The following is a 57,671-nucleotide window of genomic DNA, read 5'->3' as shown; positions in this document are numbered from 1 at the left end:
AGACCCCACTCCTGCCCGTCCGGACGGGAGGCGACGGTGACGTAGAGATCGGTTTGGGCCGCCACACTCACGTCGTCGACGGCAGTGACCGTCAGACCACCCGCATCACCGAGCGCGTCAATGGCCGAGGCTGCCGGATCGAACGAGAAGATGACCTGGGTGAGAGGCGAGAAGGCCTCGGAACGCACCGGATTCAGCTCGTCGACCAAGGTCTCGAACGGGATGTCGGCGTGCGCGAAGGCGTCGAGGTCGGTGGTACGCACCGTCGCGAGCAGGTCATCGAAGCCCTGCGCGGGATCGATGCGGGTACGCAGCACCAGCGTGTTGACGAACATGCCGACCAGTGGGTCGAGCACCGCTTGACCACGCCCGGCGATCGGCGTGCCGACCGCGATGTCATCGGTTCCCGACAGTCGCGAGAGCAACACCGCCAGCGCGGCGTGCACCACCATGAACGGTGTGACCCCGTGCCGTTGTGCGGCGGCGGAGATCGCGGAGCCCAGTTCGGCGGGCATCGGGTGTGCCACGTGGCCGCCGCGCCCGGAGGCGACCGCCGGTCGTGTCCGGTCGGCGGGAAGCTCGAGAACGTCCGGGAGTCCGGCGAGTTGGTCGGCCCAATACGCCAACTGTCGTCCGACCACCGACTCCGGGTCGTCGGTGGAACCGAGCACGGTGTGCTGCCAGAGCGCGAAATCGGCGAACTGGACCTGCAGCGGCGCGAAGTCGGGTTCGGTGTGGACCGAGCGTGCGACGTACGCGGTCACCAGGTCGGAGACGAAGGGTGCCAACGACTCTCCGTCGGCACCGATGTGGTGGAAGACGATCGCAAGGATGTGTTCGGTTGCCGAGATGGGCCACAACCGCACCCGGATCGGCCAGTCGACGGTGACGTCGAAGCCCGCGGTGACCGCAGCCGCAACGCGCTCCTGCGAGTCCACCACCTGCCAGTCCAGACGGTCGGCCACCGAGTCGGCCGGATCGATCTGCTGCGCAGGCACTCCGTCGACATCTGGGAATCGCGTGTGCAGCACCTCATGTCGGGTGACCACATCCACCACTGCCGCGTGCAGCGCCGCCGCATCGAGATCGCCGGACAGCCGCAGGACCGCCGGGATGTTGTGCATCGCGGTACCCGGGTCGAACCGGTTGATGAACCAGATCCGTTGCTGGGCAAAGGACAGCGGGACCATTTCCGGCCGCGGAGTGACCGCGGTGACCGGCGGAAGACCTGCGGATCGACCCGAGATCAGTTGCACGAGTTCGCGAACCGACGGGGCATCGAAGATGTCGCGGACCGAGATCTCCACGTCCATGGCGAGCCCCACCCGCGCGGCCAGACGGGTGGCCGAGAGCGAGTTGCCGCCGAGATCGAAGAATCCGGTGGTCACCCCGATCTCGTCGACGCCCAGGATCTCCGCGAACACCGCGGCGACGCGAGCCTCGTCGGCCGTCGCAGGCGCCACCATCGTCTGCTCCGGCGCGAGTTCGTCGGGCCGGGGAAGTGCGCGGCGGTCGAGTTTACCGGCCGAGTTGAGTACGACGCGCTCGAGCGGAACCCAGAGAGACGGACGCATGTACGCGGGCAACGCATTCCGGACCGCCGCGGCGACCGCCTCGAGATCCACCGACTCGGGCGCGAGATAAGCGACCAACTGCTGCTCGCCGGCGTTCTCGACCACCGTGGCCGCTGTGTGTACCACGCCGGGAACCGCGGCGATGACCGCTTCGATCTCGCCGAGTTCGAGGCGCTGGCCACGGAGTTTGACCTGGAAGTCGGTGCGCCCCAGATAGTCGATCTCACCTCGGGTATTCCATCGGACGAGGTCGCCGGTCCGGTACAGCCTGCTTCCAGGCACACCAAGAGGATCGGCAACGAAACGTTCGGCGGTGAGGCCGGGACGCGCAGCGTATCCGCGGGCGACCTGGATCCCGCCGATATAGAGTTCACCGGGCAGCCCCGGGGGCAGTGGCCGCAGCCGTGCGTCGAGCACGTGAGCGGTGGTATTCCACACCGGGGAGCCGATGGGTACGGTCTGTTCTTTCGGCGTCACCTCGTGCGCGGTCACGTCCACCGCAGCCTCGGTTGGACCGTAGAGGTTGTGCACCGCGACGCCTGGGAGCAGCCGGAGCAGGGAGTGTGCGGTCGCGCCCGCAAGCGCCTCTCCGGACGTGAAAACGGCACGAAGCGAAGTCAACTCCGCAATGTCCTCTCCCAGGACATCGATGAACGCCGACAACATCGACGGCACGAAGTGCATGACCGTGGCTCGCTGGCGGCGCACCATGTCGGCCACATGCCGCGGATCCCCATGGCGTCCGGCCTCGGCCAGCACCATGGTCGCGCCGGTCAGTGCCGGCAGGAACAACTCCCACACCGACACGTCAAAGGTGTTGGGGGTCTTGTGAATCACCACATCACGGTGGTCGACATCGTAGGCGGCTGCCATCCAGTCCAGACGGTTGAGGATGGCCCGATGATCGACGGTGACCCCCTTGGGTCGACCGGTGGAGCCCGATGTGAACAGTGTGTATGCGGCATTGTCAGCTCGCAACGAACCGAGACGCTCCGAGTCGCTGACCGGGGGCGTCGCGGTGTCGATCGGATCGAGCGCGTCGACGGTGATGACCGAGGCCAGGCCGCCGACGCGCTGCGCTGCGTGCACTTCTGCTGCGCCCGATTTTTCCGACGCCACCAGCGCCACGTCCAACCCGGCGGTCTCGACCATGTAGCGCACGCGTTCGTCCGGGGCATCGGGATCGATCGGTACGTAGTGTCCGCCGGCGGCGACGACGGCGTGAATCGCAATCACCATCTCGGCACTCCGGGGCAGGCACACGGCAACAGGTGTGTCGGGTCCGACACCGTGGGCGATCAGGCGTCGGGCCAGAGCCCAGACCCGAGAGCCGAACTCGGCGTTGGAGATCTTCCGGTCACTCTCGACGATCGCGACCCTATCCGGATACGCCGACAGCATGTCGGCCACCCGTCCCGCGAGGTCGGTTCCGCTGCCGGAAACCCCGGTTGCCGTGACCATCGAACCGCAGGCCCAACCACGGACCTCGCGACGGCGATCCTCACTCATGATCGGGATGTCGGCGAGCAACGCATCCGGCTGATCGACCACGGTTCCGAGGATCTCGCGTACCGTTTCGGCGAACACCTCGACCTGCGCGGCGTCGAAAGCCGTCGGAAGGTAGGAGAGCCGTATCCGCATCCGTTCGCCGTCGGGCATGGTGGCGAGATTGAGCGGATAGTGCGTCGAGTCGCGGCTGTCGATGGCCCGCAGATCCAGCCCGCCGGTGGCCGAGCCACGCGATGTCGACTCCAGAGACGCGGTGTCGATCGGATAGGACTCGTGCACGGTGAGGGTGTCGAACAAGGCACCCGACACCCCGGTGAGGGCAACGAGATCGGGCAACCCCAGGTGCTGATGATCGAGCACGGAGACCTTCGCAGCCTGCAGCCGCGACAAGGCGTCACCGATGGTGGCATCGGGATCGACGTCGACAACGGCGGGCAGCGTGTTGATGAACAAGCCGACCATCGTCTCCACACCGTCGAGATCGGCCGGACGACCCGACACGGTCTCACCGAAGGTGACCACGCGTTGCCCGGTCAGGCGCGACAGCAGTACCGCCCAGGCGAATTGCATGACGGTGGAGATCGTCACGCCGCGCGAGCGGGCGAGATCCTCGAGTGCGGTGGTGGTGTGGTCGTCCAGCGTGACCGAATGTGTGTGCGGTGCAGCCGCAGCGGTCGCCTCGATACCCGGGGCCACCAGGGTGGCGCCCTCCACCGGTGCGAGTACCGAACGCCAGGCTTCGAGTCCCTCCCCGACGTCGGCGCGGGCCACACGCATCAGGTGTGTCGCGAAATCGGCTTCGCCGCTGCGTGTTCGACCGGTGTACGAGGTTCCGGTGGCGTACAGCGCGAGTAGGTCGGCCAGGACCAGTGGGCCCGACCAGCCATCGAGAAGCAGGTGATGGTTGGTGATGATCACCTCGGCGCCGTCGCGGTGACGGACGACCGTGAAGCGCACCAAAGGCGGCGACGAGAGGTCGAACCGGGCGATGCGTTCGGCGTCCGCGAGCGCGCGCACCTCGGCGGCCACGCCGTCGGCGGAACCGTCGAGATCGACGACGTGCCAAGGAACCTCGACCGTCGCCGGGACGACCGCCACGACCGCACCACTCGCAGTGCGGACATAACCGCTGCGCAACACGCGATGTTCGTCGAACAGGCGTTGCGCCGCCCGGCGGAGCCGCTCGAGGTCGACCGCGCCGAGCGACACCACGGCCTGGGTGACGTAGACATCGATGGTGTCGGCTCCGCTGCCGGCACGCTCGGACTCGAAGTACAGCCCTCGTTGGAGGGGCGTCAGCGGCCACACGTCCGCACCGGGGTACTGATGCGCCAGGGCGTCGAGATCGTGCTGGGTGACCCCGGATCCGGGGACATCCGACGGGCTGTGACCCAGATCGTCACCGCGGGTGACCGTCTCGACCAGCGCGGCGAGCTCGGAGCGCCACCGCCCGGCGAGGTCGTCGATGTCGGCGGCGTCGAACATGCCCGCCGGGAACGCGATGTCGGCGACCAGGTTCCGGCCCTGCGGCGTCGACTCCGTCACCACGTTGACGGTGAGTGCGTTGAGCACCACCATCGCCCCCGATGCCGACGATCCCAGCCCGCGCACGTCCGCGGTGGGCGCGAATGGTGCGGCCGTGCCGGCAGAGTCGTCGGCGCGGCCGCCGGCGCCGAAGTAGTTGAAGCCGATCGCCGGCAGCGGCCGACGAGCGAGCTCGGTGTCGGTTCGGGTGCCGTGGGGCCCATACCGCAACCAGCCGAATCCGGCTCCCGAATCCGGTTGTCCGAGACGCTCTTCCTTCGCCGCCTTCACTGCGTGCACGACGTCGTCGGCGGGATCGAGTGCCAGCGGGGAGATCGTGGTGAACCAGCCGACGGTCCGTGACAGGTCCGCGCGGCGTGGGTCGGCACCGGAGGCCACCAGTTCTTCCTGACGTCCGTGGCCCTCGACGAGAACGGTGACCGGCTGCTCGTCGAGGATCTCGCGTGCCACCTGCCATGAGCGCACCGCACGTGCGAGCGCACCGAGCAGGACGTCGTTGACGTTGCCCCGCAACGCCGCAGGGACGTCGGTCACGAGTGGCTCGGTGAGCGAGGCGTCGACGGCCATGGTGACCGACACGGTGGTTTGAGCCCGGTCACGCGAACGGTCGATGCTCGCGCCGAGCGGCGTGGTCGCCCGTCCGAGACGTTGCAGCCAGTGGTCGAGTTCGTCGGTGCGGTCGGCCGATGACTGCGCCAGACGGTGGTACCACCCGCGTTCGGAGGTGGCCTCGGCGCGCAGTTCGACGGGCCGCCGGCCGGCGCGCTGGGACCAGGCGGTGACCAGATCTTCGATCAGGATCGGCCACGAGACGGCGTCGACCGAAAGGTGGTGCAGCACCAGCACGATGCGGGCATTGCCGTCACGATCGTGGACCAGTCGGGCGGCCAGCGTGACACCGGCACCCGGGTCCAGGGACGCCGACGCACTCGCGTGTGCCTCGCGGAGCGCGGTCGCGTACTCGTCGCTGCCGACGGTCGAGGGCACCGAGGTCTCGGTGACCGTCGTGCGCAAGTCCACGTCGACGCCGACCGTCATCCGCGCACCGCCGTCGACGACGTCGAGGCGCGTCGCCAGCGCCGGGTGCACGGCCAGGAGTTCGGCGAGGAGTTCAGCCAGGTCGTCGACGGTCAGGCCGGCAGGCGCGGTGAGCACCATCGACTGAGAGAAATCGGCGAAATCGTCAGGGGTGTCGGACAGTTCGAGCATCCATGACACGACCGGCGGGATCGGCACCTCGCCGCGATTGCCACCGGCGGGGTCGGTGAGGTCGGGCAGGGCGGTCCGCTGCGCCGACAGGGCCCGGGCCATCGCGCGCACGGTTCGATGCTCGAAGATGTCGCGTGGGCTCAACGTCAGCCCACCGGCGCGTGCCGCCGAGGCCAGCTGGATCGACATGATCGAGTCGCCGCCGAGGGCGAAGAACGACTCGGTCGCGCTTATTCGTTCGACACCGAGCAGTGCCCCGATGACGGCGGCGAGTTGCTCCTCGACCGGCCCTTCGGGTGCGACGTACTCGTTCTCGGTGCCACCGAAGTCCGGGGTGGGCAGGGCCCGACGGTCGAGCTTGCCTGCGCTGTTGAGGGCGAGTTCGTCGACGGTCATCCAGACCGTGGGCCGCATGTATTCCGGCAGCGCCGCAGCGATGCGCGCACGCACGTCACCGACATCCACCGAGGCCGGCGACAGATAGGCCACCAGGTGTTGCGCACCGGTCGGCGCGACGGCCACCGCAGCCGCAGCATGCACGACACCGGGAGCCGACACGAGGACCGACTCGATCTCGCCGAGCTCGATGCGTTGCCCGCGCAACTTCACCTGAAAGTCGGTGCGGCCGAGGTACTCGATCGCACCGGAGGCGTTGCGGCGCACGAGATCACCCGTGCGATACAGCCGTGCACCCGCGGCACCGTAGGGGTCGGCGACGAAGCGTTCGGCGGTGAGCACCGCGGCACGTGCGTAGCCGTCGGCGATCTGCACGCCACCGAGATACAGCTCACCCGGGACGCCGGCCGGCACCGGACGCAGACGTGCGTCGAGCACCAGGGCGGTGGTGTTCGGCACGGGTGTGCCGATGGTGATGACATCGGGCGCCGCGGTGACGTCGGCCCCGGTCACCTCGACCGCGGCTTCGGTCGGGCCGAACAGATTGTGGATCTCCACCCACGGCATGGCCCGGTGCAACCGCGCCACGGTCGCGGCGGGCAGCGCCTCACCGGAGGCGAACACCCAACGCAGACTGGTCAATCGGGCCAGTTGGGATTGCTCGACGACGTCGAGGAACACCGACAGCATCGACGGCACGAAGTGCACGGAGGTCACCACGGCCGACTCGATCAGATCCGCGATGTAAACGGGGTCGGCGTGTCCGCCCGGCTCGGCCACGACCACCGTCGCCCCGGACATCAACGGCGCGAACAGCTCCGGCACCGAGACGTCGAAGGTGTAGGGCGTCTTCTGGAGGATTCGATCGCCTGCCGACCACGCGAAGGCGTCGAGCCCCCAGCGCAGTCGGTTGTACACCGCACGATGCGAGACGGTCACGCCCTTGGGACGCCCGGTCGATCCGGAGGTGAACAGGGTGTAGAGGGCGTCGTCGGTGCGCAGGGGGCGCAGTCGCTCGGCGTCGGTGATCGGTGTGAAGGTCGCGTCCGGATCCAGCATGGTGGCCGTGTCGACGACGATCGTCGACACCTCGTCGCCGAGCGCACCGACCGCGGGCGGAACCTGCGCTCCGACGAGAATCAATGCGACACGGGCCGTGTCGACCATACTGGCGACCCGCTCCGCAGGGGCTGCGGTGTCGATCGGCACGTACTGTGCACCTGCGGCGACGACCGCGTGGATGGCGACGAGCATCTCGACCGACCGGTCGATGGCAATGCCCACCGCCACACCCGGTCCGACGCCGGTGGCGATGAGCCGGCGAGCGAGCTCGCTGACCCGAATCCCGAACTCGCCGTATGTCGTCGACCGATCCGCCATCTGCACCGCGACCGCAGTGGGGGTGGCGAGGATCTGGGTGACGATCGCATCGGCGACGGTCTGGGCCTCGTACGCCACAACCGGGCCCGCCGAGAGTGCCAGCGCGTGGGCCACCTCGTCGCCGCCGATCCAGTCGGCATCGGCGATGGGCAGCGACGGATCGGCGGTCAGGGCATCGAGGAGGCGGACGAACCGCTCGGCGAAGACGACCATCGTGGCCTCGTCGAACAGATCGGTGGCATAGATCAGCGTGCCCGCCCAGGATCGCCCGGGCTCGTCGGTGGACAACCCGACGGTGAGGTCCAGCTTGGCCGGAACTTCCTCGGGAACAACAGATTCCACCCGGAGATCGGCGGTCCCGGCGACCGATGCCGCGGCGAGTTCGGGGACCGCTCCCCCGTCGAGGGTCACCATCACCTGGGCCAGCGGCGCGAACGCTTCCGACCGGGTCGGGGCGAGCGCTTCGACGACCGCCTCGAAGGGCACGTCGGCATGGGCGAAGGCGTCGAGGTCGGTACCGCGCACCTGCTCGAGGAGATCGGCCAAAGCGGTGTGCACGTCCACCCGGGTGCGCAGGACAAGGGTGTTGACGAACATCCCGACGAGATCGTCGAGCAGACGGTCACCGCGACCGGCGATGGGAGTGGCCACCGCGATGTCGTCGGTCGCGGTCAGTCGCGCCATGAGTGCGGCAAGAGCGGAGTGCACGACCATGAACGCGGTGGCGTTGTGACGCTGCGCGACTGCGGCGATCCGTTCGGCCACCGGCGCCGGGACCTCGAAGCCCAGGCGTACGCCACGCTGGCTCGCGATCGACGGACGCGCACGATCGGCGGGTAGGTCGAGTACCTCGGGTAGACCCGCGAGGTGCTCGGACCAGTAGGCCAGTTGGCGTCCGAGTACCGAATCGGGGTCGTCGACCGCACCCAACGCATCGCGTTGCCAGAGGGCGACGTCGGCGAACTGCACCGGCAGCGCGGGACGTGTCCCGACGGCGGAGCCGTCCCCGTTGACCCCGACGGCGGAGCCGTCCCCGTTGATCGAGTAGGCCGCGATCAGGTCACCGAGCAACGGCGACAACGATTCCCCGTCGGCGGCGATGTGGTGGAGGACCAGTGCCATGAGGTGTTCGCCGGGGCCGGTGGCGGCGATCCGCACCCGGATCGGCCACTGCCGGGTCACGTCGAACCCGGACCGCACCGCGTCCTCGAGGTCCGCTGCCGTGCCGACCACGGCGAAATCGAGGGTGTGTTCCACCGACTCCGGCGGGTGGATGATCTGTTCCGGCGCTCCCCCCGAGACGGACTCGAAGGTGGTGCGCAGGATCTCGTGGCGGATCACGACATCGACGACAGCTGCGCGCAGCGCCGTGACGTCGAGCGGACCGGAGAGACGTAGCACGACCGGGATGTTGTAGGCGGGTGAGGTGACGTCGAACTGGTTGATGAACCAGATACGCTGCTGTGCGAACGACAGCGGAATCACTTCCGGGCGGGGTGTCACCGGGCGGAGCTTCGACAGTCCAGCCGGCCGATCACTGAGCGCCGCAACGAGATCACCGAGGACGGGCGTGTCGAAGACGTCGCGGACCGACACCTCGACCCCGAGTGCCTCACCGAGGCGCGCGGCCACCCGCATCGCTGCCAGTGAGTTGCCGCCGACGTCGAAGAAGGAGTCGGCCAGGCCGACGCGCTCGACGCCGAGGACATCGGCGAATACCTGCGCCGCGACCATCTCGCGGTCGGAGGTGGGTGCGATGTATTCGGCGGTGTGCGCCTGCGGCTGCGGCAGCGCGCGACGATCGACCTTGCCCGCACTGCCGAGCGGCATCTGTTCGAGCACCATCCAGGTGGTGGGCCGCATGTACTCGGGCAGGGCGGCGCGTACCGCGGACTGCGCGGCGGCGAGGTCGGCGTTGCGGGGTGCGAGATAGGCGACGAGTTGTTCCCCCGCAGCGGTGTGCGCCACCGTGACGGCAGCGTGGACAACGCCCGGTACGCCAACGAGGACGGCCTCGATCTCGCCGAGTTCGAGGCGCTGACCGCGCAGCTTGACCTGGAAGTCGGTGCGGCCCAGGTATTCGAGCTCGCCATCGGCGTTCCACACCACCCGGTCACCGGTGCGGTACAGACGGGCACCGGCTGGTCCGAACGGGTCGGCGACAAAACGTTCCGCGCTCAACTCGGGGCGTCCGGCATATCCCCGGGCCACCTGCACCCCACCGAGATACAACTCCCCGACCACCTTCGGCGGTACCGGGTGGAGTCGATCGTCGAGCACGTGGGTGGTGGTTCCGGCGACGGGGCAGCCGATGGGGATCACGGTGTCGGTCAACCGAACCCGATGTTCGGTGACGTCGACGGCAGCCTCGGTCGGCCCGTAGAGGTTGTGGAGTTCGACTCGGTCGAGCAGGGTCAGCAGGGTGTGGGCGGACGCCGCGCCGAGGGCCTCACCCGAGGTGAAGACCAGCCGCAGCGACGTCAGGTATCCGACGCGGGTGCCGAGGGCATCGAGGAACGCCGACAACATCGACGGGACGAAGTGGGTGACGGTGACGGCGTGCTCGGTGATGAGCGCCGCGAGGTGGTCGGCGTCGCCGTGTCGGCCCGGCTCGGCGAGCACCAATGGCGCCCCGTGGAGCAACGGCCACACCAATTCCCATACCGACACGTCGAAGGTGTATGGCGTCTTCTGCAGCACCACGTCGGCGGCGGTCAACCGGTACAGGTCCTGCATCCACTCGAGTCGATTGGCGATCGCGTCGTGGGACACCGTCACACCCTTGGGGGTGCCGGTGGAGCCGGAGGTGAAGAGAGTGTAGGCGGCGTTGGTGCCGCGCAACGGGGCACGACGCTCGTGATCGGCGATGGCGGAATAGTCGTCACCACAGTCGGATTCGGCGTCGACGACGAGGATGGTCAGGCCGAGTTCCGGCGCGGTGGCGGCCAGGGTCGTGGTCGTGGCCGAGACCAGTGCGACGGCGATGGCAGCGGAGTGGACCATCGCCGTGATCCGCGCGGCCGGTGCCTCGACATCGATCGGTACATACTGTCCACCTGCCGCGAGGACGGCGTGCACGGCGATCATCATCTCTTCCGAGCGTGGAATACTCACCGCCACAGCGGTATCCGGTCCGACGCCCTCATCGATGAGGCGTAGGGCGAGATCTCGGACACGGGCACCGAACTCACCGTAGGTCAGGTGCCGCGCTCCACTGATGAGCGCCACGGCGTCGGGGGCTCGGCGTACGGTCTCGCCGATCTGTGTCGGGATCGTCTTGTACACCGGCGCCGTTGGTGCGCCGACGGACCAGCGGCCCACCTGTTCGGCGACGTCGGGGGCGATCAGCGAGGCATCGTTGACGGCAGTGTCGGGGTCGGCGGCCAACGCCGACAGCACACGCACGAACATGTCGGTGAAGGCGGCGATCGTCGTGGCGTCGAAGAGGTCGGTGGCGTAGAGCACCGACCCCGACCATGGTTGTCCCGCGACGCTGCTCGCCAGGGTCACCGTGAGGTCTACCTGGGCCGGCACCGACGGTGCGGCCAGTGGCGTCACGGTCAGGCCCGCGACCTCGCCGGCTGCCGGTGCACCTCCGGCAGTTGCGTCGCCGGCCATGCCGGCCACCGCTTGATCGAAGCTCAGCATGACCTGCGCGAGGGGCGCGAAAGCTTCGGAGCGCACCGGGTCCAGCGCTTCGACCAGCGTCTCGAACGGGAGCTCGGCGTTGGCGAAGGCGTCGAGGTCGGTGATGCGAACGTCGTCGAGAAGCGCACGGAAGTCCGCGGTCCCGTCGACTCGGGTGCGCAGCACGAGGGTGTTGACGAACATCCCGACGAGGAGGTCGAGATCGCGGCTGCCGCGACCGGCGACCGGTGTGGCGATCGCGACGTCGTCCGTGCCGGCCAGACGGGACAGCAGCACCGCGAGCGCGGCGTGAACCACCATGAACGGTGTCACGCCGGCTGCGGTAGCGAGGTGTGCGATGTCGCGGGTGAGCGTGGCGGGGATCTCGAAGTCTGCCCGCGCACCGCGATGTGAGGCGATCGCCGGACGTGGCCGATCGGTGGGCAGGTCCAGGACCGGGGCCAAGCCCCGCAATTGTGTTGTCCAGTAGTCGAGTTGAGTGCCGAGTACCGAGCCGGGATCGGTGGCGTCGCCGAGCACCCGGTGCTGCCACAGTGCGAAGTCGGCGAATTGCACCGGCAGAGCATCGAACTCAGGGCGTCGTCCGTCCGTGCGGGCGTGATAGGCCGCCAGCAGATCGGAGACCAGAGGGGCCATCGATTCCCCGTCGGCCGCGACGTGGTGCAGGATCAGGGCGACGATGTCGGAGGGAGCCTCGGAGGCCTCCCGGAGAACGCGGATTCGCAGCGGGAGCGCCTCGCCGAGGCGGAATCCCGCTGTTGCGGCCGATTCGAGCCCTTCGGAGGTCGTCACCTCGGCCCAGTCGAGCATGGCGTCGATGGACTCCACCGGGTGGATCACCTGGTGCGGTGTGCCGTCGGCGTCGGGGAAGGTGGTGCGCAGGATCTCGTGTCGGGCGACGACGTCACCGATGGCGGCGCGCAGTGCCGGGCGATCGAGTCCGCCCGTGACGCGCAACAGGATCGGGATGTTGTAGGTGGGCGCGTCGGGTTCGAATCGGTTGATGAACCAGATCCGTCGCTGGGCAAAGGACAGCGGGATACGTTCCGGCCGTGGCGTGACCGCGGTGACCGGCGGTAGTGCGCGCGCATGTCCACGCGTGCGCGCGAGAAGCTCGCGAACCGTGGGGGCATCGAAGATGTCACGCACCGACACCGACACACCCAACGCATCCGCCGTCCGCGCCGCCAACCGCGTCGCCGACAACGAATTACCACCCAAATCAAAGAAACTCGCCGTCACCCCCACCTCGTCGACACCGAGGACCTCAGCGAACACCGCAGCCACCCGAGCCTCATCCACCGACGCAGGCGCCACCACCTCACCAACCGACACCCCGGCATCCGGCAACGGCAACGCCCCACGATCCAACTTGCCGTTCGCCGTCAACGGCAACCCCGCCACCTCAACCACCAAATCCGGCACCATGTAACCCGGCACCACCCGAGCCACCGCCGCACGCACCTGCGCGGCCTCGACCACCGAACCCGGCTCACCGACCACATACCCGACGAGCTGCTCACCACGACCCGGCAACTCCACCACCCGCGCCGCCGCCGCACCCACACCCGGCACCGACAACAACGCGGCCTCGATCTCCCCGAACTCGATCCGATACCCACGCAACTGCACCTGCGCGTCACCACGACCCACATACTCGATATCCCCGGCCACCCGACGCGCCAGATCACCCGTCCGATACATCCGCGCACCCACCGGACCGAACGGCGACGCCACAAACCGCGTCGAGGTCAACCCCGACCGCCGCAGATACCCCTGCGCCAACTGCCCACCCACCACATACATCTCACCGACCACACCGTCAGGCACCGGACGCAACCGCTCATCGAGCACATGAATCCCCAACGACACCAACGGACGACCGATGTATGACGCATCCCCCGCCGACACCACCGCACGATCCAACGGCCGGAAACTCACATGCACCGTCGTCTCGGTGATCCCGTACATATTCACCAACCGCGCATCATCGCCAGGATTGTCATCAAACCACCGACGCACCTGCTCGAAACTCAACGCCTCCCCACCGAACACCACATACCGCAACCCCAACGACAACCCCGGCACCCGCCGACGCGCCTGCGCCACTTGATAAAACGCCGACGGCGTCAAACTCAACACCGTCACACCCTCGACCGCAACCAACCGCACGAACTCCTCAGGAACCCGCGCCACCTCACGATCCACCACCACCAGACGGCCACCAGAAAGCAACGGCCCCCACAACTCCCACACCGAGAAATCAAACGCATACGAATGGAACATCGTCCACACATCATCAGCCCGGAACTCGAAATCACCCGCAGCCGAATCCATCAACGTCACCACATCACGATGAGTGACCTCCACCCCCTTCGGCCGACCCGTCGACCCCGACGTATAAATCACATACGCACGCGAATCCGGATGCACCACAACATCATCAACACCACCACCCGCACCCGACGCGGCCAGCGACTCCACCGTCACCACATCCACACCAGCGCCGAGCTCACCCCACAACCCCAACCCCGACGACACCTCATCGGTCACCACCACCCGCGGCGACGCATCCTCCACGATGAACCGCAACCGATCCACCGGATTACTCACATCCAACGGCAAATACCCCGCACCCACCCGCAACACACCCACGATCGCCGCCACCAAATCCACCGACCGCGACGGCGCCACCGCCACCAAATCCCCCACACCCACACCACGAGCCCGCAACCCCGCCGCCACCGCAGCCGACCGCTCACCCAACTCCCCATACGACAGCGTCACCGACCCCGCCGACACCGCCCCACGACCACCGAACCGCCCCACGGAATCGGCGAACAACTCCACCAACGAACAACCCGCATGCACCGACTCCACCACCGGAGCCACCAACGACCCGCGGTAGGCGTCCTCATCCACCAACGACACCGACGACACCGACGCACCCGGATCCGCCACCAGACCACGCAACACCCGGACGAGAATGTCGGCGAAAACCTGCACCTGTTGCGCGTCGAATGCGGCAGGAAGGTACTTGAGCTTGAGTTCGATCCGATCGCCGATGACGCCGCTGACGAGGTTGAGTGGATACTGGGTGGCGTCGGAGGTGCTCAGGTCCTTGATTCCGATGCCTCCGACAGCGCCTGCGCCGGTGAGTGATTCGGCATTCACCGGGTAGGACTCGTGCACGGTGAGGGTGTCGAACAGCGGCCCCTTGCCGACCAGCGCGGCCAGGTCCGGCAGGCCGATGTGCTGGTGGTCGAGGACTGCGATCTTGCTCGACTGGATCGTGTCGAGAATGTGCGCCATCGACACGTCGGGATCGACGTCGACCACCGCGGGCAGCGTGTTGATGAACAACCCAACCATCATCTCCACACCGTCGAGATCGGCCGGACGACCCGAAACGGTCTCACCGAAGACCACGACCTGCTCGCCGGTGATCCGCGACAACAGTGCGGCCCAGGCGAATTGCATGACCGTGGAGACGGTCACCCCGCGCGAGCGGGTCAGTTCGTCGATGGCCGTGCTCAATTCGGCGTCGAGGAGCAGGCTGTGATCGCGGGGGCGCATCTCGGTGGTGGCCTCGAGGCGTGGTGCGAGCAGAGTCGGATCGACGACGCTGTCGAGAACCGATCGCCAGGCCGCCAGGCCGGCAGCGGTGTCGGCACGGCTGATGTGGCGCAGGTAGTCGGCGTAGTCGGCGGTGTGCTCGGTCGCCGTGGCGGTGTAGGCGCGGCCGGTGGTGTAGATCGCGAAGAGGTCGGCGAGGATCAGCGGCGACGACCAGCCGTCGATGAGGATGTGGTGGCTGGTGACGATGAGGGTGGACTCGGTTCCGTTGCGCACCAGCACATACCGCATCAGGGGCGCGGACTCGAGATCGAAGGGGCGGGTTCGTTCGGCTTGCGCGATACCGTCCACTCCCGCCGCAGCGGCCGCGTCCGGGTCCGTGATGTCGACAACCCGCCACGGCACCTCGACCGTCTCGGGGACGACCGTGACGACCTCGCCGCTTCCCACCCGGACGAAACACGAACGCAGCACGCGATGTTCGTCGAAGACCGCGCGTACCGCGGCGTGGAGACGTTCGGCATCGACGTCTCCGTCGAGGGTGAGCACCGCCTGTGCGATGTAGACGTCGACGGCCCCTTGTTCCCGCCCGGCGGCGGCGAGTTCGGCCTGGAACTGCAGCCCGCGCTGCAACGGAGACAGCGCCCAGATGTCGGCGCGCGGGTAACGTCGGGCCAGCTCGTCGAGGTCGTCCTGCGTCACCGCGGCACCGACGACATCCGACGGCGAAAGGCCCGGATCGCCCTCGGAGGCAACGTGTTCGACGATCGCGGCGAGTTCGTTCTCCCAGCGCCGTGCAAGGTCGTCGACGTCGTCATGGCTCAGTGCGCCTGCCGGGAAGCCGAACCCGGCCTGCAGTCGGCGGCCTTCCGGGCCGACGACGGTCCCTGCGGTGATGGTGATCAGGGCGGTGGCCACCATCGCACCGGTGACCGTGCCGGGAAGTCGTGGCGCATCCGGGTCCGGGAGCAGAGTCCCGACGAGGCCGTCGGCGGAATCCCCCGCCACGTTGCCGAGGTAATTGAATGCGATGGACGGCAGCGGCGCCTGCGCGAGTGCGCCACCACGATCCGCGCGGAGCAGACCGAAACCGATGCCGTTGTCGGGCCGGCCGACGCGTTCTTCCTTGGCGCTCTTCACGGTTCGAGCGGCGTCACCGTCGGGATCGATGGCGATGGGGGCGACGCTGGTGAACCATCCGACGGTGCGCGATAGGTCCGCGGTGCGCGGGGCCGCGCCGCGCAGCAGCACCTCCTCGTAGCGTCCGTGTCCCTCGATGAGCATGGTGACCGGCTGCTCGTCGGCGATACCGCGGTCTCGTTGCCAGGACCGCACCGCGCGAGCGAGCGCGGCGACGAGTGCGTCGTTGGCGTTGCCGCGGAAGGCTGCGGGTACCGAGGTGAGCAACGGTTCGGCGAGGGACGTGTCGATCGTGTGCACGATCTCGGCGGTGGTGGACATGCGATCGCGTCCGCGGTCCATCTCGACGCCGAGATCGGTGGCGCGCGCACGGGCGAGCCAGTAGGTGAGTTCGGACTGCCGAGCACGCTTTTGGCTCTGCACCGCTCCGACGAAGGCCCGTGCCGAGGTCGCCTCCGGCCTCAAGGCGAATGGCTCACCGGCGAGGTATTGGCCCCAGGCGGTCACCAGATCCTCGATGATCGCGCGCCACGAGACGGCGTCGACACCGAGGTGGTGGATGACGATGACCACGCGACGCAGTTCCCCGGTCCCGGCAAGAACCGCCGATACCAGTTGCCCGAGTGCGGGATCGAGTCGCATGGAGGCCTCGCGGAACGCCGCGGTGATCAGCGCAGCACCATCGGCCCCTCCGCCGTAACCGGTGGACTCGGTGACCGCGCTCTGTCCGTCGAATCGCCCGGCCCCTGCCTCGAGGTGCGGCCGACCGTCGATCTCGGTGAGTGCGGCGGTGAGCATCGGGTGGTTGGCGACCACGGCACCGATGACCTCGCGGAGCGCCGACACGGTGAGTTCGGCCGGGGCGTGGAGCACCATCGACTGCGAGAAGTCGGCGAAATCCTCGGGCGCGTCGGCGTGTTCGAGGACCCACGAGACGACGGGCGGGATCGGCATCGGCCCGACGCCACCGCCGTGGGGCTCCTCGAGCGCTGCGACGGCGTCGCCGCGGCGTGCGACGGCGCGAGCCATCCCACGAATCGTTTTGTGTTCGAAGATGTCCCGCGGCGACAGTTCGAGTCCTGCGGCCCGCGCTGCGGAGGCGAGCTGGATGGACATGATCGAGTCTCCGCCGAGGCCGAAGAACGAGTCCGTCACGCCGACCCGTTCGATGCCGAGCAGTCCGGCGACGATACCGGCCAGCTGCTGCTCGACGGGGTCCTGCGGAGCGACGTAGGCGGCGTCGAGCGTCGGGGTCGGGGCGGGCAGTGCCCTGCGGTCGAGCTTGCCGATCACGGTCAACGGCAGTGCGTCCAGCGTCGTGATGCTGCCGGGCACCATGTACAGCGGAAGTCGCTGCGCGACATGCTCGCCGAGGGTTGCCGTATCGACCGGCGACCGGAGCACGACATAGGCGGCGAGACCGGACACGACCGACTCACCGCTGCCGGCGATGGCTCCGTCCGCGGAGACGCCGACCACGATCGCCGAGTCGACCGCCGGATGTGTCGCGAGGGCGGACTCGATCTCGCCCAGTTCGATGCGCAGGCCACGCAGCTTGATCTGATCGTCGCTGCGACCGCCGTAACCGACGGACAACCCGCCGTCGCCCTCGACCCACCGGACGACGTCACCGGTACGGTACATCCGCTGCCCCGCAGCGCCGTACGGATTGGCGACGAACCGCTCCGCGGTCAAGGCGTGACGGTGCAGGTAGCCTCGCGAGAGACTGGGTCCGGCGACATAGAGCTCACCGAGCACGCCCACCGGAACGGGATGCAGCCGCTCGTCCAGGATGAGCAGTTCGGTCCCCTCGATCGGTGATCCGATGAGCACGGGACCACCCGCGGTCATCGCCGCACTCATCGTGACGGCGACGGTCGTCTCGGTGGGCCCGTACATGTTGTGCAACTCCGCCGACGGCGCCCACCTGTCCCGCAGTGCTTCCGGCATCGCTTCGCCGCCCACGAGAACGGTACCCACCGTGGGCAGTTCGGCCGGGCCGAGCGACGCCAGCACCGTCGGTGTGAGGAAGACATGGGTGAGCTGTTCGCGTGCCACGAACTCCTGTAGCGGTGCACCGGCGACGGCGTCGGCCGGGCGGTACACCAGTGCCGCCCCTGCGGTGACGGCCAGCAGATGTTCCAGTACGGACGCGTCGAAGCTCGGCGACGCGAATCCCAGGATTCGCGAATCGGGTTGTGCGCGCGCGATCCTCGTTTCCGTGTCGGCGAAGTTGCGGATGCCCCGGTGGGTGACGCCCACCCCTTTCGGGCGACCGGTGGAGCCGGAGGTGTAGATGACGTAGGCGAGCGAATCGAGCGTCGGCTCGCCGTGTAGCTCATTGTGGTGCAGCGGTTCCGGCGACAGTCCGGCGATCGTCTCGGCCACCTCCGGTGTGTCGGGGTGAATCCAGGTGGTCGCCGTGGCGATCTCGGTGTTCTCCCACCGCTGCCCCGACGCACGCGGGCACAGGCCCAGTGCGACACCGGCATCGGCGAGCATGCCGGCGATCCGCTGCTCGGGGTGATCGGGGTCGATCGGTAGGTAACCCGCGCCGGTGCGCGCGACCGCCCAGATCGCGACCGTCAGGTCCACCGACCGCGGAATCGCCAAGGCCACGAGGGCTTCTGGTGCAGCGCCCGCGGCAAGGAGGTGGCGTGCGAGTCGGTTGGCCGCCTCATCCAGCTCGGCGTAGGTCAGGGTGCGCGTCTCGTCGGAGACGGCGACCGAGGCGGGGAACCTGCGGACGGCCTCGTCGAAGATGTCGGCGAGCAGCATCGGTGCGCGGCCACGTGGCCCGGCGACCGGCGTCAGTGCGGCCGCCTGGGCAGGGGCGAGGAGCGGCGCGTCGCCGATCACTGTCTCGGGCTGGGCCACGAGGTGTCCGAGCAGATCCACGAACCGGGACATCATGGTTTCGACGGTGCGCGCGTCGAAGAGGTCGGTCGCGTAGTTCACCCGTCCGGTCCACGCGCCGGTGCGTCCGGCGCGCACACCGACCGTCAGATCAACCTTCGCGGAGGTCTCCTCGATCTCCAGGACGCCGACGGCGAGGTCGTCGAGGTCGGCAACCATCGCCGACGGGTCAACGGGATTCTGCTCCACCGTCAGCAAGACCTGGGTCAGCGGCGCGAAAGCTTCCGAGCGCGTCGGCGATACGGCGTCGACGACGGTCTCGAACGGTGCATCGGCATGGGCGAACGCGTCGAGGTCGGTCTTGCGGACCGCGTCGAGGAAGTCGGCGAAGGTGGCGGCACCGTCGACCGCGGTCCGCAGGACGAGGGTGTTGACGAACATCCCGACGAGCGGGTCGAGAGCCTGATCTCCCCGGCCCGAGATCGGGGTACCGATCGCGATGTCATCGGTGGCGGCCAGCCGCGACAACAGCACCGCCAGCGCGGCGTGGATGATCATGAACTCGCTGATCCCGCGTGCCGCGGCGAGCGCGCGCACCGATTCCGTGGTGCCGGCGGGGATCTCGAAGCCGATCTCGGCGCCACGCATCGAGGCGACGGCCGGGCGTGGGTGCGTGGTCGGCAGGCTCAGCACATCCGGTAGACCGGCGAGCCGGTCGGTCCAGTACGCCAATTGCGCCGACACCACCGACCGCGGGTCTTCGGCCGAGCCGAGCACCTCCTGCTGCCACAGTGCCACGTCGGCGAATTGCACTGCCAGTTCCGCGAATTGCGGTGTGCGACCACGTGAGCGGGCATGGTAGGCGGTCACCACGTCGGTGACCAACGGGCGCATCGACTCGCCGTCGCCGGCGATGTGGTGCACCACGATGAGCACGATGTGTTCGAGATCCTCGACGCGCCGAATCCGGACGCGGATGGGATGGTGGGCGGTGACGTCGAATCCCGCTGTCGCGGCAGCGAAAAGCTCCGACTCGTCGTCGACGACCGCCCAGTCCAGCCGCGAGCCGGTCAGCGATCGGTCGGTCACGACCTGACGCGGCGCGCCCTCGACGGACGGGAAGGTGGTACGCAACACCTCGTGGCGGTCGATCACGTCGACCATGGCCGCGCGCAGCGCCGCCAGGTCGAGTTTGCCGGTGAGGCGCAGCGCGATCGGGATGTTGTAGGCGCCCGAGGAGGTGTCGAACTGGTTGATGAACCAGATCCGTTGCTGCGCGTAGGACAGCGGGATGCGCTCCGGGCGCGGGTGATGCGCCCGCACCGGCGGAAGCCCGACACCACGGCCGGCCACCCGGCGTGCGAGATCGGCGACCGTCGGTGCGTCGAAGAGATCGCGGACGGCGATGTCGACGCCCAGTGCCGCACCCGCTCGGGCGGCGACGCGCATGGCGGCCAACGAATTTCCGCCGATGTCGAAGAACGAATCGGTCACCGACACCTGGTCCACGCCGAGCACCTCGGCGACGACGGCGGCGATGGTCGTCTCGGCGGGCGTCGACGGCGCGACGACCTCGGTGTGCGCCGCGGGCGCCGGATCGGGAAGCGCTCGGCGGTCGATCTTGCCCGCGCTGTTGCGGGGCATGGCATCGAGTATCACCCAGACCGACGGCCGCAGGTGCGCGAGCAGCCGGTCGGCCACTGCATCGGCGATGACCTCGGTGCGAAGCGTGTCGCCGGGGTGACCGACCACGTAGGCGACCAGTGCGTCCCCGGCCGCCGACGATCGGACGTCGGCTGCTGCGGCGACGACGCCGGGAACCGACGACACCACCGACTCGATCTCACCGAGTTCGATCCGTTGCCCGTGCAGTTTGACCTGGAAGTCGGTGCGCCCCAGGTACTCGATGTCGCCGTCGGTGGTCCATCGCGCCAGATCACCGGTGCGATAGAGACGCTGTCCCGGCGCACCCGACAGGTCCGGACCGCAGGGGTCGGCGACGAATCGCTCCGCGGTCAGCGCAGACGCCCGGGCGTAACCACGGGCCATCTGAGGGCCGCCGAGATAGAGCTCGCCGGGCACACCCGGTGGGACCGGACGCAGACGTCGGTCAAGGATTCGGACCAGCACACCCGGGGCGGGCCGGCCGATCGTGACGGTCTCGACCGGCTCGCTGAGCGTCGCGATCGTCGTGTCGACGGTCATCTCGGTGGGCCCGTATTGGTTGATCACCGTCGCGTGCGGTGCCGCGGCGAGCGTGTACTGCGTCAACGCTGGCGTCAATGCCTCACCGCCGGTGTAGATCCGGCGCACCGTCGACAGCGCGGCGGCCGCGTCGGAGACCTCGTCGAGGAATACCGAGAGCATCGACGGGACGAACTGCACCATGGTGATGTCGTACTCGGCGAGGCTGCGGGCCACGGCGGTCGGTTCGCGATGGTCGTCCACACCCGCCACGACGGCGTGTGCGCCGACGATCAACGGCCAGAACAACTCCCACACCGACGCATCGAAGGTGAACGGGGTCTTGACGAGGACGCGCTCGTCCCGCGGTTCGATGCCGGCGGGCGTGAACCACGTGAGCAGCGCAGTGAGGGCCCCGTGGGAGACGGTGACGCCCTTGGGTTGTCCGGTCGAGCCTGAGGTGAACAGAGTGTAGGCAGCGTGATCGGGGCGCAGGGGTGCGAGCCGATCCCGATCGGTCACCGGGCGCCCATCCGCGCGTTCGAGTTCGGTCAGGTCGACGATGGTGACCGGCAGGCGATCAGCCGCGTCGGCGAAGACACCCGAGGCCTCGGACATCGTCAGGGCCGCGGCCACCTGCGCCGTATCGAGCAGATGGGCGACCACCGAGGCCGGAGCCTCCGGGTCCACCGCCACATAGTGACCGCCGGCGACGATCACCGCGTGCACGGCCACGAGCATCTCCGGCGAGCGCGGAATCCCGACGGCAACAGCAACGTCCGGGCCGACACCGAGGCCGATCAACCGCCGCGCGAGGGCGTTGACCAGAGCACCGAATCCGGCGTACGTCCACTGCGTCGAACCCCCCGGACTCGAACCCCCCGGACTCGAACCCTCAGCACGGTTCCCGGCGTCGACGACGGCGATCTGCTCGGCGTGGGCGAGGTGAGCCGCACCGAGCGCTTCGGCAACCGTGGCCGCGCCGGGGCGGACCGAGCCGTCCGACGTCCACCGTTGCAGCGCAGCAGCTTCCGGCGTGGAGAGAATCGTGGCGTCGCCGACCGGTCGCGCCGGGTCCCCGGTGAGCCCGTCGAGCGCACGGACGAACCGCTCGGCGAACACCGCGACGGTCTCGGGATCGTAGAGGTCGGTCGCGTAGACGATCGATCCCTGCCATCCGCTCGACGAGTCGGCGATACCGACGGTCAGATCGACCTTGGACGAGATCTCGGGCGGCTCGGCGGCACTGACCCGCAACCCGCCCGCAACACCGATATCGACGCTCTGCGAAGCCAACTCGGTGATCGCGGACTGATCGAAGGACAACCACACCTGCGCCAGCGGCGCATACGCCTGGGACCGAATGGGGTTCACCCGCTCGACGATCGCCTCGAACGGCAGGTCGGCGTGAGCGAGCGCCTCGAGATCGATCCGTCGGGTCTCGGCCAGGAGGTCGTCGAAGCTCATGTGCGGCTCGACGGTCGTCCGCAAGATCAGTGTGTTGACGAACATGCCGACCATCGGGTCGAGAACCGATTGGCCGCGGCCGGCGATCGGGGTGCCGACGGTGATGTCGTCGGTCGCCGAGAGTTGCGCGAGCACCACCGACAGCGCGGCATGGGCCACCATGAACGGCGTCAGGCCGCGTTCGCGTGCCAGCACACCCACTCGTTCGGACAGTTCGGCGGGCACGTCGAAATCGACTCGGGCGCCGCGCTGCGAGGCGATCGCCGGGCGAGGCCGGTCGGTCGGTAGCTCGATCACATCGGGCGCGCCGTCGAGTTGGGTTGCCCAATACGACAATTGCGCGCCGATCAGGGAATCCGGGTCGTCGGCGGCACCGAGGACCCGCTCCTGCCAGAGCGCGACGTCGGCCATTTGGACCGGCAGCGGCGTGAATTCGGGTGCATGGCCCTGTGAGCGCGCCTCGTACGCCGCGATCAGGTCGGCGACCAGCGGGGCCAACGACTCACCGTCGCAGGCGATGTGGTGCAACACGAGCACCATCGCCCAGGAGGTTGCCGACACCTGGGTCAGCCGGACTCGGACGGGTAGCTCGTCGCGCAGGTCGAATCCGGCGAGAAGCGCTGCGCGCGCTTCGGATTCGTCACCGATGCGCCAGTCAAGTGCGGCTTCGGCCACGGTCATGTCCGCGACCTGCTGGACCGCCGCGCCCTCGGTCTCGGGGTAGGTGGTGCGGAGCACCTCATGCCGGCGCATGACGTCGAGCAGTGCCGCGCGCAGGGCGTCGGTGTCGACATCGCCGTCGAGCCGCAGCACCGCGGGAATGTTGTAGGCAGCCGACGCGGGGTCGAAGCGGTTGATGAACCACATCCGTTGTTGGGCCAGGGACAACGGAATTCGCTCGGGGCGGGGCACGACGGCCTCGATGGCCGGCAGTCCCGGGCGGGTGGCGTCGGCGGTGATCGCGAGTTCGCGGACCGTGGGTGCCTCGAACAGATCCCGCACGCTCAGGTCGACCCCCAGCGTCTCCGCGGCCCGGCCGACGATCCGCGCCGCGAGCAATGAGTTGCCGCCGACGTCGAAGACCGAGGTCGTCACACTGATGTCGTCGAGCCCGAGCACCTCGACGACGATCGCCTTCAGCGCGGTCTCGGTGGCCGTCGCGGGCGCGACGATCTCGGTGTCGGCGGTCAGATTCGGGCGCGGGAGGGCCGCGCGATCGAGTTTCCCGTTGCCGGTCAACGGCAACGAGCTCACCTCGACGACGACATCGGGGACCATGTAGTCCGGGACCGCTCGTCCCGCGACCCGTCGTACCTGCGCGACGTCGAGAGCACTGCCGCCACCGGCGGCGCCGTGCGCGTCCTCGTCCGCGACAACGTATCCGACGAGGATCTCACCGCGCCCGGGGAGGTCGATCACACGAGCGGCTGCTGCGCTGACCCCCGCTGCCCCCAGCAGGGCTGCTTCGATCTCGCCGTACTCGATGCGGAATCCGCGCAACTGCACCTGATCGTCGCCACGTCCGAGATACTCGATGTCCTCCCCGACTCGACGCGCGAGGTCACCGGTCCGGTACATCCGTGAACCGTCCGCGGCGAACGGGTTGGCGACGAAGCGAGTCGCACTCAGCGAGGGCCGCTTGCGGTATGCCTGTGCGAGTTGTGTTCCGGTGACGTACATTTCACCGACGACGCCCTCGGGCACCGGCCGCAGCCGGCCATCCAGGATGTGGATGTCGAGCGAGGAGAGCGGACGCCCGATGAAGGAGGCGTCGGCGGCGGCGACGGCGTCCCGGTCCAGCGGCCGGTAGCTGACATGCACTGTCGTCTCGGTGATGCCGTACATGTTCACCAGTTGCGCGTGATCGGCGGGGTTGTCGTCGAACCATCGGCGAACCTGCTCGAAACTCAGTGCCTCTCCACCGAAGACGACATAGCGCAGCGACAGGTCCAGCGGCGCGCGGCGACGCTGCGCGACCAGCTGGTAGAACGCCGACGGTGTCTGGTTGAGAACTGTGATCCGCTGCGCAGCCAGCAATTCGAGGAACGCTCCGGGGTCACGGGAGACGTCGCGGTCGACGATCACCAGCCGCGCACCGGTGGTCAGGGGGCCCCAGATCTCCCATACCGAGAAATCGAACGCGTACGAGTGGAACAGCGTCCACGCATCGTTGTGGTCGAAGGAGAAGTCGTCCGCGGCCGCCGCGAGCAGGGCCACCACCTGACGGTGGGACACCACCACGCCCTTGGGTTTTCCGGTGGAACCGGAGGTGTAGATCAGGTATGCGGGCAGGCGGTCGTCGATCGCCGCTGCGGCGTCCGGCGATTCAGCAGGCTCGGCTGTCCCGTCGGCGAACCGACGCTCGATGTCGGCCGGGGAGACCAGTGGCGCTGCGGCCTCCGCCCACTGCGCGGCGAGTTCGTCGTCGACCAGGACCATGAGGGGTTCGGCGTCGCCGATGATGGACAGTGCACGCGCGGGCGGCTGGCCGCGGTCGAGCGGCAGATACGCGGCACCGGTGCGCAGAATCGCCACGAGGGCAACGATCAGGTCGACGTCGCGGGGCAGCGCGACACCGATCAGGCGGCCCGGTCCGGCACCCGCATGCCGCAATGCGTCGGCGAGGTGCGCCGACCGCTCGTCGAGTTCACGGTAGGTCAGGTGGCGATGGGTGTCGCTCACCGCGGTCCGGCCGCCGAAGCGTGCCACCGCCGATCCGAACAGTCCGACAAGCGATCCCAGATCGTGACTGCCGATGACGTCGAGCGCGCGGCTGCGCACCTGCTCGATCGCGCGTCGTGTGGCCTCGGCGAGATCCTGCGGGCTGTGCCCGGGCGACATGAGCGCCCGCGTCACGCCCGCACCCACCGCTGCCTCGGTGTCGAGTCCCTGGGTGGCGAACACCTGCGCCGTCGCCGCGACCTGCGCGTGCAGGTCGGCGAAGGTCACCGGGCCGGCGGGCGCATCGATCGCAATCGAATTCGGTACGGATCCGGCTGCGAAGGCGATCAGATGGAGAGTCGACGGGCGCGGACCCCAGGTCTTGGCTATCGCTGAGGCCCTTGAATCGACTTCTGTCACGTTGGAGTCATTCCCTTGTTCGCCATGTTCGCCACCCCGTTGATCGAGGTCCCGTTGATCGCCGTGCCGTTGGTCGCAGTGCCGTTGGTCGCAGTGCCGTTGGTCGCACTCCTGCCGGCACCTGCCGAATCACCCACGGCGACCAGCGAATTCGATCGCAGATCGCCGAGGACGTCCCCGAGCGCCTGCGGTCCGGAGACGGCGACGTCGGGGATCAGGCTCATGAGCGCGGTCGTCAGCGCCGAGTCGGCATCCGGTAGTGCGCTCGCCATCGTATCGCTGATCGCCGACAGCACCGCGAAGGTCACCTCGGTTCCGTTGTGACTGGCCGCCACCGCATCCGGCGCGGCGTTCGCGGCCGCCGCGACGAGTTCGGGGATCGACAGCGAATGATATCCGTGGCCCGCCGCGTCGAGTGCGGCCTGCGCCTCGGTATCGGTGGCGATGGAGATGTCGTCGACGAGCACCTGCGGGTTCTCGGCGACTTCCTCGAGCACCCGCAGATACCGCTGCGCATGCAGCTCAACCGAACTGCGGTTGTAGAGATCCTTGGCGTAGATCAGTTGACCCTTCATCACATCGGAGTCCTTCGTGCCAGGTGTTGCGTGCGGATCGTCGGGGAACAGTGTCAATTGCAGATCCACCTTGGCCGGCACCAGTTGTTCGGACACCGGGGTGATGGTCAGATCGGCCAGATCCACTGTCGGGAAAGCGAAGTTCTGATAGGCGAACATCACCTGATAAATCGGGTGATGGCTGGTCGCCGGCGCCGCCGCAACCGACGACACGATGGAGTCGAAGGGGATGTCGGCGTTGGCCATGTCCGCCAGGTCATCGTGGCGAACCCGCTGGAGTAGTTCGGCGAACTTCTCCTCCTCGCGGATTTGGGTACGCAAGGCCAATGTGTTGACGAACATCCCGATCACGCCGTCGAGCTCGGCCTGTTCGCGACCTGCGAACGGCGTACCGATGACGATGTCGCGCTGCGCCGTGAGGCGGCTGAGCAGCACCGCGAACGCCGCGTGCATGACCATGAACAGGGTGGCATTGTTCTGGCGGGCAACGGCGTCGAGCCTGCCGACCAACTCGCCGGGAACCTCGAAGACGACCTCGTCACCGGCGAATGTCGGTACACGCGGCCGCACCCGGTCGGTCGGCAACTCGAGCCTCGCCGGCGCACCGGCCAGCCGCCCGGTCCAGTAGTCCAGCTGCCGCGTCGCCTCGGTCCGGCCGTCGGGGCCTTGCGTGTCAAGCCAATCATGGTGCCACACAGCATAATCGGCGTACTGCACGGCGAGCGGTTCCCACGCCGGTGCGACACCGCTCACCCGAGCGGTGTATGCGGCCATGAAATCGGTGGCCAGCGGCATCATCGACGCGCCGTCGGCGGCGATGTGGTGCACCACGAAGACGAGGATGTGGTCGTCGGGAGCGACCGCCAGCAGCGCCAGTCGCAGCGGCGGCCCGGCCGTGACGTCGAACCCGCCACCGGTGACCGTCGCGATCTCGGCATCGACATCATCGCGGACGTCGCGCACCGAGCGTTCGATGCGCGTCAGTGCGTCCTCGGGGTCGAGGACGAGTTGTACCGGCTCACCGTCGAGCATCGGATACATCGTCCGCAACGACTCGTGCCGGCTCACCAGGTCCGCGAAGGCGTGGTCGACGCTCGTCCGGTCGAGCGCTCCGGACAATCGGAGCGCGATCGCCACGTTGTAGACCGGCGATGCGGGATCGGCTCGATTGACCAGCCACATGCCGCGCTGGACGGCCGACAGCGGCGCGCTCGTGCCGCGCCGGGCCGGGGCCAGCACCGGCCGGTGGTGTGGCGTGTCCATACCGCGCACATGCTGTGCGGCCTCGCGGACCGACGGCGCGTCGAACACTGCCGCCAGCGGGACCTTGATCCCGAGCTCGGCGGACAATCGCGCGGCAACCTTGGTGGCGCTCAGGGAGTTTCCGCCGAGATCGAAGAACGACTCGGTGACGCTGACCTTCTCGACGCCGAGGACCTCGGCGAAGACCGCCCCGATGATCCGCTCGGTATCGGTGCTCGGGCCGACGAACGGGGCGGTGGCCAGTACCGGTTCGGGCAGCGCACGACGGTCGACCTTGCCCGCCGAGTTGAGCGGCATCTGCTCCATCGGCATCCAGATCGTCGGCACCATGAATTCCGGCAGATGCTCGGCGAGGTGGGCCGCGGCCGTGTCGGGCGCCACGGTGTCGGGCGAATAGTAGGCGACCAGGTTCTGACCGGCGGCCAACTCGATCACCGTCGCCGCAGCGTGCACGACACCCGGGACGTTGACCAGCGAGGCCTCGATCTCGCCGAGCTCGAGGCGCTGTCCCCGGAGCTTCACCTGGAAGTCGTTGCGTCCCAGGTATTCGATGTCGCCCGAGGTGTTCCACCGTGCCAGGTCGCCGGTGCGGTACAGACGGGATCCCGGAGGTCCGAACGGGTCCGCCACAAACCGTTCCGCCGTGAGCCTGCCCTGTGCGGCGTATCCGCGGGCGAGCTGGACGCCACCGAGATACAACTCGCCGGGGACACCCACCGGGAGCGGTCGCAGCCGGCGATCGAGGATGAACGTGGTGGTGTTGGCGACGGGTCGCCCGATCGGGATCGCCGTATCGGTGGCCCCGACGTGATACTCGGTGACGTCGACCGCGGCCTCGGTGGGACCGTACAGGTTGTGTAGCCCCAGGCCGGGCAATGCGGACAGCACCGACCGCGCAGTCGGCGCCGCAAGGGCCTCCCCCGAGGTGAACATCAGTCGCAGCGAACTCAATTCGGCCATCCGGGTCGGCCCGGTCACGTCGGCGAACGTCGACATCATCGACGGCACGAAGTGCATCGTGGTGACGCCCTCGGATTCGATCAGCGACGCCAGATACTCCGGGTCACCATGACGTCCGGGTTCTGCGATGACCAGACTGGCACCGACCATGAACGGCCAGAAGAGCTCCCACACCGACACGTCGAAGGTGATGGGCGTCTTCTGCAACACCACATCGGATGTGCTCAGCGGGTAATGCCGTTGCATCCATTCGAGTCGATTGACGATCGCCCGATGGGAGACGGTGACGCCCTTGGGTTTTCCGGTCGATCCGGAGGTGAAGATGGTGTAGGCGGCGTGATCGGGCAGCAGTGGCGCGATCAGCTCGTCGGTCGTCACCGGGGCGACGGCGTGTTCGATCGGCGCGGAAGCATCCACCGTGTGCACCCAGACGCGGTCGGCGAGGCCGGACACCACGGGCGGGAGCGCACCGGGACCGACGAGCACCGTGCCGACGCCGGCCATCTCGACCATGTACTCGCCGCGGTCGAGCGGTGCGTCGGGATCGATCGGGACATACTGCCCACCGGCCGTGATCACCGCGTGTAGCGCGACCAATAGCTCGACCGACCTCGGGATACACACGGCGACAGCCACATCGGGACCGACTCCGACACCGATCAGTTCCCTGGCCAGGCTGTTGACGCGGTCGGCGAATTCGCGGTACGACACCCGCCGACCGTCGTGGACGAGCGCCGTGGCGCGCCGCTCGGACGCCGCTGCCGCCAGCAGCAGGGGCCGGGTGATCTCCTCGGAGTATCCCCTCGACCAGCCGGCGACGACGTCCAATTCCGAATCGGGGAACCAGAACAAGTCGTCGAGCGGCCGGTCCTGCGCCTCCTCCAGGGTCGCCGCCATGCGGTCCAGGATGTCGTGCAGGTAGTGGCTGAAGCGCTCGATCGTGCTGTGGTCGAAGAGCTCTCGCGAGTAGCAGAAGGACAACGAGATCTGCTCGGAGTGGTCGGCAACCGGACCGAACTCGATCACGTTCAGCGAGAGGTCGTACTTGGCGAACGGCGGGCGGGCGTCGATCAACCCGAGTCCCGACTCCGCATCAAGCCGGCCAACCACCTGATCGTGCTGCATGACCAGCTCCACCTGGAACAACGGCGAGTGCGACCGGGATCGTCGGGCCCCCACCGCATTCACCACCTGCTCGAAGGGCACGTCGCCGTGACCGAGCGCCTGTGCGCGAGTGTGATGAGCCGAGGCGAGGAGATCGGTGAGACCGTCGGCGGGCTGCACCCGGGTGCGCAGCACCACGGTGTTGACGAACATCCCGACGAGATCGGCCAATTCGGGTTCGTCACGACCGGCGATGGCGGTGCCGATGGCGATGTCCTCGCCACCGCTGAGCCGCGACAGCAGCACCGCGAGCGCCGAGTGGAAGACCGCGAACAAGGTGACGCCGTGGTGCGCGGCGAGGGCGTGCAGCCGCTCGACGGTTTGTGCGTCGAGCATCGTGTCGACGTAGCCGCCGGCGCCCGTGGGACGCGTGGGCCGCTGGCGGTCGGTCGGCAGCCCGATGAGCTCCGGCATGCCCTGGAGTTCCTTGCGCCAGAAGGCGATCTGACGACCCATCACCGAGTCGGCATCGGCCTCCTCCCCCAGCACCGAACGCTGCCACACGGCGAAGTCGGCGAACTGCACCGGCAACGACGTCCACTCGGGAGCCTGCCTCTGAGCGCGGGCGGCGTACGCGGTCAACAGGTCGGTGATCAAGGGCCCGAGAGACGCACCGTCGGCCGCGATGTGATGTACGACGACGACCAGCACGTGATCAACGCTGCCGCCGACTGTCTCTCCAGAGGCACTGTCCGCAGAGTCGGACACCGCGAGCAACCGAATTCGCAGCGGCCAGTCCTTGGTGACGTCGAAACCGGTCACCGACAGGTCTGCGATCCGAGCGTCGACGGCTGAAGCGTCGACCGCCTCCACACCGAAAACACCTGCAGCGGTGACGTCGTCGATCTCGCCGATGGACTGGAAGGTCTCGCCGTCGTCATCGGGGAACGTGGTCCGCAGCGGCTCATGGCGGGACACGAGGTCACCGACGGCGGCGGCGAGGGCGTCCGCGTCGACGTCGCTGCCGAGCCGAACCGCACCCGGGATGTTGTAGGCCCCCGAAGCCGGATCGAGCCGATTGATGAACCAGAGACGTTGCTGGCTCAGCGACAACGGGATACGCACCGGCCGCTCGACCTGCCCGGGGAGCGGAAGGGCAGCGGCGTCCTGCGTCGGCACCGCTGCGGCGACGATCTCGGCGAGCGTGCCCGCTTCGAACACGTCCGACAACGACACCGACAGCCGCGCCACGCTCCGCAACCGCGAGACGATGCGAGCGGCGGTCAGCGAATCGGCGCCGAGCGCAAAGATGTTGTCGTGCATGCCGATGGGCGTCACGTCCAGGACGTCACCGATGACCGAGGCGACGGCGATTTCCCGCGCGGTGGACGGTGCGATGAAGGCGACCCGCTCATCACGGGCAAACCGCGGCGTCGGCAGGGCGCGGCGATCAAGCTTTCCGTTGGCGGTGATCGGCAGCTCGTCGATCAGCATCACGAGGTCGGGGACCATGTAGGTGGGCACCGCCGCTCGTACCGCATCGCGGATCGAGGAGTCGTCCAGGCCCGCAGCGGGATCGACCACCGCGTACCCGATCAGTTTGGCGCCACCGGCATTTCGGGCGTCGAGGACCACGGCGGCCGCAGCGGTGACGCCGCCGACGGACCGCAGAGCGGTCTCGACCTCGCCGAGTTCCACACGGAACCCACGCAATTGCACCTGCGTGTCGGCCCGGCCCAGATACTGGACGTCGTCACCGACGCGGCGGCCGAGATCGCCCGACCGGTACATCCGACGGCCACTGCCGTCGGGGTCGGCGACGAATCGGCTCGCGGTGAGCGCCGCACGATTGCGGTATCCCAGGGCCAATTGCTCACCGAACACGTAGATTTCACCGATCGCGCCCTCGGGAGTCGGCTGGAGACGGTTGTCGAGGATGCGCACACCCAACGTGGACAACGGTTGTCCGATCAAGCTGCTGCTCTCGCCCCGGACCAACTCGGGATCAAGCGGACGGTATGTCACGTGCACCGTGGTCTCGGTGATCCCGTACATGTTGACCAGAGCGACGTCGTCGCCGAAGGCGTCATACCAGCGCTCGACCTCGTCGAACCGAAGCTCCTCGCCTCCGAACACCATGTACCGCAACGACAACGGGGTCGGTGTGCGTCGACGTGCCTCGGCCAGGACACCGAAAGCCGACGGGGTCAGCGAGACGACCGTGACATTCTCGCGCGCGAGCACCTCCAGGAACTCGGCAGGCGCACGCGCGACCTGGCGATCCACGATCACCGCACGCCCCCCGGTGAGGAGCGGACCGAAGATCTCCCAGACCGAGAAGTCGAACGCATAGGAGTGAAACACCGACCACACATCGTCGGCGCCGAACTCGAAGTGCTCCTGCGCCGCGTCGAGCAGTGCAATCACGTTGTGGTGGGTGATCTCGACACCCTTGGGTCGGCCGGTCGACCCCGAGGTGTAGATGACATAGGCGAGAGTGTCGTCGGGCACCGCGGGCGGTGCCGGCGCGGTCGCACCCTCGGAGATCAGCTGGTCGACCGAGACCACCGGGAACGTTCCGCTCCAGTCCGGTCGCGAGGCGTCGTCGTCGACGATGACACACACCGGAGCCGCGTCACCGACGATGAACGAGAGCCGGTCGACGGGGTTGCTGGTGTCCAGCGGCAGATATGCCGCGCCACCGGTGAGCACACCCATGATGGCCGCGAACAGCGTCGTGTGGCGTGCCGTGGCCACGCCCACCAGGTCGCCGGGCCCGACACCGCGGGCCCGCAGGGCTGCAGCCACCGCGGCCGCTTGCGCCCCGAGTTCGCGATAGGTGACGGTGACGCCGCGCGCGTCGGTGACCGCAGGTCGATCCGGATGGCGTCGCGCAACCTCGCCGAATCGGGAGACGATCGTCGCCGGCTCGCCCGAGCCGTGTGCTGCGGGTTCGGGCAAGGCAGCCAGCATCGCCCGATCGGCGGGCGTCAACATCTCGATGGCGCCGACAGGTCGATCGAGCGACTCCGGCGCCAGGCAGTCCTCGAGGAAGTGCAGGAAGCGAGCGTGGTGGGCGTCGAGTTCGGCCTGGGTATACAGGCCTGGATTGCCGTGGAGATCGACGACCAGCGGCGCGGCGGGCCCCGACTGATACATGTTGATCAGCAGGTCCTCGAGAATTCCCGACGTCAGGATCCGGTAGTCGGACTCGGTGCCGTCGATGGCGACCGGCTCGTCGAAGAAGACCATGTTGATCGCCGGGCCGAATGAGGTCGAACCGGCGTCGAGTCCGGCGTCGCGCCGGATGTCGTCCGACCGGTATCGCTGGTGGCGCAGCGCTCCGGTCAGCTCGAGCTGCGCAGTGGCGATGAGATCGCGGACGGACTTGCCCTGGGGATCGCGCAGCCGGATGGGCACGATGTTGGACACCATGCCGCCCGACCGCTTGATCTTCACGTTGGTGCGCCCGGTGATCGGCAGGCTCATCACGATGTCGTCGTTGGCCGTCACCCGCGACAGGTAGGCGCCGAACGCGGCGGTGAGCAACACGGCAATCGAGCTGTTCAGCTCTGCGGCCAGGGCTTCCAGGCGGCGTTGCGACGCGGGCTCGAGCTCTTGACTCGACACGACATTGGCGAACGAGAGCGGCGCAACCGCCGCCGACCGCGTCGAGAGCGTGACCCGCTCGGGAAGGCCGACGACCCGCTCGAGCCAGTGCGCACGATCGGTGTCGCGTCGACTGCTGTTCTGGTAGCTCTGCTCGTACTCGACGATCTCGGCCATCGTGGCGAGCTGTTTGTCGTCGGGAACCAGACCGCGCCGGAGCGCGTTGTATCGGTCAATGGTCCGCCGCACCCCGGTGAGCGCGGCGTAACCGTCCAGAACGATGTGATGGGCGCGGTTGTAGAAGAACGTTCGTTCGTCGCCGACCTGCAGAATTGCGGCAATGACGAATTGGTCGTTGAGCAGATCGACGGGGCGCTGGTACTCCGCGCGCATCCAGGCCAGTGCCGCACCGGCCGGGTCCGGTTCGGCGCGGAAGTCAAGGATGTCGACCTGCTGATCGAAATCGAGGTCGACGAACTGCATCGGCACACCGTCGACCTCGGCGAGGCGGGTGTAGGGCGACTCCAGGTGCTTCCCGACGTGGATAGAGCACTCGGCGAGCAACTCGATGTCGAGACCGCCCGGAGGATGACGGATGTCGAGGTACTGGGCGATGTTGACCGAGTAGTCCGGTGCCAGCGACTCGGCGAACCACATGCCTCGCTGAGCCGCGGTGAGCGGCAGGTACTGCAGCGGGGTCTCCGCTGCGACCTGCGCTTTCGCGCGATGCTCGGCGATCGCCACCTGTACCGACACCTCTCGTTTTCGAACGTCATCCGATGGGCCGTGGCCCCGACCCGGAATTACACCGACAATTCACATTTCCACGCCACGGACTGAACCTCAAACGAGCACGTGAGGCCATTCCCTGCGTCGCGCGGAAGAGTGAACCGTGGACGCAGTCCATTCTTTCAATCGCTGGCAATTAGGCACGACGTTACGCGATAAATTACGTCGGCTGTTGTACACCGAACGAAATCCGACATGTCGCACTACCAGCGAGTACCGGGCTCCGATGATGCGCGGCCCCGAATACCACATCTCTGCTGTGAAATTGCTGGACACTTCGTCGCGTGGTTGACAGGATGTCATCGGTCGCGCGCTGCCCGCCGATATCCACGCAAAGCGGGCACAATCGACACCGCGATGAGCACCACCACCCAGATGGCGACCTTGATGAGGTTCTCGGTCAGCGGCCCGCCCGCGGCCAGCGCCCGCATCGACTCGATGGCCGGCGTCATGGGCTGGTTCTCGACCACCGGCTGCAACCACGTGGGGTACGCGCTCACCGGAGAGAACCCCGAATTGAAGAACATCAGCAGGCTGGAGAACAGACCCAGGTAGGGCACGATCGGGGCGCCGGGCTTGGCATTGACGGCAAGGGCAAGGGTCATCGTCGAGAACGCCGCCCCGTAGGCCAGCGCGACCGCGACGAGCCCGATCGCCGGGCCGGGGCCCTGGGTGAACCGGAAGCCGATCAGGAATCCGGCCGCCAACAAGATCACCGTCGTGATGAGAATGCGAATGAGTTCCGCGGCGATCCTCGAGGTCAGGTCCGCGGCTCGGTTGATGGGCAGTACATATAGGCGCGCGAGGAGCCCGGTGGCGCGCTCCCGGTTGAGCCGGGTCGCCGACGCGATCGAACCGAACATCGCCCCGACGAGGATCACCAGCGGCACCGTGCCGTATGCACTGTTCTCACCGGTTGCCGACCCGATGGCGTCACCGAGCACGACCTTGAACATCAACATGCTCAGGGCCGGGAAGATGAGCGACTGCAGTAGCGTCGGAAAATCCCGGACGAAGACGAGTACCTGGCGGCCGGTCAACGGCATGCTCTGTGTCCACCAGCCGCGCAACGAGGATTCGCTCGGAACGTTCGCGGCGACCGGGATGAGGTGATCGCCGGCGATGCTGTTGGTCGACGGGGCGCTCATTTCCATGCCTTCCTGCTCCCGAGGATCAGCAGCACCACCGCGGCGACGAGTAGTCCGCCGCACCAAGCGATCGAGGGCCGCACGATCTCCCACGTGGCCGTGTTGGAGTCGAGCGCGCGCATCGCGATGGCGAACTGCGAGATCGGCTGATTGCGCACGAACGGCTGAATCCATTCGGGAAACTGCGACAGCGGCACGAAGCCGGTCGAGAGCATGCCCAGAATCAGGGTGGGCAGCGTCATCGCCTGGCTGGTCGCCTCGGGGGTCCGCGCGACCAGCCCGATTCCGTCGGCGAGCATCGAGAACAGCACTCCGATCGCCGCGGCGAGGGCGAACAAACCCACGGTTCCGACCACTCCACCGTCGGCTCGCCAACCGATCAACAGACACGCGACGGATGCGCACATCAGCGAAACGACGAGCAACACGAGGTTGGTCGCCGTCCGCGCGAGCATCGGTACCGCCGCCGACATGGGCAGAACCCGAAACCGGGTGTTGATCCCCTCGGCACCGTCATTGGCTGCGCGCATCGCCGCCGACGACGCGGCGAAGCCCACCGACTGCAGAACGATGATCGGCATCAGGAACTGGCCATAATTCATGCCGGGCGCAGAGTCCATGATGCTGCGCAGCGGCAGGTAGAAACACACCGCGAGGAAGGCCGGCGAGAGGAAGGCGAAGATCAGCTCGCCATTGCGGACGACCTTCGCCACGCCCCGCCCGGTGAGAGCCCACCACTGGGCGAGCGGACGTTCTCGCGCCTGCAGCGCGCCTGCCCGAGTTGCCGCGCTTTCGCGCTGCGGTGTTGCAATGCTCATGTCACGACCCCGCCCGATCGCGGCGTGGGTCGGTCAACGCCAGGAACACCTCGTCCAACGACGGTCTGCGCATGGCCACATCGGACAGGGCGATGCCGGCGTCGGTGGTCCGGCGGATCACCTCGACGAGGGTCTCCGGCCCGAGCGGCGCGGGGACCGACACGACGTGGTCGTCCTCCGCCGGGGCGTCGGGTCCGATGAGGTCGGCGAACAACTTGCGCAAGCGTCCCAGATCCCGAGAATCGGTGGGAGTCACCTCGCAATAGGCGGCACCAGTGGACTGCTTGAGCTGGTCCGAAGACCCCTCCGCGATCACCCGGCCCTTGTCGATGACCACGATGTTGTCGGCCAGCACATCGGCTTCCTCGAGATACTGCGTCGTCAGCAGGATCGTCACACCGTCGGACTTGAGGCGTTCGACGAGGGCCCACACCTCCTGGCGGCTACGCGGGTCGAGGCCGGTCGTGGGCTCGTCGAGGAACACGACCTTGGGCTCGGTGACCAAACCGCAGGCGATGTCGATGCGCCGTCGCATCCCGCCGGAGTACTGCCCGACGCGCTTGGCACCGGCGTCGGTCAGGGAGAACATCTCGAGCAACTCGTCGGCGCGGGCGCGGGCAACAGCTTTCGACAAGCCGAGCAGCCGCCCGAACAGCACCAGGTTCTCGCGGCCGGTCAACGCTTCGTCGAGCGCAGCGAACTGCCCCGTCAGCATGATCGAACGACGTACCGCTGCCGCGTCGGAGACCACGTCGTGGCCGTACACCGACGCCGAGCCCTTGTCCGGTTGGAGAAGAGTGCACAGCATGTTCACGGTGGTCGTCTTACCCGCCCCGTTCGGACCGAGAATGGCGACGATGCTCCCCCGCGCAACGGTGAAGCTCACCTCCTCGACGGCCACCATGTCCTTGAACCGCTTGTGCAGGCCGCTCGCGACGATCGCCGGCGGCTCGTCGGATGACCGAGTGCGAGCATCGGCGACAGCACCGACGTCCTCGCGGTAGGACGCCTGTGGCTGTGGCCGTGCCGCAGGCGGGCGCGGTGGCTGATCGCGACCCGGCCGCAACGGGTCGGACGTCGAGGGACCGACAGGTGCAGGGCGCGGTGGTGGCGCCGCCCACGTCGGCGGAGCTGCCGTCGCGAACGATTCCGGTGGATTCGGAGCGGGCCTGGTCTCCCGTGGCGTCGCGACGGCAGGGTCCGTCACGGAGTCAGCTCCGGGTATCGGCGCTGCGCGCGCCCACGTACTCATCGAGTCCGGACGGCTCTGCGAGTCCGGCACATGGCCATTCGTGCTGACAGGGCGCCCATTTCGGGACTTCGGGGACGCGCCGTACTCGCCGCGGTCGGGCGACGTCGCCGTAGACCCCGGAGCGCGGACCGGCCCGGATGGTCGGTTCGTCACCGCTTCTCCGGCGATCGTTCGCGCGGAGTCGGGCATCGGAGCACGGGCCTCGCCGTTGGCACGCTCCTGTCGCCACCGACGCAACTGTTCCTCGACCGGATCCGGGCTCTGGAACGGATCGGGTTCGTCGGCGCCCGGCGCACTCGTGTTCCGACGATGCCGTGGCTCGCTCACTGCGCCAGGCCTCTGAGTATCGGACATGTGGTTCCTCTGCGGTCGGTGACGCACGGGCTCGCAACTGGGTCGGCGCAGGCCTGCATCAGAGCAGTGTCCCGGCGTGGAGCCCGCCGAGGGCACTCTCACACATGGCGCCACCTCTCCGTCCAAACGTACGCACGCACGCCACCTTCCCGACCACCCTGCATGTCTGTCGCCCATCGAGGCCCAAGAGTTACCGGTACCTCCCGGCGGCGTCGCACGCCCACCGGGAGGCGACCTCCTGAGGACATCGTCCGTGGTCGTCCGACCAGCGACGAAAGCACTTGCTTCGCAATTGTCGGCTCGCACGATCGGGCACTTCTCAACATCGGTCAAGATACGTGATGAATCCACCTCCTCGGCAACAATTCCCGGGGGCCGTGTCGCTGTGGGCGCATTCAGGAGGAGGTATTCACGCCGACGACCTGGCGTAATGCCGACGGAACCGCGAAATACGTCGGGTATGCTCCGTGAAGGACACTGGTCGCGAATGGTTACCCCGGGGAGAATTGAGTGGCGACGCTTTCGGTCGTGGTTCCGGCCCATAACGAAGAATCAAACCTCAATGAGTGTTTGAATAAACTGCTCAACCAAACGCTTCCGATTGATGAAATCATCGTCGTGGACAACAACTCCACCGACGCGACCGCCCAGATCATCGACGAGCACTCTGCTCGCGATCCTCGGGTTCGTCGGGTGAACGAGACCACGCCGGGGGTGCATGCCGCCCGACGGCGAGGGCTCGACGAGGCGAAGTCGGACCTGATCGCCAAGGTGGATGCGGACACCCATGTCGGTAACGACTGGGCGCAGGTGGTCGTCGAGTTCTTCGATAGCGATCGCGGCTCGGCATTCTCCGCACTCACCGGCCCGTTCCTCATGTGGGACGCGCCGCTCTACGGCTTTCAGAAGCGGCTGGCCGAACGTGGCTTCCGCAAGCTCGACACCGACAAGCCGATCGGATCCGTTCACGGTCCGGGGTATGTACTCCGACGCGAGGCCTGGCAGGAGATCAGAGATCATCTGCACGATGACGAGCCGGGCGTCTGGGAGGACCTCGACATCGGTCTCGCGATGAAAGAAAAGGGCCTGCAGACCGCGATCGAACCACACCTCCTCGCCGACAGCTCATGTCGACGCTTGCAGGTGTCTCCATGGGGGAACCGCCGATACATGGTGGGTGGTCGTATCACTGCGCGGGCCCACGGTGAACACCAACTCGCCAGGATGATGACGATCTTCTTTCCCCTGCGAATCTTCGCCCATACCTACTATTGGGTGCTTCTGCGGCCGTGGGACAACGCGAGCCGCACGTGGCGACCGCATCGGTACTTCACCCGACTGCCGGACTTCTAGCCTCGGACATGCAGCGGCCGGGCGCGCGCCGACGCGCACATTACGCTCGAACGCATGCCTCTCGACAAAACCGGCGCAGAAGCCGACATCTCCCAGCTCCCAGACTCGCAGCGCTACCAGATCAGCGTCGATGAACAGATCGCCGGCTTCACCGCCTACCGCGAACGCGAGCACGATGGGGCGACCGAACGCATCTTCTTCCACACCGAGGTGGACGAGAAGTTCGGTGGACGCGGCCTGGCCACCATCCTGATCGAGCAGGCTCTCACCGACACGCGGGCGCAGGGCAAGGTCATCGTCGGCGTGTGCCCGCTGGTCGCGGCGTTCCTCAAGAAGCACCACGAGTTCGACGGCGACACCCGTCCCGTGCACGAGGAGACGATCAACTGGCTCCAAGGTCAGATCAATTGATCAACTTTTCACCGATGTGGGGCCCTAAGTCCCTGTCGGTCCCCGCGGCAGTCCCCTACTCTTGAACCTGTGAGCGGGGGTGGACGACCGCTCACCGCGACGGTTGGGCAGACCCGCCGGCCACCTCTCCGGGCGTGGCACCGCAACCGATCACCGGCCCGTCCGACGCTCTGCGTCGGGCGGGCCGAGTCGCATCCGGACCCTGCCGGCGACCATCGGACATGTCGGACTCGCACCCTAGACTGACGGCGTGGCGTTGATGGTTGGTCAAGAATTCGCGGGATATCGGATCGTCCGGGTACTGGGCGCCGGCGGCATGGGCGAGGTGTACCTGGCCCAACACCCGCGACTGCCACGCCTCGACGCGCTCAAGGTGTTACCGGCGAATCTCTCGTCGGACGAGGCCTTCCGACGTCGGTTCACCCGCGAAGCCGATCTCGCGGTACGCCTCGACCATCCGAACGTCGTCGACGTCTACGACCGCGGCGAGCACGACGGTCAGCTCTGGATCACCATGCGATACGTCGAAGGCCTCGACGCCGCCGCGCTGTTGTCGGCACATCCGGGCGGTCTGCCTACCGATGAGGTCGTGCACATTGTTTCCGCGGTCGCCGACGCACTCGACCACGCGCACTCACAGAACCTGCTACATCGCGACGTCAAACCCGCCAACATCCTGCTCACCGAGGCCACCGGACCGTCCGGAAATCGCCGCGTCCTGCTCGCCGACTTCGGCATCGCGCGCCCCATCCTCGACGACACTCGCCTGACCGCCACGAACCTCACCGTCGGGTCGTTCGCCTACTCCTCACCCGAGCAGCTTGCCGCCGAGAAGCTCGACGGTCGCGCCGACCAGTACTCACTCGCCTGCACCGCTTACCAGCTACTCAGTGGCTCAACACCTTTCGCGAACACGAATGCGGCGGCACTGATCCGTCAGCACTTGACCGAGACCCCACCGGCGATCACCACCCGCCGACGCGATCTGTCTCCGCGCGTCGACCAGGTCCTTCACCGTGCGCTCGAGAAGGATCCGAACCACCGGTATCGGACCTGCACGGAATTCGCGACCGAACTCACCGCAGCACTCGCAGCACATCCGGCCGCACCCACCGTCGCACCTCCGCCCGATCCCTCGACCGTCGGTCATCAGCGCACGCAGAGTGCTCCGGCCTCGTATCCACAACCTGCCGTCGAACTGAGGAAGCCCGGTCCGTCCCCAGGTGGTGCGCCCCAACCCGGTCAGACCTCACTTCCCCCGATCTCGCCAGGCGTGACACCGCCGCCGTACACGACGCACGGAACTGCGCAACGGCCGAATCCGGTCGTGTCATATCAGGCACCCGGCGGTCCACAGAACCAACATCGGCAACCATCGGGATACCCGTCGCCACCTGATCCCAAAGCAAAGAGTTACGCCCTGTGGTCGATGATCTGCGCGGTGCTGTCGTTCCCCGGCGTCTGCTTGGTCGTCGTCGGATTCGCCGCGGCTGCTCTGGCGGTGTTTTTCGGACTCTCCAGCCTCAAGATCGCCAAGGCGCGCGCCGACGTGCCGCCTGCGCAGCACAATCGCGGCCTGGCCATCGCCGGACTCGTCGTGGCCGGTCTCGGCCTCGTGTGGAATATCGCCGTCCTCATCGCGGCCCTCGCACCCAGCAATCTGTGATCCGGTGGGATTTCGGGGTTTCTTGGAAACGTCTGCGCCGAAATCCTGCTTTCACGGCTTCGCAAATCACCCGTTGCTCTTCCGGCTATGATTTCCGGCATGTCCGCGATCTCTGCGATCCAGACCGAAACTCTCGACATCCTCCGGACGGTGATTCCCGCTGGCAGCACGGTCGCCCTACTCGATTTCCCCAACCACGCCAACGCCGGAGACGTCCTCATCTATCGAGGCGAACTCGCCTATCTCCAGCGGCTGGGGTGCGAGATCGCCTACACGGCAACGTTCAACACCTACGACAGAGGCGCTCTCGCTTCCGCCGTCTCCAGTGGCCCGATCCTTCTTCATGGTGGAGGCAACTTCGGTGACAGGTACCCGATTTACCAGCCATTTCGGGAACGGGTGATCGGCGAGAATCGTGACCGGTCGATCATCGGTCTGCCGCAGACATTCGAATACCGCGATCGCAATGCTCTGACCCACACCCAGCAGGTGTACGGCGAACATCCCGACCTCACTTTGCTGATTCGCGATCGCAGTGCACTCGAGCGGGTCGCCGAGCTGTTTCCAGCGAACCAGGTCCACTATTGCCCGGACACCGCCCTCGGTGCCGGCCGCATCGACCCCGCCCGCGAGCCCGACCACGACGTTATCCTCCTCAAGCGGACCGACGGAGAGTCGGCGTTCTCCGCCGATGGCATCCCGCCGAGCTTGATGGATGAGGCGTTCATCCATGACTGGCGCATGGAGTGGTTCGGATACGACCTCAAATGGTGGCCGCAGTCGCTCGCGATAGTGAGCTTGAGTACGGTTCCGGTGTTTCGGCGTCGGATTCACCGATGGGCGAAGCGAGCTTTCGACCGTCAGTCCGAACTGATCGTGCGTTCGTCAGTCGATGCCCTCTCACGCGGTCGTGTCGTCCTCACCGACCGACTCCACGGTGCGGTCCTCGGCGTTCTGCTGGAGAAGCCGGTGGTCATGGTCGACAACGCCAACAGCAAGTTGTCGGCGGCGTTCCGCGATTACCTGGCCACCTTCGCTCACGTTGCTCTTGCCCGCGACTTCCACGAGGGCTATGACGTCGCCAAGACGATGGCTTCCGCGTTGTGACTCGGGTCGCGCGACGTAGCGGGCGTATCCGCGCCAAGCACCGGCTCGAGGTCCGTCCCGACGTTCCGGACCTCCAGCGCATCTCCGCAACGATCCAGGCTCCCGACGGCACCGCGATGACTGTCGCCACCGAGTCCTCGCACCCGTTGGACAGCTCGGCGACGCCGTGGCTGGCGCCGACCATTCCGACGGCGATGTGGCTGTCCGCCGATCTCACCATCGAGGGCGCGGTCGATCCTGTAGCCCTTGAGAACGCGGGTAAGGCGCAGCGAGTGCTCGCCGAGTGGTATCCACGGCACCTCGCACCCGCCGACATTCACGCCCACCAGGGGCCGACCGCGCCCCCCGCGGATGGCGTCGGCTGCTTTTTCAGCGGAGGTGTCGACAGCTTCTATTCCGCCCTCACTCACCTGGACCGACTCACCCACCTCGTCTTCGTCCTGGGTTTCGACATCATGGACGACGAGGTATTGGCGACTCAGGCGCTGGATTCGGCTCGATCAGCCGCAGTCGAACTGGGCAAGCCTCTCATCGAGGTGCGCACCACCCTGCGGAGCGCGTTCGGTGACCTCGTCCGCGTGCCGTGGGGGTGGGTCTTCCACGGGCCCGCCCTCGCCCATGTGGCCACCGCGCTCTCGCCGGTGCTCGGCACGGTCATCGTCCCGTCGTCGTACTCCACCGGCTGTATCCACCGGTGGGGCTCTCATCCCGAACTCGACCCTCTATGGTCGAGTTCGTCGGTGACACTCGAGCACGATTCCATCGACGTGACGAGGCTCGAGAAGGTCAGGACGATCAGTAAATCGTCCACCGCGATGAGGAATCTCCGCGTGTGTTGGGAGAATCGCGACGGGCGGTTCAACTGTGGTCGTTGCTCGAAGTGTCTGCGCACCATGCTGGAGTTGCTGGTGGCCGGCGGGAATTGCACGACTCTGCCGGACCGACCTCGCGCCGATCAGGTGAAGCACATCCACGCCGCTTCGGGCGAACGATTCCATCTCCGGCAGGTACTCGACGAGCTTCGCGCCGGGAGCATCGACGATCCGGAACTCGAACGGGCCATCCGCACTGCGATCCGTCGCGGACCCGTACTTCAGTACTTTCCCCAGCGCCGATAACACTCGCGAATACGAAGACGACGAAGCGGCCCGCTCCCCTGAGGGAACGGGCCGCTTCGCGTGAATCCTGTTGCGAGAACGCCTTACTTGGCCTTCTCCAGCACCTCGACGAGTCGCCAGTGCTTGGTCGCCGACAGCGGGCGGGTCTCCATGATCCGCACACGGTCGCCGACGCCGGCATCGCCGTTCTCGTCGTGGGCCTTGACCTTGCTCGTGGTCCGGATGATCTTGCCGTACAGCGCGTGACGCTTACGGTCTTCCAGCTCGACCACGATGGTCTTCTGCATCTTGTCGCTGACGACGTAGCCGATCCGCTCCTTGCGGCGGTTACGCTCGGCGGTCGCCGATGCTTCTTGGGTTTCGGTCACCTTCTGGTCCTCACTCATGCGTCATCACCATCCGGTCCCGACGCCAGACCGAGCTCGCGCTCCCGCATCACGGTGTAGATGCGCGCGATCTCGCGACGCACCGTCCGCAGACGCCGGTTGTTGTCGAGCTGACCGGTGGCCATCTGGAACCGAAGGTTGAAGAGCTCTTCCTTCGACTCTTTCAAGCGGTCGACCAGATCGGTGTCACTGAGGTCACGCAGCTCGGCTGCGGCAACTCCGAGTCCCATCAGAACTGCTCCTCTCTGGTCACGATTCGGGTCTTGATCGGGAGCTTGTGCTGCGCGCGGCGCAGGGCCTCGCGAGCGATCTCCTCGTTCGGGTAGGTCATCTCGAACAGCACGCGACCCGGCTTGACCGGAGCCACCCACCACTCGGGAGAACCCTTACCCGAACCCATGCGGGTTTCGGCCGGCTTCTTGGTGAGCGGACGGTCCGGGAAGATGTTGATCCAGACCTTGCCGCCACGCTTGATGTGCCGGTTGATGGCGATACGAGCGGACTCGATCTGACGGTTGGTGATGTAGGCGCCTTCCAGAGCCTGGATGCCGAAATCACCGAACGTCACCTTGGTACCGCCCGACGCCTGACCCTTCAGGCTCGGGTGATGCTGCTTGCGGTGCTTGACCCGCCGTGGGATCAACATTGCCTAGCCCTCCTGCTTCTCTGCACCGGCTGCTGCCGTCGCCTCAGCGGGGGCCTCGGCAGCGCGACCGGCGTCGGTGCTCGTGGCCGTGGTGCCCGAGGCACCGCTGCGGCGGGGACGGCTCGGCCGACGCGGACGACGGTCTTCTGCGGCCGGCGCGGCTGCGGACAGCTCACGCTTGCCACCGACGATGTCGCCCTTGTAGATCCACACCTTCACGCCGATCCGGCCGAAGGTGGTCTTGGCCTCGTGCAAGCCGTAGTCGATGTCGGCGCGCAGGGTGTGCAGGGGCACACGGCCTTCGCGGTAGAACTCGCTGCGGCTCATCTCCGCGCCGCCCAGGCGACCCGAGCACTGCACCCGGATGCCCTTGACGTTGGGCTGACGCATCGCCGACTGGATGGCCTTGCGCATCGCGCGACGGAACGCCACACGGTTGCTCAGCTGCTCGGCGACACCCTGGGCCACCAGCTGGGCCTCGGACTCAGGGTTCTTGACCTCGAGGATGTTCAGCTGGACCTGCTTGCCGGTCAGCTTCTCCAGCTCGCCGCGGATGCGATCGGCCTCGGCGCCGCGGCGACCGATGACGATGCCCGGGCGGGCGGTGTGGATGTCGACGCGAACCCGGTCACGGGTGCGCTCGATCTCCACCTTGGCGATGCCGGCGCGCTCGAGCCCCTGCGAGAGGAGCTTGCGGATGGCGACATCCTCTTTCACGTACTCCGCGTACTGCTTGTCGGCGTACCACCGGCTGTTCCAGTCGGTGGTGATGCCCAGACGGAAGCCGTGCGGGTTGATTTTCTGGCCCACTACTAGGCTCCCTTCTTCTTCGGCTGACGCGAACGACCGCGACCGCCGGCGGCGGCCTTCTCCGGCAGGCTCTCCACGACCACGGTGATGTGGCTGGTGCGCTTGCGGATACGGAACGCGCGGCCCTGCGCACGCGGCTGGAACCGCTTCATGGTCGGGCCCTCGTCGGCGTAAGCCGTGGCGACGACCAGGCTCCGGCGATCGAGGTCCTGGTTGTTCTCGGCGTTGGCGACCGCGCTGGCGAGCACCTTGTACACGGGCTCCGACGCCGACTGCGGGGCGAACCGCAGGATGTCGAGGGCCTCGTCGACGTTCTTGCCGCGGATCAGGTCGAGCACGCGACGTGCCTTCATCGGCGTCACGCGCACGAACTTGGCCGTGGCCTTCGCGGTGGGATTATCGGTCTGCGTAGTCATTACCGGCGCTTCGCTTTCCGGTCATCCTTGATGTGACCCTTGAAGGTACGGGTGGGGGCGAACTCGCCCAACTTGTGCCCGACCATGTTGTCCGAGACGAACACCGGGACATGCTTGCGACCGTCGTGGACGGCGAAGGTGTGTCCGATGAAGTCGGGGATGATGGTCGAACGGCGCGACCAGGTCTTGATGACCTGCTTGGTGCCCTTCTCGTTCTGTGCGTCGACCTTGGCAAGCAGGTGGTCGTCGACGAACGGGCCCTTCTTGAGGCTGCGTGGCATTCTCTAACTCCCTCCTGTGCTTATCGCTTGTTCTTGCCGGTACGACGGCGACGGACGATGAGCTTGTCGCTCGCCTTGTTCTTGCGGGTGCGGCCTTCCGGCTGACCCCACGGGCTGACCGGGTGACGACCACCGGAGGTCTTGCCCTCGCCACCACCGTGCGGGTGGTCGACCGGGTTCATGACCACACCACGGACGGTCGGGCGCTTGCCCTTCCACCGCATGCGGCCGGCCTTGCCCCAGTTGATGTTGCTCTGCTCGGCGTTGCCGACCTCGCCGACGGTGGCGCGGCAGCGCACGTCGACGCGACGGATCTCACCGGAGGGCATACGCAGGGTCGCGTAGGCACCCTCCTTGCCGAGCAGCTGGATCGACGCACCGGCCGAGCGGGCCATCTTCGCGCCGCCACCCGGGCGCAACTCGACGGCGTGCACCTGGGTACCGGTCGGGATGTTGCGCAGCGGCAGGTTGTTGCCGGGCTTGATGTCGGCGGTCGGACCGCTTTCCACCACGTCGCCCTGCTTGAGGTTCTTGGGCGCGATGATGTAGCGCTTCTCGCCGTCGACGTAGTGCAGCAACGCAATCCGCGCGGTGCGGTTCGGGTCGTACTCGATGTGTGCGACCTTGGCGTTGACGCCGTCCTTGTCGTTACGACGGAAGTCGATCAGACGGTAGGCACGCTTGTGACCGCCACCCTTGTGACGAGTGGTGATGCGACCGTGCGCGTTACGACCGCCGCGTCCGTGGAGCGGGCGGACCAACGACTTCTCCGGATGGTCACGGGTGATCTCGGCGAAATCCGAGCCGGACGACCCGCGACGACCGGGTGTCGTCGGCTTGTATTTACGAATAGCCATGTGAAAGTCCCTCTATTCCAAGAGTCCCGGTCAGCTGACCGAGCCTCCGAAGATCTCGATGGGCTTGCTGTCGGCGGTCAGCGTCACGAACGCGCGCTTGGTGGAGCGGCGCTGGCCGTAGCCGAAGCGGGTCCGCTTGCGCTTGCCCTGCCGGTTCGCGGTGTTGACGCTGTCGACGGTCACGTCGAAGATCTGCTCGACGGCGATCTTGATCTGCGTCTTGTTGGAGTCCGGGTGCACCAGGAAGGTGTACACGTTCTCCTCCATGAGCCCGTAGGACTTCTCCGAGATCACCGGCGCCAGGATGATGTCGCGCGGGTTGGCCTGGATAGCCATGCTCACGCCTCCTTCTGGTCGGTCTTGGATCCGTTGGCAGCGATGTACGCGTTGAGCGTCTCCACGCTGAACACCACCTCATCGGCGTCGAGGACGTCGTAGGTGTTGAGCTGATCGGCCGAGATCGGCAGCACGTTCTGCAGGTTCGCGACGCTCTTCCATGCGGTGAGGTCCTCACGGCCCAGCACCACCAGGAACTTGCGACGATCGCTCAGGCTCTCGAGGAACTGACGCGCGGTCTTGGTCGAGGGGACCTGACCGGGAACCAGCTCGGTGATCACATGGATGCGCTCGTTGCGAGCCCGATCGCTCAGCGCGCCGCGCAGGGCGGCCGCCTTCATCTTCTTCGGGGTGCGCTGGCTGTAGTCACGCGGCTGCGGACCGTGCACGGTGCCACCACCGGCGAACTGCGGTGCGCGGGTCGAACCCTGACGGGCGCGACCGGTGCCCTTCTGCCGGTACGGCTTGGCGCCACCGCCGCGAACCTCGCCGCGGGTCTTGGTGGCGTGCGTGCCCTGGCGCGCGGCGGCCTGCTGGGCCACCACGACCTGGTGCATCAGCGCGATGTTGGCCGGCGCGTCGAACAGTTCGGCGGGCAGATCAACGGTGCCGTTGGTCGTGCCGTCGGCGTTGCGGACGTCCAGCGTCAATTTGACTGTGGTTTCGGCGCTCACTTGTCAGCACCACCCTTCACTGCGTCGCGAACCACCACGATGCCGCCCCGACGACCCGGGATCGCTCCCTTGATCAGCAGCAGGCCGGCCTCGGCGTCCACCTTGTGGACGGTGAGGTTCTGCGTGGTCACCTTGTCGTTACCCATACGTCCGGCCATCCGCATGCCCTTGAACACGCGGCCCGGGGTGGCGCAGCCACCGATGGAACCCGGCGCGCGGTGCACGCGGTGTGCACCGTGGCTGGCGCCCAGACCGGAGAAGCCGTGACGCTTCATCGGACCGGCGAAGCCCTTGCCCTTGGAGGTGCCGGTGACGTCCACTAGCGCACCGTCGGCGAAGATCTCGGCGGTCAATTCCTGACCGACCTCGAGCTCGCTGACATCGGCCACGCGGATCTCGGCCAGGTGCCGGCGCGGGGTGACCCCGGCCTTGCTGAACTGACCGGCGACCGGCTTGGTGACCTTGCGCGGATCGATGGCGCCGTAGGCGACCTGCACGGCGGTGTAGCCGTCACGCTCCGCGGTGCGCAGCTGGGTCACGACGTTCGGGCCCGCCGCGATGACGGTGACCGGGACGACGCGGTTGTTCTCGTCGAATACCTGGGTCATGCCGAGCTTGGTGCCCAGGATGCCCTTGGTTGAACTCTGGTTGCTCATGATTCTTCGCCCCCGCCCTACTGGATGTTGACGTCGACGCTGGCCGGCAGGTCGATGCGCATGAGCGCGTCGACCGTCTTCGGCGTCGGGTCGAGGATGTCGATGAGTCGCTTGTGGGTACGCATCTCGAAGTGTTCGCGGCTGTCCTTGTACTTATGCGGCGAACGGATGACGCAGTACACGTTCTTCTCGGTGGGCAACGGCACCGGGCCGACCACGCGTGCCCCGGTACGGGTCACGGTTTCCACGATCTTGCGCGCCGAAGCGTCGATCGCCTCGTGGTCATAGGCCTTGAGCCTGATGCGGATCTTCTGTCCCGCCACGCTGTGTCCTCTTCCGTCAGTTGTTCTCGACAGACGAACACCGCGCACCTGGGCCGGCACTAGCCGCCGGCGGGCACATAGATCACCGCGTGAGAGTCGGGATCGACGCTGTTCATCTGTCGTTGTACGTTGGCTCGCCCATCAGACGAACCGATTTGCTCCGGCACCCGCGGTCGGGCGTGTCGAGTCCGTGAACCGAGACCGGCGCACGCGTTACACGCCCAGTCCCCGATTTCCAGGCCTGGGAGTCATTCACCTGAGCGAAGCCGCGGAAAATCCCGCAACCTGCCGTCCAGGCAACCCGACAAGTATGCACCAGGGCGCGGGGTGGTTTCAAATCGGCCCCTGACGCCACCCGACCTGCAACAACCGCGTCGTCAGCTGCGCGAACGACGCGTCACCCGCCGTCGGGGGGCCGCGGCATTAGAACCGTAGCCATGATGCGCTCTGATCAGACCGGCTCACCGTGGGGGCCGACCATGGTCGCCCTGGCTGCGGCCGAGGTTCTGGGGTCGATGCTCTGCCAGTTTCATCGCGTGCAGCTCGAGAACGACTGGAACGCGCACATGCTCGCGATCAGGTGTCATCCGGTCGCTGCGCTGCCGGACCTGCGTCCCATCTCATGGGCGGCCACCTGTGCGGCCGCGCTCGGCGTGCTCGCCGGCGGCGCGCTAGTCCTCAAGGTGGCGGTGTGCGGCATCCAGGTGCGTGCGGCATGGGTGCCCCGCGCGATTCTGCTGGTGATCGTCGGTGCCGTTATGTTCGCGGCGTCGCTGGCATCGGTACTCGACATCCCCTCACACCTGATCGCGGGCTTCGGCACCGACGGCACCGGGCTGCCCTGTGGCGACGGGTGACGGGGCCGATCACCCGCATCGCAGACCACGGAGTCGCATGCATCCTCGGCCATCACGGCAACGCCCGTCGCCGACGGCACCACCGGGCGAAGCGAGGAGGCCCGGAATGCACATCCGTCTCACACATCGATCATTCGATCATCACGATCAGGACGCCAGCGTGGCCAGATCGACCTGTGCGGCCATCGTCGAGTAGCCGGCGGCATTCGGGTGCAGCAGGTCCGGCCCACTCAACCGCGGGTTCAAGCCGTTTGGATCATGCGGATCGCGCATCGCGGACTCGAAGTCGATGACACTGTCGGACAGGTGTTGTCGGCGAATCCACGCATTCACCACGAGCCGTTGCCCATTGGCCGCCGGCGTGCTCCACCCGTCGGACAACGAGGTCGCCGCGGGCAGGAGGGTTCCGAGGTGGACGCGAAGGCCTGCTGCATGAAGTCGCAGGATGACCTTGCGTAGTCCGTCGATCACCGTGGCCGCATCGGTACCCGGCGGAATCCCGAGATCGTTGATGCCTTCGAGCAGGATGACGTCGCGGACGCCCGGAACCCCGATGACGTCGTCCGCCACCCGGTCCATCAGCGACGGGCCGTAGGCGAAGATCGCCGGCCCCAGGGTCACGCGGTTGCCACTGATCCCCGCGTTGAGGACCGGCCGGTCGATTCCCGCCTGATCGAGACGTCGTTGCAAGAAGTCCGGGTAGCGCACGTTGGTATCGATCACCGACCGATCCTCGGTGAGACCCAGGTACTGGGCTGCCATGAATCCGTCGGTGATCGAGTCTCCGACGGCGACGATACCGGTCACCGAAGTCGGTGCAGCAACATCGATTCCGGTGACGAGCGGTACCTGGTCGGTGGTGACGGTGAATGCAGCGCCGGAGGTGTCGTGGCTGTGGTCACCGCTGCCGGCGACGGTCGCGAAGCTCGTGGCGTTACCGACGTAGTGGACGGTGGGCACGGTCGCGTCGGGGAGGAACACCGACACTGCCAGCGACCGCCACGCCGTGACGTCGACGTCGACCGGGTCGCTGGCGACGTCGGCACCCGGTGCGATCGACACCGAGTCGCGGCCGCCGAAGGTCACCGGCACGATCCTCTTGACCTGCGCGCCGCGGACACGGCGTGACACGGTGACGCCGCCGATACGGATCGGCTTGGCGCCGAACCGGTTCGTCAGGCGTACCCGCGCGACCGATCCCGACAGGTGCGGCGTCGTCATCACGCGCAACGTGTGGTCGGCAGGCGCCGAGGGAATCGGGTTCTCCAGCGAGATGTCGCCGCGATTACTCGGCGCCGCCATCCAGCCGGCCACCCAATGCGCCCCGACGCCGGGGCCGCGATCCGACGGATGTGCTTGCACGACACCAACACCGGCTGTCGCCAGCACCGCGGCCACCACGATCGCAACCGCACCGCGTCGCGCCCGTCCTGTCGGTCTCCTCATGAACGTCCCTCCCCGGACTCGAGTTGACCATGCGGTCAAGTCATTCGAATATCGGGGCTCGTCGCGCCCGGTGCAACGGATTGCGGCGATTGGCCGCCGCAGACGCCGACGACGCCGGGACCGTGGAGGTCTCCGACGTCGTCGACGATCCGACCCGGCGGTCGGAGGAATGCGGTATCAGGGCAGGGGAATCCAGAACCCGAACAGCCAGAACCCGTTCGGGGTGTACTGACCCGGCTGCCAACGCGGCTGCGGGTGCCACTGCGGCTGCGGGTGCCACTGCTGCGGTTGCGGCTGCCACCGGTTCGGCTGTGGTTGCGGCTGCCACCGGTTGGGCTGCTGGTAGTGGTTTCCCTGCGGCGGCGGCGGGGCGGCCGACGCGATGCCGGCACCGGCACCGATGCCGGTGACGATGGCCCCGGCGGCGATGACGCCCGCCACGATCCGCTTTGCGGGCACTGAGCGCGACTTCACCGACCGCGCCTCGGTCCCCGAACTGCTGACGGTGTTCATGAGATGTCCCTTCGAACGACAATGATCATCGACGGCGTCGGACGGCGCCGGCTCGACAGCCGCGACGACCAACAACTCCCGACCGTGTCGGTCGGGAGTCGACGGAGTCGTCGGCCAGTGCTGACGCTACGCCGTCCCAGGGACAGAAAATCGAACCTGACCTGCAGGTTCACTGTGGGAGGCTGAGCCTTTTAGGTGCTTTGATCCGAACGCGAAGAGCTGATTGCCAGCCGAATCACATCAATGTTCGTTTTGCTCCCAGCAACCCCACAGCGCTCCTGCGATCGGTCAGGGCAGCGGAATCCACAACCCGAAGAACCAGAACCCGCGCGGGCTGGTCTGACGCGGCGCCCACTGCTGACGCTGGGGCTGCTGCTGACGCTGGGGCTGCGGCTGCTGCTGACGCTGCGGTTGGGGCTGCTGCTGACGCTGCGGTTGCTGCTGGGTCTGCTGGTGGCTGGGGGCCGTCGGCGCCGCCGAGGCGAGACCCGCCCCTGCTCCGACGCCGGTGATGATGGCACCGGCGGCTACGACACCGGCCACGGTGCGCTTGATGGTGATGCCCGAACGCTTGGCGGTCGCTGTTGTCATCTGGGTTTCCCTTTCTCGGATCTACGGACGGACGACGAGGTCGAAAGACCGCCGTCCACAGCCACGGCGACGTCGCCATCGGTGTGATCAGGAGAACCGATCCACTCCCCGGCGCAACGTCCGCTTCGTGTCTAAGCCATTACGCTACAACCACTTTCGGGCCGAAATCGTCGCGCACGCTGCGAGGTTTCTGTGCGGTTCATGCCGGTTTGACCGTTTAGCCCGGTACACCCGAAGCGTCCTGTCAGGACCGCCACAGACAAGGCCGCAGTGCTCACAGCCGATCGCCAGCGATCTCAGCCGAGCACGGCCGCTCGCCCCGCACGGGTGGGCGGTTAGGGTCGGTTCCATGACGACCAAGCCCTCGCACACCGACGATGCTCGACCATCGGCGATGACCGCGACCTACGCCCTGCGCCGGCGCCTGCCCGACAACGTTCTCGGCCACGCCCTGTTCTCTCTCGGTATGGTCGCGCGCGTTCCCTACTTCGGCACCGTGCTGCCCATCGTCGAGGAGATGCGCCCCGGGTACTGCAAGGTGAGCGCGCCCAAGTGGTTCGGCGTGTACAACCACATCGGCACGTTCCACGCGATCGCGGCGTGCAACCTCGCCGAGGCCGCGATGGGCATGCTGATGGAGGCCAGCCTGCCGCCGTCGCATCGCTGGCTGCCCAAGGCCATGTCGACGCAATACCTGGCCAAGGCCACCACGCGACTGACGGCGGAGGCGACCCTGACCGAACCGATCGACGTCGAGGCGATCAGTACCGGAACCGACGTCGTCGTCTCCGTCCGCATCCTCGACACGCACGGCACCGAGGTGGTCCACGCCGACATCACCACCTGGGTGACGCCACGCGCGGGCGACGACTCACGCTGACGCACCGGGACAAAACTCCTAGGCTGGGACGATGATGTCGCGTCTGCCGCGACATGGAGACGAAAGGTTGCTATTTCATGTGTGGAGTCTGCGGCGAGATCCGCTTCGACGGGTCCGCGCCCGACGTCTCTTCGGTCGACGCGATGACCGCCGCGATGACCCGGCGGGGCCCGGACGCCTCCGGGGTCTACATGAAAGGCAATGTGGCGCTGGGGCATCGGCGTCTGAAGATCATCGATCTGTCCGAGCGGGGCGGTCAGCCGATGGTCGATCCCGAGTTGGGGCTGGCGTTGGTGTTCAACGGCTGCATTTACAACTATCAGGAGTTGCGCCACGAACTCGAGGGCAAGGGCTACCGATTCTTCTCCCACGCCGATTCCGAGGTCATCCTCAAGGCCTTTCATGCGTGGGGCGCCGACTGCGTCGACCGCCTGATCGGGATGTTCGCGTTCGCCGTCGTCGACACCGATTCGGGCACGGTGACCCTGGCTCGCGATCGTCTGGGCATCAAGCCGCTGTATCTGGCGGAAACGCCCGGGCGGCTGCGGTTCGCCTCGTCGTTGCAGGCACTGCTGCGGGCCGGGGACGTCGACACCTCCATCGACCGGGTCGCGCTGCACCACTACTTCAGCTTTCACGCGGTGGTTCCGGCGCCGCACACCATGTACAACGGCATCCGCAAATTGCCTCCGGCCACCGTCCGGACGATCACCCGCGATGGCCGCAGCACCGAGCGCCGGTACTGGGAGCCGGTGTTCGCCCCGCATGCCGATCGGGCCGACTGGGACGAGAAGCGCTGGCAGCACGAGTTGATGGATTCCCTGCGCACCTCGGTGCGGCGTCGAATGGTCGCCGACGTCCCGGTCGGGGTGTTGCTGTCCGGGGGCATCGACTCGTCACTGGTGGTGGCGCTGCTGGCCGAGCAGGGCCAGACCGACCTCGCCACATTCAGCATCGGATTCGATTCCGCAGCAGGCGAATCGGGCGATGAGTACGCCTACTCCGACCTCATCGCCGATACCTTCGGCACCGATCATCACAAGATCCACATCGGCACCGACCGGCTGCTGCCCGCCGTCGGCGACACGATTGCCGCGATGAGTGAGCCGATGGTCAGCCACGATTGCGTCGCGTTCTATCTGCTCTCCGAGGAGGTGAGCAAGTCCATCAAGGTGGTGCAGTCCGGGCAGGGTGCCGACGAGATCCTCGGCGGTTACTCCTGGTATCCGCCGCTGGCCGGTATCGCGCGCCCGGAGACGACGAAGGCCTACCGTGAGGTCTTCTTCGATCGGTCGCACGAGGAGATCGCCGCGATCCTCGCCGACGACTACCTGTTGGAGGAGCGCGATTTCGACCCCAGTTGGGAGTTCGCACTGGCCCATCAGTCGGCCCCGGGCGCGCACACCTCGGTCGACGCAGCGCTGCGCCTCGATACCACGGTCATGCTGGTCGACGACCCGGTCAAGCGGGTCGACACGATGACCATGGCCTGGGGACTCGAAGCACGCGTGCCGTTCCTCGACCACGAGTTCGTCGAGCTCGCCGCCACCTGCCCGCCGGATCTCAAACTGGCACATGGCGGTAAGGGCGTACTGAAGGAGGCCAGTCGCGCGTTGCTGCCCTCGGCCGTCATCGACCGCACCAAGGGGTACTTTCCGGTGCCGGGTATCCGGCACCTCGAGGGCGAGGTCTTCGATCTCGTCGCCGATGTACTCAAGACGCGCTCAGCAACCGACCGCGGGCTGTACCGGCCGGCCGCGCTCGACCGACTGTTCGCAGATCCCAACGGGATTCGCACTCGCCTCGACGGCAACGAGCTGTGGCAGGTCGCGATGCTCGAGATGTGGTTGCAGACCATGGAAGGTATCACCGCACCGTGACGCCGTCCGTTCCGCCCGGCGCGCAGGCGTCGACACCCGATTCCATCGCCGCCGGCGTCCCCGACCCCGCGTTCTCGGTGCGCTTCGACGAGAACGGGTGGCACACGTACGGTCCGTCGGTCTCGCCGGACGGGTCGGCATTCGCCTACATCGTCGACGACGGGACCGGTTATCCGCGTGCGGCACAGCGGGTTCTGACTCCCGACGGGGTCGGCGAACTGCGGTGGGTGCGGGTGCCGGCGACCGGACCGGTGCGCAAGCTCGTGCATTCCAGCGACGGACAGTGGCTCGCGGTGGAGTTGGCGCCCGGCGGCGGTGAGCACCACCAGGTGTGGGTCGTGACGACCGATCCCGACGACGAGACCGCTCATCGCGTCGCCGCGATCCGTCCCGACGGCAATCCCTACACCGCGGGTGCGGGGCGGTCTTTCGGCACGGTGACTCTCGTCGGTTGGGACACCGATTGGGTCCTGATCACCGCCACGGCGACCGACGGCACCGCGCACTCGCTGCGGATTCATCCGAGCACGGGCACCACCCAGACCCTCGACGTGCGTGTCGGTGGTGCACTGATCGACTCGTGGAAGGGCGCCACACTGCTGCGTGTCGGCCCGCGCGGTTACCACGACATGCTGCTGTTGCGACGCCGGGATCGCCAGGACGGCACGGGATCAGCCGGTCCGCTCGATGGTCACGTCCGGCGTTCGGCGCGTCCGCTTCGACCGGCGCTCGCGGTCGGGGCCCGCGAGGACGAGCCGGAGGTCGAGATGAGCACACTGTTGCCCAACGATCCGGGTTCGGTGACCGACGACGGGTACATACTCGACCAGGGCTTCGACCACCCGTCGCTGGTGTTCGTCGGGCCGCCCGGTGACGCCGAGCGTGATCTCGACTCGGTACAAGCCGTGGTGCGCAGTGACTTCGATGCCAAGTATCCGCGCCTACTCGGTGTGGAGGTGGCCCGCACCGGAACCCGCTTCCGGGTGCTGGCACAGCGCGCGGGCTGCGGCCTCGACGCCTTCGCGGTCTCCCACGACCAATCAACGGTCGCGATGTTGTGGAACACCGACGGGCACAGCGAGTTACAAATCATGACGCTTCCCGATCAGACACTGCACGATCCGATTCCACTGCCGGGTGACGTGGCGTCGGAGTTGTCGATCAGCGCGGCGGGCACTCTCATCGCGGTGACGGTGTCTAGTCCGCAGCGCTCGCCGCTGGTGCATCTGATCAACACCGCGAGCCGGGAGGTCACCCCGGTCCGCGACGACATGGTGACCGGCACCGGCCCGTCGCACACCCTGCGGCCCGAGTTGCACGATTTCTCCGCGCGCGATGGGATGCCGTTGTCGGGCTGGCTGTTTCGGCCAGCACAGCGCTCATCCGACGCCGACGACCGTCCGACCCCGTACCTGTTGTATTTTCACGGTGGTCCCGAGGCACAGACCCGGCCCGACTATCACTTCCTGTTCGGTCCGCTCGTCGACGCCGGCATCGGGGTGTTCGCTCCCAACGTGCGCGGGTCCTCGGGGTACGGGCGTCTGTTCTCACACGCCGACGACCGCTACGGCCGGTACGCGGGGATCGACGACGCGGCCGATTGCGCGGAGTATCTCGTCGATGCCGGTATCGCCGATCCCGACGCGCTCTACGTGTCGGGGCGGTCCTATGGTGGCTATCTGACATTGGCGTGCTTGACTTTTCACCCCCAGCTCTTCGCGGCCGGCATCGCGATCTGCGGTATGAGCGATCTCGAGTCGTTCTTCCGCAACACCGAGCCGTGGATCGCGGTGGCCGCCTACACCAAGTACGGTCATCCGGAGTCGGATCGCGAACTGCTGCGTGACCTGTCCCCGATCCACCGGATCGACGAGGTGTGCGCTCCGTTGCTGGTGATTCACGGCGCCCACGACACCAACGTTCCGGTCAGTGAATCGCAGCAGATCGTGCACGAATTGCGGTCGCGTGGTCGGGTGGCGGAGTTGCTGATGTTCGGTGACGAGGGCCACGAGATCGTCAAGCGCGACAATCAGCAGCGACTGACCAATGCGGTTGCCGATTGGGTCTTGCGTCATCCCTCGGCCGCGGCCGCCCACGCCGAATCGCACCGGCTGGCCCGCGCCGCCGAATTCGGCTGGGATGCCGCGGATTCGGTGTCGGATCAGGCCCGGCTGTCGTGAACCGCCGGCGGCCCAATCTCCTGGTTGCGAAACTCGTCGAGGTCCGATCACATCACGAGCACGCGAACATCGAGGAGGAGTTGCGCCGACTGATCCTCTCCGGTGGTGCACCGCCGGGCACCGTCATTCCCCCGGGTGAGGTTGCCGACGCCTTTCGTGTGAGTCCGATCCCGGTGCGGGAGGCACTCAAGACTCTCGTCGGAGAGGGACTGGTTGTCCACCAGCGTAATTCCGGATATCGGGTGAGTTCGTTGTCGACCGACGAACTCAAGGAGATCTACTTCGTTCGCGGCGTCCTCGAACAGGCCGCGCTCGCCCAGGCCGTCGACCGTGCCTCCGAGGCCGATATCGCAGCCGCACGTGGCTGCCACGAGCAACTGGTGACCGCCACCAAGTGGGGCGACGGCAAGTCGTTTCACGACGTGTCGAGGCAGTTCCACATGTGTCTGACCGCGCCGTGCGCGATGCCACGTTTGTTGTCGATGTTCGAGTCGACGTGGAATCTGACCGAGCCGTTCCAGGTCATGCGCAGCGTGAGCTCGGCCACCCAGGAGCTCCTGAACGACGACCATGCGGCTCTGCTGGACGGATTCACCGCTCGCGACGTCAGCGCCGTACTCGACGTGGCGAATACTCACCACGCTCGCCTGGAGACCGCGATCCTGGAGACCGCGGGCCGTCTCGGCCTTCCACCCGAGTGACGGACGCGCCGCCGATCGGATCAGCGCGCACCCGTCCGACGAACGCGGAGCACCCTGCCGGGGAGTCACTCCGTAATCGTCACCGGCCCAGCAACCTGGCCACCGCATCCGCCGGCAGCTCACCCGACGACACCGGAAACACCCCA

29 protein-coding genes (1 of these 29 running past the window's edge) are annotated in these 57,671 nt (G+C 67.3%); 10 read left to right on the top strand and 19 right to left on the bottom strand.

What is annotated here, in order from left to right:
* From P3L18_RS11235 to P3L18_RS11215, 5 genes are all read right to left on the bottom strand, one after another.
* A protein-coding gene (locus P3L18_RS11235; RefSeq protein WP_276114095.1) for a non-ribosomal peptide synthase/polyketide synthase crosses the window boundary here: on the bottom strand, nucleotides 1–25,565 show its 5' portion. Its footprint begins 14,737 nt before the window's first position; 25,565 of the gene's 40,302 nt are visible here — the first part of the coding sequence; the start codon lies at nucleotides 25,563–25,565; its stop codon lies off the left edge, out of view.
* Complete coding sequence (locus P3L18_RS11230; RefSeq protein ID WP_276114094.1) at nucleotides 25,562–33,832, bottom strand: non-ribosomal peptide synthetase; 8,271 nt, start codon at nucleotides 33,830–33,832, stop codon at nucleotides 25,562–25,564. The genes P3L18_RS11235 and P3L18_RS11230 overlap by 4 nt, the downstream gene beginning before the upstream one ends.
* Nucleotides 33,833–34,164: 332 nt before the next feature.
* The gene (locus P3L18_RS11225) at nucleotides 34,165–35,013 is read right to left on the bottom strand and encodes an ABC transporter permease (protein WP_079930667.1); all 849 of its coding nucleotides are present in this window, start codon (nucleotides 35,011–35,013) and stop codon (nucleotides 34,165–34,167) included.
* Nucleotides 35,010–35,831 carry an ABC transporter permease gene (locus P3L18_RS11220; protein ID WP_346348427.1) on the bottom strand — a complete coding sequence of 274 codons (822 nt, stop codon included), beginning with the start codon at nucleotides 35,829–35,831 and terminating at the stop codon, nucleotides 35,010–35,012. Before P3L18_RS11220 ends, P3L18_RS11225 begins: the two co-directional genes overlap by 4 nt.
* 1 nt (nucleotide 35,832) lies before the next feature.
* Nucleotides 35,833–37,437 carry an ATP-binding cassette domain-containing protein gene (locus tag P3L18_RS11215; RefSeq protein ID WP_276114093.1) on the bottom strand — a complete coding sequence of 535 codons (1,605 nt, stop codon included), beginning with the start codon at nucleotides 37,435–37,437 and terminating at the stop codon, nucleotides 35,833–35,835.
* A gap of 510 nt (nucleotides 37,438–37,947) precedes the next feature.
* Between P3L18_RS11215 and P3L18_RS11210 the strand changes: the two genes are divergently transcribed.
* The 5 genes from P3L18_RS11210 to P3L18_RS11190 all read left to right on the top strand — a co-directional run bounded on the left by P3L18_RS11210 (nucleotide 37,948) and on the right by P3L18_RS11190 (nucleotide 43,092).
* The gene (locus tag P3L18_RS11210; RefSeq protein WP_276114092.1) at nucleotides 37,948–38,790 is read left to right on the top strand and encodes a glycosyltransferase family 2 protein; all 843 of its coding nucleotides are present in this window, start codon (nucleotides 37,948–37,950) and stop codon (nucleotides 38,788–38,790) included.
* Between the two features lie 54 nt (nucleotides 38,791–38,844).
* Nucleotides 38,845–39,201: a GNAT family N-acetyltransferase gene (locus P3L18_RS11205; RefSeq protein ID WP_079930670.1), complete on the top strand. Its 357-nt coding sequence runs from the start codon at nucleotides 38,845–38,847 to the stop codon at nucleotides 39,199–39,201.
* A gap of 259 nt (nucleotides 39,202–39,460) precedes the next feature.
* Nucleotides 39,461–40,867 carry a serine/threonine protein kinase gene (locus P3L18_RS11200; protein WP_276114179.1) on the top strand — a complete coding sequence of 469 codons (1,407 nt, stop codon included), beginning with the start codon at nucleotides 39,461–39,463 and terminating at the stop codon, nucleotides 40,865–40,867.
* Between the two features lie 99 nt (nucleotides 40,868–40,966).
* Entirely contained in the window at nucleotides 40,967–41,974 is a 1,008-nt protein-coding gene (locus P3L18_RS11195) for a polysaccharide pyruvyl transferase family protein (protein ID WP_276114091.1), read from the top strand.
* Nucleotides 41,971–43,092: a hypothetical protein gene (locus P3L18_RS11190; protein ID WP_276114090.1), complete on the top strand. Its 1,122-nt coding sequence runs from the start codon at nucleotides 41,971–41,973 to the stop codon at nucleotides 43,090–43,092. Before P3L18_RS11195 ends, P3L18_RS11190 begins: the two co-directional genes overlap by 4 nt.
* A gap of 83 nt (nucleotides 43,093–43,175) precedes the next feature.
* Here P3L18_RS11190 and rpsQ read toward each other — a convergent pair whose 3' ends face one another.
* From rpsQ to rpsJ, 11 genes are read right to left on the bottom strand one after another with little or no spacing between them, the layout of a single operon-like run.
* A complete protein-coding gene (gene rpsQ, locus P3L18_RS11185) occupies nucleotides 43,176–43,478 on the bottom strand; it encodes a 30S ribosomal protein S17 (protein WP_006367920.1) in 303 nt (100 codons plus the stop codon).
* Nucleotides 43,475–43,708 (bottom strand): 50S ribosomal protein L29, encoded by a 234-nt coding sequence (gene rpmC / locus P3L18_RS11180; RefSeq protein ID WP_006367919.1) that lies wholly within the window; start codon nucleotides 43,706–43,708, stop codon nucleotides 43,475–43,477. Before rpmC ends, rpsQ begins: the two co-directional genes overlap by 4 nt.
* Entirely contained in the window at nucleotides 43,708–44,124 is a 417-nt protein-coding gene (rplP, locus tag P3L18_RS11175) for a 50S ribosomal protein L16 (protein WP_006367918.1), read from the bottom strand. The genes rpmC and rplP overlap by 1 nt, the downstream gene beginning before the upstream one ends.
* Nucleotides 44,125–44,127: 3 nt before the next feature.
* Complete coding sequence (rpsC, locus tag P3L18_RS11170; RefSeq protein WP_006367917.1) at nucleotides 44,128–44,934, bottom strand: 30S ribosomal protein S3; 807 nt, start codon at nucleotides 44,932–44,934, stop codon at nucleotides 44,128–44,130.
* Between the two features lie 2 nt (nucleotides 44,935–44,936).
* Nucleotides 44,937–45,350 carry a 50S ribosomal protein L22 gene (gene rplV / locus P3L18_RS11165; RefSeq protein WP_006367916.1) on the bottom strand — a complete coding sequence of 138 codons (414 nt, stop codon included), beginning with the start codon at nucleotides 45,348–45,350 and terminating at the stop codon, nucleotides 44,937–44,939.
* Entirely contained in the window at nucleotides 45,350–45,631 is a 282-nt protein-coding gene (gene rpsS, locus P3L18_RS11160) for a 30S ribosomal protein S19 (protein WP_006367915.1), read from the bottom strand. The genes rplV and rpsS overlap by 1 nt, the downstream gene beginning before the upstream one ends.
* Before the next feature lie 20 nt (nucleotides 45,632–45,651).
* Nucleotides 45,652–46,488, bottom strand: coding sequence for a 50S ribosomal protein L2 (rplB, locus tag P3L18_RS11155; RefSeq protein WP_006367914.1), 837 nt, complete (start codon nucleotides 46,486–46,488; stop codon nucleotides 45,652–45,654).
* 30 nt (nucleotides 46,489–46,518) lie between these two features.
* On the bottom strand, nucleotides 46,519–46,824 hold the full coding sequence (gene rplW / locus P3L18_RS11150; RefSeq protein ID WP_006367913.1) for a 50S ribosomal protein L23: 306 nt from the start codon (nucleotides 46,822–46,824) through the stop codon (nucleotides 46,519–46,521).
* A gap of 2 nt (nucleotides 46,825–46,826) precedes the next feature.
* A complete protein-coding gene (gene rplD / locus P3L18_RS11145; RefSeq protein ID WP_006367912.1) occupies nucleotides 46,827–47,498 on the bottom strand; it encodes a 50S ribosomal protein L4 in 672 nt (223 codons plus the stop codon).
* Nucleotides 47,495–48,154, bottom strand: coding sequence for a 50S ribosomal protein L3 (rplC, locus tag P3L18_RS11140; RefSeq protein WP_006367911.1), 660 nt, complete (start codon nucleotides 48,152–48,154; stop codon nucleotides 47,495–47,497). Before rplC ends, rplD begins: the two co-directional genes overlap by 4 nt.
* A 17-nt stretch (nucleotides 48,155–48,171) precedes the next feature.
* Entirely contained in the window at nucleotides 48,172–48,477 is a 306-nt protein-coding gene (gene rpsJ, locus P3L18_RS11135; protein ID WP_003938093.1) for a 30S ribosomal protein S10, read from the bottom strand.
* 437 nt (nucleotides 48,478–48,914) lie between these two features.
* On the opposite strand from rpsJ, the gene P3L18_RS11130 reads away from it, so the two are divergent.
* Nucleotides 48,915–49,334, top strand: coding sequence for a hypothetical protein (locus tag P3L18_RS11130; RefSeq protein WP_276114089.1), 420 nt, complete (start codon nucleotides 48,915–48,917; stop codon nucleotides 49,332–49,334).
* Nucleotides 49,335–49,481: 147 nt separating this feature from the next.
* Here P3L18_RS11130 and P3L18_RS11125 read toward each other — a convergent pair whose 3' ends face one another.
* The 3 genes from P3L18_RS11125 to P3L18_RS11115 form a co-directional block, all read right to left on the bottom strand.
* Nucleotides 49,482–50,780, bottom strand: a complete 1,299-nt coding sequence (locus P3L18_RS11125; protein WP_276114088.1) for a GDSL-type esterase/lipase family protein — start codon at nucleotides 50,778–50,780, stop codon at nucleotides 49,482–49,484.
* Between the two features lie 177 nt (nucleotides 50,781–50,957).
* Entirely contained in the window at nucleotides 50,958–51,293 is a 336-nt protein-coding gene (locus P3L18_RS11120; protein WP_196813402.1) for a hypothetical protein, read from the bottom strand.
* Between the two features lie 288 nt (nucleotides 51,294–51,581).
* A complete protein-coding gene (locus tag P3L18_RS11115; RefSeq protein WP_079930672.1) occupies nucleotides 51,582–51,884 on the bottom strand; it encodes a hypothetical protein in 303 nt (100 codons plus the stop codon).
* A 349-nt stretch (nucleotides 51,885–52,233) separates the two neighbouring features.
* On the opposite strand from P3L18_RS11115, the gene P3L18_RS11110 reads away from it, so the two are divergent.
* From P3L18_RS11110 to P3L18_RS11095, 4 genes are all read left to right on the top strand, one after another.
* Nucleotides 52,234–52,764: a hotdog fold domain-containing protein gene (locus P3L18_RS11110; RefSeq protein ID WP_006367906.1), complete on the top strand. Its 531-nt coding sequence runs from the start codon at nucleotides 52,234–52,236 to the stop codon at nucleotides 52,762–52,764.
* A 77-nt stretch (nucleotides 52,765–52,841) separates the two neighbouring features.
* Complete coding sequence (locus P3L18_RS11105) at nucleotides 52,842–54,644, top strand: N-acetylglutaminylglutamine amidotransferase (protein ID WP_276114087.1); 1,803 nt, start codon at nucleotides 52,842–52,844, stop codon at nucleotides 54,642–54,644.
* Complete coding sequence (locus P3L18_RS11100; RefSeq protein WP_271353903.1) at nucleotides 54,641–56,824, top strand: prolyl oligopeptidase family serine peptidase; 2,184 nt, start codon at nucleotides 54,641–54,643, stop codon at nucleotides 56,822–56,824. The genes P3L18_RS11105 and P3L18_RS11100 overlap by 4 nt, the downstream gene beginning before the upstream one ends.
* Nucleotides 56,821–57,525: a GntR family transcriptional regulator gene (locus P3L18_RS11095; protein ID WP_079930674.1), complete on the top strand. Its 705-nt coding sequence runs from the start codon at nucleotides 56,821–56,823 to the stop codon at nucleotides 57,523–57,525. The genes P3L18_RS11100 and P3L18_RS11095 overlap by 4 nt, the downstream gene beginning before the upstream one ends.
* Nucleotides 57,526–57,671 lie beyond the last annotated feature (146 nt).

This window comes from Gordonia sp. N1V (genome assembly GCF_029269935.1).
GTDB classification, from domain to species: Bacteria; Actinomycetota; Actinomycetes; order Mycobacteriales; family Mycobacteriaceae; genus Gordonia; species Gordonia polyisoprenivorans.
This window is presented reverse-complemented; position numbering and strand designations above follow the sequence as displayed.

Bases quoted from the DNA above. Each gene is read 5' to 3' on its own strand.
- P3L18_RS11105 (WP_276114087.1), top strand. From the start codon at position 52,842: ATGTGTGGAGTCTGCGGCGAGATCCGCTTCGACGGGTCCGCGCCCGAC.
- rplP (WP_006367918.1), bottom strand. From the start codon at position 44,124: ATGTTGATCCCACGGCGGGTCAAGCACCGCAAGCAGCATCACCCGAGC.
- rplC (WP_006367911.1), bottom strand. From the start codon at position 48,154: ATGAGCAACCAGAGTTCAACCAAGGGCATCCTGGGCACCAAGCTCGGC.
- rpsQ (WP_006367920.1), bottom strand. From the start codon at position 43,478: ATGAGTGAGGACCAGAAGGTGACCGAAACCCAAGAAGCATCGGCGACC.
- P3L18_RS11110 (WP_006367906.1), top strand. From the start codon at position 52,234: ATGACGACCAAGCCCTCGCACACCGACGATGCTCGACCATCGGCGATG.
- P3L18_RS11115 (WP_079930672.1), bottom strand. From the start codon at position 51,884: ATGACAACAGCGACCGCCAAGCGTTCGGGCATCACCATCAAGCGCACC.
- P3L18_RS11215 (WP_276114093.1), bottom strand. From the start codon at position 37,437: ATGTCCGATACTCAGAGGCCTGGCGCAGTGAGCGAGCCACGGCATCGT.
- P3L18_RS11125 (WP_276114088.1), bottom strand. From the start codon at position 50,780: ATGAGGAGACCGACAGGACGGGCGCGACGCGGTGCGGTTGCGATCGTG.
- P3L18_RS11195 (WP_276114091.1), top strand. From the start codon at position 40,967: ATGTCCGCGATCTCTGCGATCCAGACCGAAACTCTCGACATCCTCCGG.
- P3L18_RS11220 (WP_346348427.1), bottom strand. From the start codon at position 35,831: ATGAGCATTGCAACACCGCAGCGCGAAAGCGCGGCAACTCGGGCAGGC.
- rpsS (WP_006367915.1), bottom strand. From the start codon at position 45,631: ATGCCACGCAGCCTCAAGAAGGGCCCGTTCGTCGACGACCACCTGCTT.
- P3L18_RS11205 (WP_079930670.1), top strand. From the start codon at position 38,845: ATGCCTCTCGACAAAACCGGCGCAGAAGCCGACATCTCCCAGCTCCCA.
- P3L18_RS11120 (WP_196813402.1), bottom strand. From the start codon at position 51,293: ATGAACACCGTCAGCAGTTCGGGGACCGAGGCGCGGTCGGTGAAGTCG.
- P3L18_RS11130 (WP_276114089.1), top strand. From the start codon at position 48,915: ATGATGCGCTCTGATCAGACCGGCTCACCGTGGGGGCCGACCATGGTC.
- rplB (WP_006367914.1), bottom strand. From the start codon at position 46,488: ATGGCTATTCGTAAATACAAGCCGACGACACCCGGTCGTCGCGGGTCG.
- P3L18_RS11225 (WP_079930667.1), bottom strand. From the start codon at position 35,013: ATGAGCGCCCCGTCGACCAACAGCATCGCCGGCGATCACCTCATCCCG.
- P3L18_RS11200 (WP_276114179.1), top strand. From the start codon at position 39,461: ATGGTTGGTCAAGAATTCGCGGGATATCGGATCGTCCGGGTACTGGGC.
- rpmC (WP_006367919.1), bottom strand. From the start codon at position 43,708: ATGGGACTCGGAGTTGCCGCAGCCGAGCTGCGTGACCTCAGTGACACC.
- rplW (WP_006367913.1), bottom strand. From the start codon at position 46,824: ATGGCTATCCAGGCCAACCCGCGCGACATCATCCTGGCGCCGGTGATC.
- rplV (WP_006367916.1), bottom strand. From the start codon at position 45,350: ATGACTACGCAGACCGATAATCCCACCGCGAAGGCCACGGCCAAGTTC.